The sequence below is a fragment of the Mesorhizobium sp. P2_C4 genome, from assembly GCF_056404575.1.
On the sequence record NZ_JBFUDT010000011.1, the window covers coordinates 114,214 to 155,145 of the forward strand.

Genomic DNA, 40,932 nt, shown 5'->3' on the forward strand with positions numbered 1-40,932 from the left:
TTTTCCGTCGGCATAGACGCGCCGGACAGCCAGTAAAGCTTCGATTCCTCAAGAAACCAGGACGAGACCATGCAAATCGGAATGATGGGACTGGGCAGGATGGGCGCCAACATGGTGCGCCGCCTGATGCGCGATGGCCATGAATGCGTCGTCTATGACATCAACGCGGCAAGCGTAGCCGCGCTGGTCAAGGACGGCGCCATCGGTGCTGCCTCGATGGAGGAATTCGTCGGCAAGCTGTCCAAGCCGCGCAGCGCCTGGCTGATGCTGCCGGCGGCGATCACCGGCAAGATCGCCGACCAGGTGGCAGCGCTGATGGAGCCCGGCGACATCATCATCGACGGCGGCAATTCCTACTACCACGACGCCGTCGACCAGGCGGCTGAGCTGGCGGCCAAGGGCCTGAACTATGTCGATGTCGGCACCAGCGGCGGCGTCTGGGGCCTGGAGCGCGGCTACTGCCTGATGATCGGCGGTCCCGACGAGGCGGTGCGCCATCTCGATCCGATCTTTGCCACGCTGGCGCCGGGCCTCGATGCCGGTGCGCCGGCTCCCGACAAGGCTGCCGGCACCGCTCCGTTCGGCTATCTCCATTGCGGACCGAGCGGCGCCGGTCATTTCGTCAAGATGGTGCATAACGGCATCGAATATGGCGTCATGGCCGCCTATGCCGAAGGCATGAACATCCTGAAATCGGCCAATGCCGGCAAAAGGCAACGCACCGCCGATGCCGAAACCAGCCCGCTGGAAAACCCGAAATATTATCAATTCGACATCGACCTTCCCCAGGTGGCCGAGGTCTGGCGGCATGGCAGCGTGATCGGTTCCTGGTTGCTCGACCTGACCGCCGGCGCGCTGAAGAGCGACCCGGCGCTTGCCCAATTCGGCGGCCGTGTTTCGGACTCCGGCGAAGGCCGCTGGACGCTGAAGGCGGCGATCGACACCGGGGTGCCGGCGCCGGTGCTGTCATCGGCCCTGTTCGACCGCTTTTCCTCGCAAGGCGAATCCGAATTCGCCGACAAGCTCCTGTCCGCCATGCGCTACGCCTTCGGCGGCCATGTCGAAAAGCCGAAGGCCGGCTCGTGACGGTGGCGAGGGAGGCACGCTCATGAGCCAGGAACGCTCCGACACGCTGGTGCTTTTCGGCGCCACCGGCGATCTCGCCCACAAGAAGATCTTTCCGGCGCTTTACCAGATGGTTGCCAAGGGAACGCTGACCGAGCCGGTGATCGGCGTCGCTTTCGACCCCTGGGACCTCGGCCAGCTGCAGGCGCGCGCCCGCGACGGCATCGCAACCGCGCTTGGCAGCATCGATGACGCGGTCTTCGCCAAGCTGGCCTCGCAGTTGCGCTATGTCAGCGGCGATTACCGCAACGGCGCCACGTTCGAGAAGCTGAAAAGCGCGCTCGGCTCGGCCCAGCGGCCGCTGCACTACATGGCGGTGCCGCCGACCATGTTCGAGACCGTCGTCCAGGGGCTGGAACAATCCGGCACCGCGCATGGCGCGCGGCTGATGGTGGAAAAGCCGTTCGGCCACGATCTGCAATCGGCGCGCTGGCTGAACCGGGTGCTGCATCTGGTCTTCGACGAGCAGTCGATCTTCCGCATCGACCACTATCTCGGCAAGGAGGCGATCCAGAACCTGCTCTATTTCCGCTTCGCCAATTCCTTCCTCGAGCCGATCTGGAACCGCAATTTCGTCGAAAGCGTGCAGATCACCATGGCCGAGGATTTCGGCATCGAAGGCCGTGGCCGCTTCTATGACGATGTCGGCTGCATCAGGGACGTCATCGAGAACCATCTGCTCAACATCCTGCTGCTGCTCGCCATGGAGCCGCCGGTCGGCCGCTCCGCCGACGATTTGATCGACGAGAAGGTGCAGGTGCTCAGGGCCATCCGCACGCTGACCAAGGACGATGTCGTGCGCGGCCAGTTCAACGGATACCTGGCCGAGCCCGGCGTGGCGCCGAATTCGCCGGTCGAGACCTTCGCGGCGGTCCGCTTCTTCGTCGACACCTGGCGCTGGCAGGACGTGCCCTTCTTCATCCGTGCCGGCAAGAACATGCCGGTGCATGTCACCGAAGTGGTGGTGCGGCTGAAGCGGCCGCCGCTGGATGTCTTCGACCCGATCAAGCCCACGGACCAGAACTACGTCCGCTTCCGCATCGATCCGCAGGTGGTGATCGCCATCGGCGCGCAGCGCAAGGCGCCCGGTGACGACATGGTCGGCGAGCAGGTGGAGCTGACCGCGCTCGACGACTCGAAGAGCGACATGCCGCCCTATGAGCGGCTGATCGGCGACGCCATGAACGGCAACGGCCAGCTCTTCACTCGTCAGGACGCCAGCGAAATGGCCTGGCGCATCGTCGGTCCGGTGCTTGGCGACATCACGCCGCCGCATGTCTATGAGCCCAAGACCTGGGGACCGGCCGACGCGATGGCCGGGTTCGGGCCGCCCAATGGCTGGATCGATCCGGTAAAATGATTTCGGGAGGGTGAGACAATGGCCAAAGCGGTGAAACAACCGGCATCGGGCACGGAGCCGGTCGTGCTGGCGATCGATATTGGCGGCTCGCACGTCAAGATCCTGACCAGCGCCGGCGGCGAGGAACGCCGGGCCGATTCCGGACCGGGACTGACGCCGCAACAGATGATCGCGACGGTGAAGACATTGGCCGAGGGCCTGCCCTATGACGTCATCTCGATGGGCTATCCCGGCCCGGTGACCCACAACCGGCCGATGATCGACCCGGCCAATCTCGGCAAGGGCTGGGCCGGCTATGATTTCGCCGCCGCCTTCGGCAAACCGGTGAAGGTGGTCAACGACGCGCTGATGCAGGCGATCGGCAGCTACGAAGGCGGACGCATGCTGTTCCTCGGCCTGGGCACCGGCCTCGGCGCCGCGATGATCGTCGACAACGTCGCCCAGCCGATGGAGCTGGCGCACCTTCCCTACAAGAAGGGGAAAAGCTTCGAGGACTATGTTGGCGAACGCGGCCTTGAAAAGCGCGGCAAGAAGAAGTGGCACAAATACGTCTTCGACGTCGTCGATCGGCTTCGCGCCGCCATGCAGCCGGACTACGTGGTGATTGGCGGCGGCAATGTCGACAAACTCGACGAATTGCCTGCAGACAGCAGGCGCGGCGACAACACACGCGCCTTCGAAGGCGGCTTTCGCCTGTGGCGCGACAAGGCGCTTATCGTCTGATATTCGAGCAATTCCAGGAAAAGTGTGAGCGGTTTTCCGTCCGGAATTGCGTAAAAACAAAGACATAGAGCAGTTCGGCGTTTCCGTGAAACGATGAACTGGTCTAGTCCAGTTTAGTATAGTTGTTCAAAATAACGTGTGATTTCGCGCGAAATCATTGCGTTGTGCAGATTTGCCGATTAGGAATTCCGCCACCCCCGCAGATGGAGAAAATAGATTGTCCGACGATAGCAACAACACCAGCAAAGACGACCTGCTTGAACTGACGGCTCACATCGTGTCCGCCTATGTCGAGAAGAACCGCTTGCCTGCTTCCGGCCTGAGCGACCTTATCGCCAGCGTCAGCGCCTCGATCAGCGGGCTCGGACAACCGGTGACCCCCGTCGCCGCGCCGCTCGTCCCCGCGGTCAATCCGAAGAAGTCGGTGACCCCGGACTACATCATCTGCCTCGAAGACGGCAAACGCTTCAAATCCCTGAAGCGTCATCTCGGTGTGCATTTCGGGCTGACGCCGGAGGCCTATCGCACCAAATGGAGCCTGCCGGCCGACTACCCGATGGTCGCCCCCAATTACGCGGCTTCGCGCTCGGCGCTGGCCAAGTCGATCGGTCTTGGTCGCAAGGCCGCCGAAGTGGCACCTGTTAAAGCCAGGGGCAGAAAGGCCAAGGCTTCGGCCTGAGACGCCTGGCGCTGAGCCAATGGTCTTGTCAGATAGCTTCCCTCCGGGGAAAATCCTTGGGAAGCGATTCTGACAGACCATGCAGTTCAGAAACAAGACCGACGAGTATTTTGCTGACGAGTATTTTGCTGATGGGCTTGAGAGATTCAGCTCGTCGCCCAAAGTCGTGCGCGAGCCGGAACTTGGCCCAATCTACAGTAGGCTTTTGGCGAAATACGGAAAGGCATTCGACCTCAAGCCCGTGGTATGCCGACCGTTGGATGGCGTCGACGTAGAGCCGTACAGGACACAAGGCCATCCGTTCTTCATTCTGTTCTATGCGATGATGAAGGATCAGATCGGCGGGCCTCTGTACGTGATAACGGAGCTACACGGCCAGCTTTCCTATCCAGACGTCATATTTGAACTTGAAAGCTCCATCGGCCTTTCATTGGCGCACGCCGACAAAGGCGGTGTGGACCACATTTGCTTCAAGGCGGATCTCGAATTCCTGCTGGTTCGAGATCAGAACAATATTGTCGTCGGTTACGGAAAAGCTGCCCCGTGGTTAAGAGCTTTCCGAAAGTCCTATCCCGAGTTTGTCGTTTGAGGGCTAGGTCGTTGACAACAGGCCTTCGCTGCTGAGATGGAGCTTTGAGCTAAAGTCTCAGGGGGGGGACCATGAACTACGCCAGGATGGTGATCGAGAAAGAGGCGCCGGAGGAGTACGGCTACGACCGTATCCGCTACAACCTCTCCGAAAGCTCGATCGCCGACCAGAAACTCTCCGACATCGGCCTGTCGCTGCCCGATCTGACGCTGTTCTATGGCGAGCATCGCGGCGACAAGGAATTGCGGGCGCTGATCGCGGCGCAGGACGCCGGCATCTCGCCTGACGATGTGCTGGTCACCGCCGGTGCCGCCGGCGCGTTGTTCATCATCTCGACCTCGCTTCTGTCCGAGCGCGACCACCTCGTCGTCATCAGGCCCAACTACGCCACCAACATTGAAACCCCCAAGGCGATCGGCTGCGCCATCTCCTATGTCGATCTGGATTTCGACGCGGGTTTTGCCGTCGATGTCGGCCGCGTCGCCGCCAGCATGCGGCCGAACACGAAGCTGGTCAGCGTCACCTGTCCGCACAACCCGACCGGCACGATGATGCGCCAGGCCGATCTCGACGCGCTGGTGGCGCTGGCCGAAGCCAGCGGCTGCCATCTGCTGGTCGACGAAACCTATCGCGACCTTTCCTATGGAACGCGCCTGCCCACTGCGGCCTCGCTGAGCCCGCGCGCGATCAGCGTCTCGTCGCTGTCCAAAGCCTTTGGCATTCCCGGCATCCGCATCGGTTGGCTGGTCACCCGCGATGCTACCCTCCAGGAAAAATTCCTCGCCGCCAAGGAGCAGATCGGCATCTGCGGCAGCGTTATCGACGAAGGCATTGCGCGCGGCATGCTCGAACGCCGCGACACCTTCCTGGCGGCGCTGCTGCCTGATATGGCCAGGCGCCGCGACATCGTCCAGGCCTGGATCGACCGCGAGAAGCTGGTCGACTGGGTGCGGCCGGAAGGCGGCGTTGTCGGCTTCCCCAGGCTGAATGTCGGTCCCGGTTTCGACCTCGACCGCTTCTATGTGAACCTGCTGGAGAACCATGGCACCTATGTCGGCCCTGGCCACTGGTTCGACATGCCGAAAAGCTTCTTCCGCGTCGGCTTCGGCTGGCCGAAGGAAGCCGAATTGCGCGGCGGCCTCGACGCCATCTCGGCCGCGCTCAGGGACTGAGGGCCGTCACCGCTGCGCCAGATGGATTCCCGCCAGCATGCAGCGGACCGAGCCGCCCGCGAGCTCAATGGTCGGAATGTCGAGGCTGACCGGGGCAATGCAATTCTCGATGGCGGCGACCTGATCAGGCCGAAGCGCCCGCATCGCCCGCGATGAGATCGCCAGCACGCGGCCGTCCCGCCCCTGAAGCTCAAGCGCATTGCCCGCGAACGCCTCGATCTGCTCGGCCGTCAGGTCGACGACAATGCGCCCTCCTGCCTCAAGCCGTTCGCGGACCTCGGCCCGCCGGCGGTCCGACATGATGCTGGCGAGACCGATGAGGCAGAGCTCGGTGCCGAGGCACATCATCACATTGGTGTGGTAGATCGGCCGCCCGGATCGATCGAAGGCGTCGAACAGCATCGGTTCGAAGTTGAAATGCGTACAGAAGCGTTCCAGCGCCACCTCATTGGTGCGGTTCGACCGGGCGGCATAGGCAACGCGCTCGATATGGTCGAGGACCATGGCGCCGGTGCCTTCGAGAAAGATGCCATCCTGCTCCAGCCCGGAATAGTCGATGATGTCCTGGACGCGGTAATGCCGCTTGAGGAACTCGATGATATCCCATCGCCGTTCCGCCTGCCGGCTGGGGGAAAACATCGGATACACCGCGATATGGCCGCCGGAATGGGTCGAGAACCAGTTGTTCGGGAAGACCGAATCCGGACGCCCGTCGGTCTCGTCCTCGAAGAGATGGACGGTGACCCCGGCCGCCTCGAGGCGCGCCGCCATGCGTGTCGATTCTTGATAGGCCTCGGCGCTGATCAGGGTGGCCGTGCGCGTTCCGTCACGGTTCTGGAATGCGTTGTCGGCGGCGGTCGCCTCGTTGGGGGTGAAGTGATGTGGGCGGATCATGACGACGCCGCGCGGCGCCTGCGCGGAAACGGAGCGCATGGTCATTGCACCGTGCAAGCAGCGACCGGGCCGCTGGAGGCGGGCGCCGATATCAGGCCGAACAGGTTGCGAGGATCAGCGGGCTGAGCCAGAAGCTCGAAGGGTTCCAACCCGATCGAACCGACCAGCCGTATCAGGTTTGCCGTGCCGACATATTGCACCATCGATGCGCTCCACCTCGAGAAGAATTTTCTGACGAGGCGAGAGCTTAGGGGTAGCAGAATTTACAAGAAACCTGCAAAGTGTTCAAAACTCGCGCCAGAATCGTACAATCTGATCACTGCTGGCTGGCAACATTGACATGCATATCTTCGACGAAATCGATCGCCGGCTGATCTCGATCCTCAGGGAGGACGGCCGCGCGCCCATTTCCAAGCTTGCGGATGTGCTCGATGTTTCACGCGGAACGGTGCAGGCGCGGCTGGATAGGCTGCTGTCGTCGGGCGCCGTGCTCGGCTTTACCGTTCGCGTGCGCCAGGACGTCGACGATCAGGCCATCCGCGCCATCATGATGGTCGAAGTCACCGGCAAATCCACCACCACCATCATCAAGCGGCTGCGCGGCATACCGGAGCTGTATTCGCTGCATACGACCAACGGCACCTGGGACCTGATCGCCGAGATCCATGCGACGAGCCTTTCGGACTTCGACCGTGTGCTGCGTGAAGTCAGAGCCATCGATGGCATCCTCAACAGCGAAACCAGCCTGATGCTGAGCAGCGTATGAGCTTCGCCAACGCCGGCGTTGCGCACAAAATCCCTTGATCCAGCGCCGATTCTGGCGCACATGCCGCAGCGAACTTTGCTAAAAGTTCCCTGGCCGGAACAGCGCCCATCGTGGAAGAGCCCCGCTGGCCAGTGTTTTCGCAACGGGGCCCATCTCCATGACACTTGAACAGACATCGCCGGACCAGCGCTATGCCGCCTTCCGGCACAAGGCCTTCCTCAGCTACTGGGCGGCGCGCTTCCTCGGTACCTTCGCAACCATGATCGTGTCTGTCGCGGTCGGCTGGCAGGTCTATGACCTGACGCGCGATCCCTTCGACCTTGGCATTGTCGGCATCGTCCAGTTCCTGCCGTCGCTGCTTCTCGTGCTGGTCACCGGCGCCGTCGCCGACCGCTTCGGCCGCCGCCTGATCATGACATTGTCGACGCTGGTCGAGGCGGTCTGCGCGCTGGCGCTGCTGCTGTTGACGGTGCGCGGTCTCGTCAGTCCGCTGCCGATCTTCGCCGTGCTCGCTCTATTCGGCGGAGCGCGCGCCTTTTTCGGACCGGCTTCGTCCTCGCTGTTCGCCAACCTTGTGCCGCCGGAGGATTTCGCCAACGCGATCGCCTGGAATTCGTCCGCCTGGCAGACGGCGACCATCGTCGGCCCGGTCGCCGGCGGCCTGCTCTACGGCGTCTCGGCCGAAGCCGCGTACGCCGTCGCCGCCGTGCTGATGCTGGTGGCCGCCCTGCTGATCTTCACCATCCCGAAACCTGCCCAGCAGACCGCCACCGACAAGCCGACCATGGAAACGCTGTTTGCCGGCTTCCGCTACATCTGGAGCGAGAAGATCGTGCTTGGCGCCATCTCGCTCGATCTCTTCGCCGTGCTTCTGTCCGGCGCCTCGGCGCTGTTGCCGGTCTATGCGCGCGACATCCTGCAGCTCGGTCCCTGGGGCCTCGGCCTGCTGCGCTCGGCGCCCAGCGTCGGCGCCATCTGCGTCGCCATCTGGCTGGCCGGCCACCCAATCCGCAACCACGCCGGCATGATCATGCTCGGCGCCGCCGCGTCGTTCGGCGCCTTCACCGTTCTGTTCGGCCTCTCGACCATCACCTGGCTGTCGATCGTGGCTCTCGCCTTGCTCGGCGCCACCGACATGTTCAGCGTCTACATCAGGGAGACACTGATCCAGCTGTGGACGCCGGACGAACTGCGCGGCCGCGTCAATGCCGTCAACCAGGTCTTTGTCGGCGCCTCCAACGAGGTCGGCGAATTCCGCGCCGGCACCATGGCGGCGCTGATCGGCACCGTCCCAGCGGTGGTGGTCGGCGGCGTCGGCGCCATCGCGGTTGTCGGATTATGGGCGGTGCTGTTTCCGCAACTGCGCAAGGTGCGGCATTTGAACGGGCGGAACTGATTGGGCGCCGGATCCAAGCCCCTGGATCCAACCAATCAGCTTGCGCCGCCAACGGCTGAGATGGGGCCGGAAGCCGTCGGTCTGCTTTGGGCTGGAGTAATCAGTAAGCGGACGTTCCGGTGCCGGCCCCATAGCGGAATCCGATCTAACTCGCCGGCAAAGTGCCAACGCGGCAAGTGATAGACGCTGTGGCGATTCGGGGATATGCATGAGGCCCGGGATCGCCTGACCTCAAGCCGTCTTCCGGCTTTCCTGCAGGCGCTTTGAAGCAGACTGCTGGGCTCCCTGCATTGCGGCTAATTGCTATCGATTGTTGCGCCGGCATGACGAACTCAGCGCTGCTGCGCGTCGGATTTTGGAGCGCGTCGAAAGGGAGATTGGGCTGCACCCGGACAACGCACGGGCCATGGCGGCAGGCGCCATCGCATTGGCCTCCCTGGGAGAGAAAGCGCGCTCCAAGGAATGGGCCGCGCGAGGTCTTTCGACCGGCGCTGGCAGCCGTGCATAGAGTTTGTTGACACGGTGGAACACAGTGGCATTGCCACGAGTGGAACGACGGCCTTACAAACGCCTGACGACGAATTCTCGGGATAGGGCAGGCGCTGCTATGAGTGGCTGGTTGCATACTCTTCCACTCGCTTGGATGGCTCTCGTCGTGTTCGGGGCCACCTATATCGTCGCGTTCATCTTGCACCAAGTCATCGCTGCTCTGTCTGCGGGCTCCACAGCGCGGTCATTCAAGGCGCTTTCGCCTGGCATGTTGCCGCCGCTCGGTATCATCTTTGGCCTGTTTGTGGCGTTCACCGCGGCTCAAGTCTGGAGCGACAACGATCGCGCCAATGCGGCAGTCAATCGCGAGGCCAGTGCGCTGCGGTCGGTCGTGGTTCTGGCGAGCAGCTTTCCCGTGGAGCCCGAGGCGCGCCTACGGACGCTGGTGCGCAGCTATATCGAGGAAACGACGAGCCATGAGTGGCCTCTGATGGCCGAGAGCGCGGCGACCCTCACCATAATCCCGCCGGCGCTTAACGAGGCGCTGCGGACGACGCTGGCTTTGACGCCAAGCAATCCCGGCCAGGAGATCGCGCAGCGCGAGATTACGAGGTGGCTTGAAGACGCCTTCGAGGCGCGTCGCCAACGGATTCTCGTCAGCTCCGCACAAGTCAACCCCACGAAGTGGGCTTGCCTGATCCTGCAAGCCTTCTGTGCTCTTCTCGCGATCGCGGTCGTACATAGTGATAACCGACTGGCATCGGCGATCGCTCTTGGAAGTTTTGCGACCGGCGTAGCGGCATCCGTTCTCTTGATTCTCGCCCACGACCGGCCCTTCACGGGAGAGATCGCAGTATCGCCGCAACCGCTGCTGCAAATTATGCCGGAAGCCCAAGCGGGCGGCGGCGGATGATACAGGCAGGAGTGCAGAGACGGGTAAATTCCGTTGCGTTGTGTGACTCTGATTTGGTGACAAGCAAAACAGCAGCCCCTACGAGTCGTCCCTCTCATCGCGCAAATTAGACACAACGCGGCGGTTCTGCGACCTGCAGCCGGTGTCGGGGCAGTCGCGGACGAGCCTGTCCTTGCCGTAGCCCTTGGCCCACATGCGGTTGCGGTCTATGCCGCCGGCGGCGAGGTAGTCCATCACCGCATCGGCGCGCTTCTGCGACAGCGCCGTTTCACTTGCGCCGGGATCGTCGGCGTCGGCAACATTTCCGCCGCGTCCTCAAAAGCAGCCACTTTGCCATTTATGGCCTTGATCTTGGATCGGCTCATTGCACGCATGAACGCCATCGGAGTGCCCCGCGACTAAAATCTCAACACCCAGGCTTCCACTTTTCCCTTGCCTTTGATTTCGATAGCGCCGCGCGGCTCGAAGACGAATTGGTTCTTGAGCTGTTCGTAGACGGGGCGCGTCACCTGAATAGAGTCGGGCACCCCACCAGACTCCATGCGGCTCGCCAGGTTCACTGTGTCACCCCATAAATCATAGATGTACTTACTCTTCCCAATGACGCCGGCGACCACTGGCCCGCTGTTGACGCCAACCCTGAGCTTCATCGAGACGTTGTGTTCCATCGCGTGCTCGCGGGTAATGTGGACCATGCGGATGGCCATGCGGACCATGCGCTCGGCGTGGTTGGCCACCGGCACGGGTAGGCCGCACACCGCCATATAGGAGTCGCCCACCGTCTTGATCTTCTCGATGCCGAGATCATTGGCGGCGACGTCGAAGCGCGTGAAGAGTCCGTTGAGAAGCATCACGACATCATGCGGCGGCATTTCCGATGTCAGTGCCGTGAACCCGACCAGATCTGCGAAGGCGACCGTGACCTCGGCGAAGCCGTCGGCGATCCTCTCCTCGCCAGCGCGCAGCCGATTGGCGATCGGTGCCGGCAGGACATTGAGCAGCAGCTGCTCGTTCTCGCGGTTCTTCGTCTCGATCACGACATTCTTCTGGCGCAGATCCTCAACCATGCCATTGAAGGCCGAGCAGAGCTCGCCAATCTCGTCGCGCGTGCGGACCGGCACGCTGGTCGCATAGTCACCAGCAGAGAAGCGTTTCACCCCGGCAGTGAGATCGCGGAGCGGTCCGAGCAGCGCGCGCGAAAGCCAGGCGGCGGTGGCGGCGACCACGAGCATCGCCAGTCCTCCGACAAGCAACAGATTCCGGCGGAGTTCGGCGATCGGTGCGAAGGCCTCAGCGCTGTCGATCTTGGCCACGAGAGCCCATTTGACATCGGAAATCGCGAGCGGTCCCCATGAAGCGAGCGTCGGGACGCCACGGTATCCGATGATCTCGCCCGTGCCCTCGACACCGGCGAGCGCAGCACGGGAGGCCTCGGTGTCGATGCGCTGATGCAGCACTGGTGTCCCGTAACGCTGAATGGCGGCGATTTCCTCTTCCGAGGCGTCGACGGACTTGAGGTCAGCGAAGAAGTTATCCCGGTTCTCGTAGAACGCCCGCGGGCCAGAGCGCGCCAGATAATCGGGTCCGACGAGATAGGCCCCACCCGTGTCGCCGAACCCTTCCTGCCGCCAGCGGCGGTTACCGGTGACAACGTTGTCGATCTCATCATTCGACAATTTCGCGACCAGCACGCCGATGACGACGCCCTGGGCAATCACCGGTGCTGCCATGAAGGCGATCGGTGCGCCGTCTGACGGCGCATAAGAGGTGAAATCTTCCAGGCAGATGGCTGATGGGTCTGCGATCTGCGAGCAGCGGGCGACGGCGGCCGCGACGTTGGCGCTGCGGTACGGTCCCAACTGAAGAGACGTGGTGAAATCCACCTGCTTCTCGACCGTATAGATCAGGCGACCCGATTTGGGATCGGCAATCATGAGATCGAAAAAGCCGACCGTGGTAGCCACAGTGCGCATCAATGGATGATATATGGCATGCAGCCTGGAGTATTCGCTTCCGTCGCCGGCGTCGTCGAGAAGCTTGCGCCGCTCTGCGGGGTCGGGATTGTCCACAATGTAGTGATACTGCAGATAGTAGGGGGCACCATCGACCGGCAGGTAGTCCGACAGGGCCGGTTGCCTGCCAAGGGTGCGCGTCATTCCGGGGATGAAGTTCTCAGCGTACCAATCGCCGACCCTCTGCCGCAGCTCAGGCGGCGCGCCTGCCCGGTCGAGTTGGTCGACCGCGGTCCGGAACTCGCGTGTCGCATCGACCACCATCTTGGAAGTGGCAAGCAGGCGCAGCTCCGCCTGGATCGTGCGGAAGTAGGTTTCGACCTGGCGCGTCTTGTTCTGACGGGCGGCCGTGAGTTGGTCGAAGACCGCTTTTTCGAGAGCGTCGCGGGCGCGGAAGTAACCCAGCGCCCCGGTGACCATGACCGCGATCGCGCCAAGAAGGACGAGGGTTGTAAACAGCTTTGCAGCCAATCCCCAGCCCGGGGAGCTGGATGAGCCGGTTACATCTGAAGAAGACATGAGATGATCTTACTTTGCTTTTGCATCAGGTCTTCGGAAACAGGAGTGTCGGCGTCGCGTCGGACGGCAAGCCAGGATCGTGTTTCATCTGTTTCCCCTCTCCCTCGCATATGCATAGCAAATTTACTGCGAGACGTGTGCGGGAATGCGTTTTCGGTTTGACCGTGGGACCGCACGGCAGAAGCGTCGCGGTCGCACGGACACCACCCCCTCGTTCTATCGCTGGGTTTAGCAAGCGGCCGTGGCCTCGCGCTTCGGCTTCTCGCATTTCGGCAACTTTTCCGCCGAGAACTAGCCCCGGTTTGCGGAACGGCCCTCGATGACGCTCGCCAAGGCGCTCGGAACGAGTTAGCCCGTCGCGAAACCCCACTGCAATTGGGTAAGACGGAATTCATCCCGGCATGAGCCGACCGTCTGCTTTCGGAAAACGACCAGGGAGGCCTAAATGTCGGATAATAGGCGCAAAGCGGTCGTCCACGCCCAAGCAGACGTAGGTCGTCTTTGGATCAAGCTCGGCCACTATGAATTATTGGCTTTTATTCTGTCCCACGACCGGCTTGCCAAAAATCGTCTGCAAAAACTCACTCAGCCAGCGCTTGAGATGCATGTCCCAGATCAGCCGGCCGCCGAGATGGTCGCGGCCGGGCTGGGCGCCGGGCAGTTCGAAACGGTGGGCACCGCGCACCACCCAGCGCTGCATCATCATGCGGGTCAATTCGCCATGGAACTGGATGCCCCAGGCATTGTCACCATAGCGGAAGGCCTGGTTGGGATAGGTTTCGGCCGTCGCCAGCAGCGTCGCGTCCCTGGGCAGCGAAAAGCCTTCGCGGTGGAACTGGTAGACCATCTCGGGCCAGTGCAGCAGCCTTTTGCCGGCTTCGGTCGCTTTCAGCGGATACCAGCCGATTTCGACCAGACCCTCGCCATGACCCTCGACCTTGCCGCCGAGGTGGTTGGCCAGCATCTGCGCACCGAGGCAGATGCCGAGGAACGGCCGGTTCTCCCTCAGCGGGATTTCCAGCCAGTTGGTCTCGCGGCGGACGAACTCGTCCTCGTCATTGGCGCTCATCGGCCCACCGAACACCACGCTGCCGGCATGGCCGTCCAGCGTTTCCGGCAAGGCGTCGCCCAGCGGCGGGCGGCGGATGTCGAGATCAAATCCTTCTTCGAGCAGCATGTGGCCGACGCGACCGGGGCTCGAATTTTCCTGATGCAGCACGATCAGGATCTTTGGCTTCGAACTCGGTCTTGGCGGCATGGGAAGGCGGGATCCTATTCGTCGCTCGACGTTCCGGTGGCACCCGGTGCGGCGGCGGCCGCCTTGCGGCGTGCCTCGACACGGTCGCGGCGTTCGACGCCAATCAGCTCGGCGACGCGCCAGACAGTGTTGTCCTCCAGCTCGTGCAACTCGCCGTCGGCGTAGACGATCTCCCACATCAGGCCGATGAAGGCCTTGCGCGCCTCGGCATCGAGGTGGCGCTTCAAAACGCTGGTGAAGGCATAGAGGTCGATCGCCTCATTGTCGGCGCGCTCGCCGGCGGCGGCCAGCGCATCGAGTTCGTCGCCGCTGATCGAATAGCTTTCCGCCAGCACTTCCTTGAACCGCTCCCATTCGACGTCCTGACGCACGCCGTCGGCGTTCATCACATGATAGAGAAGGGCAGATGCCGCAACGCGCGGATCGTCCGCGTTGGCGCGGGCGCCGGCACCGCTCGGCAGGTCCTTCAGAAATGAGAGAACGCGTTCGAACATCTAATTATTCCCAATCGGCCAACGGGCCCATTTACATCAAAACAGTCGAAATCGGCGTGGCGACTTCTCCGCTTCCTCATCGGGATCGACGCCGGGGTCGTCGGGCAGCCGGGCAAGTTCCTCAGCCGGCTCGACGGCTTCGGCATCGGCCGGCACCGCGGCAAAGGCGGCGGCGGTGACTGGCGTGACCAGATCCTCGCCGCTTTCCGCTACGGCTCCGGTCACTGTCGTCCTGCCAGCGGAAACAGCCGGGTGATAGATCACGTCGGCAGGCTTTTCCTTGACCGATACGACTGGCGCCGCAATTGCCGGCTGTTCGGCCTCCGGCGTGTCCTCATGGCTGTCGATGAGCTGGCCGAGCCGCTCCATCGGCGCGCGCCATTCGAACGCGTCTAGCTTGCCGGTGACCGGCGACACCGGCGCCCAGCGCTCGGAGATGACGCCATCGGCAACCCAGGCTGGATCGCGCGGCGCCCGCACCGCCTTCGACAGCAACTGCCGCACCTTGCCCTGGTCGCCGCTCTGGGCTTCCTCGATGTCGGCCAAAAGCAGATAGGCGCCCTCGCGGCGATCCATGCGGATCGCGGCTTCCGCCTCGCGCCGCGCGGTGGCAAAATCCTGCGCGTCGAGCGCGGCACGTGCCACCGTCATTGACGATTCGGCGTGGTTCTTCTTCATCTCCTGCAGCTTCTTCGCCCGGTTCAGGCGATCGAGCACGGCATCGCCCGGCCTTGCATGGGTGTAGAGTTCGGCGATCTCCGGATGCGGCTCGGCTTTCCACGCCGCCTCGAGGATCTTTGAGCCCTTGCGCACATCGTTCTGCCGAAACAGCGCGGTTGCCGCCGCGACCGCGGCCGGGGCGAAATCCGGGCGCAACCGGTTGGCCTCGACAGCAGCGGTTCTGGCGGCATTGGGATCGCTGTCGAGCAGCGCCTGCGCCTTGGCGGTGAGCAGCACGGCGCGGCGCCGATTGGCGGCGTCGCGCTCGATCTGCCGCGTCGACTTCTGTGCGTCGACCAGTTTCAGCGCGCCGTCCCAGTCGCCGCGTCCGGTCAGGTCTTCCAGCGTCGATTCGGCGGCCCAGGCCAGTTGCGGCGCCATCACCGCGGCACGGCCGGCATAGTGCCGCGCGGCGTTGCGGTCACCCAGCCGTTCGGCCTCGAGATAGAGCCCGCGCAGGCCGAGCAGCCGCATTTCGGGATCGTCGAGCATGGTCTCGAACTTTTCGCGGGCGCCCTCATGGTCGCCCTCCAGCAACGAGGCCTGCGCCTCGAGCAGATGGATCAGCGGCTCCTGGTCGGAGCGGATCAGCTTTGCCGCTTCCTTGGTCTTCTTGCGCGCCAGCGCGCCGTCGCCGGCGCCGGCGGCGATCATGCCGGTCGACAGCGCCTGGTAACCGCGGTCGCGGCGGCGCACGCGGAAATAGCGCGAGATGGTGTAGGGGCTGTTCCACAGCGACTTGATCAGCCACCAAACGATCATCACCGCGGCGACGATGGTGACGATAGCCACCGCAGCCACCATCAGGCTGACCTGATACTGATAACCGTTGAAGGTGACGAGCATCTCGCCCGGACGGTCGGCCAGCCAGGCAAAGCCGAGGCCGAGGGCGAAAACGACGGCGAGAAAGATCAGAATTCGGATCATCTTAACTCCCTCACGCCTTCATCGCGCCTGAAATCAGCGCGTCAACCTGGGTCTCGACTTCGATGCGCGCCTTCAGTTTGCCGGCAAAATCGGCGCCGGCGGTCTTCACCGCTTCGGGCAGCGTCGCATATTCGCTGAGCGCCTTGGCATAGTCGCCCTGGTTGACCGCAACCTCCATGCGGGCGACGGTTTCCGGCGCGCCGGCGCCTTCGACGGCGCCGATCGGCCTGACCTTGACCAGCGACTCGGCGCTCGACAACAGGCTCTGCAGGAAGCCGGCATTCTCGTCGACAGGTGCGGCGGCAGCGACCATGGCACTGGCCGCGGCGTCGGCTTGCGCCGCGATGTCGGTGCGGGTCGGAACGCCCGTTTCTGCGTAGGGCCGCAGCGTTGCGATTTGCGGCGCATCCGGCGAAATCGCGGCAAAGGTTTCGAGTTCGGCCGCAAATGGCGCGCCCCGGTCGAGCGCCGCCTTCAGCGCCGAAGCGGCAATGGCGAGCGCAATCTTCGGCTGCGAAGCCTGGGCGTCAACCTTGCCGGACAGTTGGGACACCGACTGTTCCAGCGCGGTCAACCGGCCTTCCTGCGCTGTCGCCGCCTCGCCGGCGGATTTCACCAGCGCATCGAGCCCCGCGAGCTTTTCGTTGAGCGGGCCGAGACCGACCGGCGCCGCATTGCCGGCCTGGCCGAGCGCGGCAACCGCCGTCTCGATCTGTTTGACCTTGTCGCCCAATGCGGCAAGACCGGCATTGTCGCCGGCGCCGCCTTGCTCGACCGCCGATTTCAGCGCCGCGACATCGGTCTTGACCTGATCCAGTGCCGCCGACAGCCCATCGACCTTGGCCGATGCATCGGCGTTGCCGCCTGCTTCTTTCAAGCCAGCGATCTCGGTCTTCAGCGAAGCGATTTCGCCATTGACGCCGTCGAGCGACACACTGCCTGCACCGGCGCCCGGCCCACCGAGCAGGCCGGCAAATTGCAGCCCGCCGGCGCCGACCAACGCGATGACGCCGCCGATAATGCCGGCAGCGATGCCGTTGATGCCGCTGCGCTTCGGCTGGATTGCCATCGATTGGTCCCTTGTTTCGGCTTTTCGTGGTGCATCCTTGGTGTCGCCCGCCTTCGGCGATGCGTCCTCGAAACTGTAGTCGGAGGTTTTGGCGCGGCTCGGCGGTGCGTCCGAGCCGGCCGGATAGGAGGATTCCGGTTCCGTGGTGCCTTTGGCCTCGGCCGGCGTTTCCGTTTCAGCCTGCTGTGAGGCCGCTGCCGCGTCGGCGTGCTCCCACGGCTCGAGATCGACCTGGTCGGCATGCACCGGCTCTTCAGGCACCTCTGGCTGCGAAACGGTGACGGCTTCCTCTGCCTTCACGTCTTCGGCCGAAGCCTTGACCGCATCCTCGTCGACGATGCGCGACACGGCGCCGGGTTCGAGCTCGATGGTCACCGGCTCGCGCCGGCTTTTCGAATGTCGCATCTTCGGCGTCTTGACCATGCTTAGGCTCCGCAAAATTCGCTTCGGGATGGTTCAAATGGGTCTAGCACATCACCAAGCGGTGAAAAGGGGCGGCGTGATGACACGGGGTCAGCGCCATATCAGTAAAAGCTCAAGCAACGCCTCCTCATGCGGTTCCCGAGCAATCCGGATTTTTTCGCCAGCGACGTCGTCCAGGGCTGCGGCAATACGCGCCGAAAGGGCGAAAACAGTCGTCTTTTCAAAGAGATCACGAAGCGCCGGCCACCTGATCAGGGTTTGCAGCGCTGCCGCCGCCTTGGCCGAATAGAGCAACGCAGCCTCGACCGGCCGGCCGGACAGGCGTTCGACAATTGCATCGTCGGAATAGTCCAGCGTCACGGTGTCGTAGGTCTCGACGGCGCGGGTCTGTACTCCCGCTGCCTGCAGCCGCGCCTCGAAGGCCGGGAACCGCACCCGCCCGCACAAATAGGCGATCGTCTTGCCTGAAAGGCCGCCGGCAAGCGCATCGGCAAGTGCTGTAGCGTCGCCCGGGCCTTCGCTGACGGCCAAGAATCCCGCCGCACGCGCGGCGTCGGCGGTCCTTTTGCCAACGGCATGGCAGGGCAACGCGGCGAGCGCCGCGATGATTTCTTTCGGAGCATGGCGCACCGCATTGGCACTGGTGACCGCAACAGCGACGGCATCCTTGACGCCGGCGTCGACCGGCAACGCCACCGTTTCGGTCAGTGGCAACAGAATCGGCTGAAAACCCATCTCCTCAAGCCGCCGAGCCGTACGCGACGCCCCCGGTTCCGGCCTCGTCACCAGGACGCGGACCATGTCAGGCCCAGCCGTCAAAAAATGTTTCGCCGGCCTTGGCGCGTATTGTCCGGGCGGCGTCCTCGCCGATGCGGGCGGCCTCGTGTGCCGGGCCTTGCGCCTTGATTTCGTGGGAGACTGTCCCGTCCGGCGAAATGATCAGCCCGGCAAAGACAAGGGTGCCGTCTGCGATCGTCGCATGCCCGGCGATCGGCGTGCGGCAGGACCCATCGAGCGCCGCCAGAAAAGCGCGTTCGCAGGCCAGCGCCTGGCCCGTCGCCACATCATGGATGGCCACCAGCATCTTTTCCACGTCACGATCGCCAATGCGGCTTTCGATGCAGATCGCGCCTTGCCCCGGTGCCGGCGGAAAGCTGTCAAGCGGCATCAGATCGGTGACGACGTGTTCGAGCCCGAGCCGCTTCAGCCCGGCATAGGCGAGGATGGTGCCTTCGGCGACGCCCTCGTCAAGCTTGCGCAGCCGCGTCTGCACATTGCCGCGAAACATCACCACATCGAGATCCGGCCGCATGCGCCGGATCAACGCCTGGCGCCGCAGCGACGACGAGCCGATTTTGGCACCGTGCGGCAGGTCGGCGATCGTCTTCGCCGCCTTGCCGATAAAGGCGTCGCGGGCATCCTCGCGCGGCAGGAAGGCGCTGAGCTCCAGCCCGTCGGGCAATCTTGTCGGCATGTCCTTCGACGAATGCACGGCGATGTCGATCCGGCCGGCGAGCAGCGCCTCTTCGATTTCCTTGGTGAACAGGCCCTTGCCGCCGGCCTCCGACAGCGGCCGGTCCTGGATGCGGTCGCCGCTGGTCGAGATGACGACCACCTCGAACGCCTGGCTCGGCATGCCATGCGCCGCCATCAGCCGCGCCTGCGTTTCATGCGCCTGCGCCAGCGCCAGCGGGCTGCCGCGTGTTCCGATTTTCAAAGTTTGCATGGCGCGCAGTCCGTGATAACCCCCGGGCAGCTTGAGCTCTGCCGGGCCTTTTCCTAATTGGGAATGGCCGGTGATACAATCTTCGAAGGCAGCGACCAATTGATCCGCGTTCTGGGCATTGAGACGAGTTGCGACGAGACCGCCGCCAGCGTGGTGACGCTGGATGGCGATGCCGCGCCAGAAATTCTGTCCAATGTCGTGCTCAGCCAGATCGAGGAACATGCCGCGTTTGGCGGCGTCGTGCCGGAGATTGCCGCGCGTGCCCATGTCGAGGCTCTGGACGGCATCGTCGAGGCGGCCCTTGCCGATTCGGGCGTCGATCTCGCCGACATCGATGCGATTGCCGCCACCGCCGGTCCCGGCCTGGTCGGCGGGCTGATCGTCGGCCTGATGACGGCCAAGGCGATTGCCGCCGCCGCCAGCAAACCACTGATCGCCATCAACCACCTCGAAGGCCATGCGCTGACCGCAAGGCTGACCGACGGCCTCGATTTTCCCTACCTGCTGCTGCTGGTGTCCGGCGGCCACACCCAGATCGTCGCCGTGCGTGGCGTCAGTGACTACCAGCGCTGGGCGACGACCATCGACGATGCGCTGGGCGAAGCTTTTGACAAGACAGCCAAGATGCTCGGCCTGCCCTATCCCGGCGGACCGAATGTCGAGAAGGCGGCAGCCAACGGCAATGCCTCGCGCTTCGCCTTCCCGCGCCCGATGAAGGGCTCGGCGCAGCCCGATTTCTCCTTCTCCGGCCTCAAGACCGCCGTGCGCCAGGCGGCAACGGCGATTGCACCATTGAGCGACCAGGATGTCGCCGACATCTGCGCCTCGTTCCAGGCGGCGGTGGCCGATGCGCTTGGCGACCGTGTGTCGCGGGCGCTGAGCCGGTTCCGTCAGGAATTTCCCGGCAAGGCGGACCCGGCGCTTGTCGTTGCCGGCGGCGTCGCCGCCAACCGCACGATCAAGGCGACGCTGGAAACACTGTGCGATCAGGCCGGCTTCGCTTTCATCGCACCACCGCTAAAGCTCTGCACCGACAATGCGGCGATGATCGCCTGGGCCGGCATCGAGCGGCTGCGGGCGGGCCTGGCGGAAGAGAACGGCTTCGATTTCGTGCCGCGCTCGCGCTGGCCGCTGGACAGCATCTCGGCGCCGATGGTTGGCTCCGGCCGACGCGGGGCCAAGGCGTGACGGGCCGGAGCAAGTCCGGCTGGCGTGTCGCGGTGCTCGGCGGCGGCGCCTGGGGCACGGCGCTGGCGCTGGCCATGCTGCGCGCCGGCCACGATGTCCGGCTCTACGCGCGCGACGCAGAAACTGTCGCCGCTATTCGTGGCGGCGAGAACCCGCGCTATCTCCCCGGCATCGCCATCGAGCCCGGCATCGAGGCGACGAGCGACATCGGGGCGGCGCTTGCTGATGCCGATTGCGTGCTGGCGGTGGCGCCGGCGCAGGCTCTGCGGGCGATGCTGTCGGCGGCGAAGACCCACATGCCGAACGCCATTCCGCTGGTGCTCTGCGCCAAGGGCATCGAGCGCGACACCGGCGCGCTGCTGTCGGCGATTGTCGAAGAGATCCTGACCAGCAATCCGGTCGCCGCTTTGTCTGGTCCGAGCTTCGCTACCGACGTCGCCCGCGGTCTGCCGACCGCCGTCGTGGTCGCCGCCCGCGACGAGGCTTTGGCAGCCGACCTTGCCGCCCGCTTTTCGGCGCAGAATTTGCGCTGCTATTCCAGCGACGACCTGATCGGCGTCGAGATCGGCGGCGCGCTGAAAAATGTCTTTGCCATCGCCGCCGGCGCCGTCACCGGTGCCGGGCTTGGCGCCAGCGCCCAGGCCGCCATGGTGACACGCGGCTTTGTCGAACTGCGCCGCATCGGTGCCGCCTTTGGCGCCAGGCCGGAGACGCTGATGGGGCTTTCCGGCCTCGGCGATCTTTTGCTCACCTGCTCATCCGCGCAGTCGCGCAACTTCGCCTATGGGCTGGCGCTCGGGCAAGGCAAGGCGCTTGCCGGCCTGCCGCTGGCCGAAGGCGTGCCGACCGCGGCGATCGCCGCCCGCATCGCCACCGAACGCCAGATCGACGCGCCGATCATCGCCGCCGTTGCCGCGATCCTCGATGGCAAGATAACCATTGGCCAAGCCGTGACGGCCCTGATGACAAGGCCCCTCAAAACCGAAACCGACATCTGAACCAGCGGAGTTTCAAGACATGCTTTTTGCCTTTGTTTGCAAGGACAAGCCCGACAGCCTGCAACTGCGCATCGACACGCGGCCGCCCCATGTCGCTTTCCTCGAAGGGTTAAACGCCGAGGGCAAGCTCGCCTTTGCCGGTCCGTTCCTCAACGCGGAGGGCAAGCCGGACGGCAGCCTCGTCGTCGTCGAGGCGCCTGATATGGCCGCCGCGCAGGCCCTGTCGGCCGCCGACCCCTATGCCAAAGCAGGCCTGTTCCAAAGCGTCGAAATCCGCCAGTGGAACTGGACCTTCAACAAGCCAGCGGCTAGTTAATTTCGGCAAGCAGCGCGGAGGAGCAAAGACATGAACTACTGGCTGTTCAAATCCGAACCCTCGGTGTTCTCCTTCGAGGCGCTGAAGGCGAAGGGCAAGGCCGGCACGCAATGGGACGGTGTGCGCAACTATGCGGCGCGCAACAACATGAAGGCGATGCAGATCGGCGATCTCGGTTTTTTCTACCACTCCAATGAAGGGTTGAATGTCGTCGGCATCGCCGAGGTCTGCGCACTTGCCCATCCCGATACCAGCACCGACGACCCGCGCTGGGAATGCGTCGACATCCGCGCCTTCAAGGACGTGCCGAACCCGCCGACGCTGGAGCAGGTCAAGGCCAATCCCAAGCTGGCCGAGATGGCGCTGGTGCGGCTCGGCCGGCTTTCCGTGCAACCGGTGACGCTGGCCGAATGGAAAGAGGTCTGCCGCATGGGTGGCCTGACGCCGGCACCGTGACGGCGCTCACCCCCAACAGCGCGAAGAAATTCATCCTCGACAACACGGCGCTGATGGCGCCGCCGCATGTGCCGGAGATTTTCCTGCGGCTGGCCGACGAGGCGCATGATCTTTGGCAGCGGACGGAGGACGAGCTGATCGAGATCGGCCTGCCGCCGCCCTTCTGGGCCTTCGCCTGGGCCGGCGGCCAGGGCCTTGCCCGCTATGTCCTGGACAATCCCGATACGGTGCGCGGAAAGCGCGTGCTCGACTTCGCCTCCGGCTCCGGCCTTGTCGCCATTGCCGCCGTCAAGGCAGGTGCCGCGGAGGTGATCGCCGCCGACATCGACCCGTTCTGCGAGACGGCGATCCGCCTCAACGCCGAAGCCAATGAAGTCAGCATCGACTTCCTCGGCACGGACTGCATCGGCACCGATGCGGGCTGGGATGTGGTTCTGGCCGGTGACGTTTTCTACGACAGATCCTTTGCCGACACGCTGATGCCATGGTTTGCAACGCTGAAGGCGCGCGGCGCCGACATCCTCGTTGGCGATCCCGGCCGCTCCTATTTGCCGAAGACAGGATTGCAGCCGCTCGCCGTCTACGAAGTGGCGGTGACGCGAGCGCTGGAGGATGCCCTGGTCAAGCGCACCACGGTCTGGCGCCTCGCTTGACGCCGCCACCGAACAGGCGTTCCATCGCGCATTGATTTGAAGAATATGCATGTCGTTGTCCCAAACTTTTGGGCGGCATGCCTCGGGGGGGGGACTTTATGGATTTTTCCGCAGTGAACTGGCTGGCGGTGGTGGTTGCGGCCGCGGTGGCGTGGCTGTTCGGCGCGCTCTGGTACACGGTACTCAGCAAGCCTTGGATGCGGGCGGCCAGGATCGATCCGTCAACGACGAAGAAATCAATATTGCCCTTCATCATCTCCTTCATCGCCGAACTGATCATGGCGCTGATCGTGGCCCTGGTCGTCGGCGCGATGACCGGCGGCGAGCCGAGCCTTACCGCGGGATTTGTCTTCGGCTTCGTTCTCTGGCTGGGCTTCGTCGCCACGACGCTGACGGCCAACCATCGCTATGAGAATTTCGGCTGGGACCTGACCCTGATCGACGGCGGCCACTGGCTTGGCGTGCTGCTGCTCATCGGTGCGGTGATCGGCTGGTTCGGCGCGCCGGTCGTCGCAGGCTAGAGTTCGTCCCAGCTTCGACGCGTCGTGTCCGGCTGCGGGTTGTGGACTTCGTTCAGCATCCAGTCCTTGAACGCGACGATCCTGGCGTCGTTCGCCGATCCCTGGGGATAGACCAGATGATAGGCGAAGTCGGGCGCAACCTTGATGCCCAGTTCGAACGGCTGCACCAGCCGTCCCTCGGAGAGATCGTTGGCGACCATGGCGAAATCGGCAAGCGCCACCGCATTGCCGTCAAGCGCCGCTTGCGTAGCATCGGTTGAGGACCCGAAGACGAGGGTGCGGCTGTCGTCGAAATCGTCGACGCCAGCCGCCGCCATCCACATGCGCCAGTTCGGCCATGTCACCCCCTGGCGCGACCACTGGATATGGGCGAGCGTGTGGTGGAACAGGTCGCGCGGCTCCTTCAACGGCGGCCCGGCGCGCAGCAGGGCCGGGCTGCAGACGGGAATGATGACGTTGTCGAACAGCCGGTCCGAGCAAAGTCCCGGATATTTTCCGGTGCCGAAGCGGATGCCGATATCGACGTCGTCGCGATCGAAATCGCGCACTTCATAGGTGATGTCGAAGCGGAGCTCGATGCCCGGCTGATGCCGGCGAAACTCGTCGACCCGGCGCATCAGCCATTTTGTCGCGAACTGGGCATCGAGGGTTATTTTCAGCAGCGCCGTGCCGCGTGTCATCTTTTGTGCCCGCGAGACGGCCCGGCCCAAAAGGTCGAGCGCATCGATCGCCGCCTCGAACAGCACCGTGCCCGCCTCGGTCAGCCGGATGGTGCGGCTGGTGCGGGTGAACAGCACGACGCCGAGCTGATCCTCGATTTCCTTGATCTGATGGCTGACTGCGGCCGGCGTCAGCCCGAGCTCGTCGGCGGCGCGAGTGAAATTGAGATGCCGTGCCGCCGCTTCCAGCGTCCTCAGAGCACGCGTTCCGGGCAACAAGCGGGCCATGTCATCCTCAAATAAAACTTGATGATACGGAAAGAACTACTCGTTTCTCTCTGAGATTTCAATCCGGCATGATGCATCCATCGAAACATCATCAAGCCGGATTTGATATCCGACGGAAGCGGAGCACATCATGTCCATCGTCACTTTGAACTCGCCAGCCGCCCGTCCGGCTTCGTTGATCGCCGTAATCGACTGGTTTCGTCATGCGAGGGTCGCAATCAACCTGCCACGCCAGGATGTCGAGGATCTTTCGGACCGCCAATTGTCCGACATCGGCGCCAAGCGCAAGGACGTTACGCGAGCCGTGGACCGGGAACTCGGCCGGCTGGGACTGCTGGACATCGGTTGGCAGCAGCCGCGGAGGAGGGAGTAGGCAATAGGGAATAGGCAGTAGGAAAAAACTAGGTCAGCGCCGACAGATAGCCCAAATGCCTAATGCCTACTGCCTACCGCACCACCTTCACCACCGTCCGATCCGAAATCAGCGGCAGTAGCCGCGCCATGGTGCGTGCCGTCACCGCGACGCAGCCTTGCGTCGGCGTGAAGCCGGGGCGCGCCAGATGAAAGAAAATCGCGCTGCCGCGCCCGCGGCGGCGCGGCGCCATGTTCCAGTCCAGCACCAGGCAGGCGTCATAGAGACGGTCGTCGCGCCGCATCCGCTCATGGCTGGCGCCATAGGGGATTTTGACCGGCCGGTTGTAGTTGCGGTCGTCGGGCACCTCGCACCAGCCGAGATCGGGACCGATCGGCTCCATCGCCAGCCGGGTTTTACGGCCGGCCGAGAAATGATCCCCGCGAAAATACCCCGATAGAATGCGCATCTCGGCAAGCGGCGTCGCGCCGTCGCCTTCGCGTTTGCTGGCCGAGATGCCGCCGCGCCCCAGCGCACAGGCAAACACCTTGCTGCCGGCCTGCAAGATACCTTGGCTGGGCTTGCCAGGCCGTGCCCGCACCACCAGCACCCGCAGCCCTTTCGGCAAAATTGCGCCGGCTGCATTGCGATCGCGTTTTTTCTTGTATGATCGTGTCACGGAACAAATCACTGTGATCGGCTGTTGTGCCGGTCAGCTTCAGCATAAACGGGGGGCGGTCAACTGAATATTCTTTTCAAAACAACGGATTGATCCATGACATCACGCACAATTCTGATCGTCGACGACGATGACGACCTCCGCGGCACCCTGGTCGAACAACTGGCCCTCTACGAGGAATTCGACGTTCTGCAGGAATCCACCGCCGCCAAGGGTGTCGCCTCGGCGCGTGGCGGCCTCATCGACCTGCTCATCATGGATGTTGGATTGCCCGACATGGACGGCCGCGAGGCGGTGAAAATACTGCGTAAGGGCGGTTACAAGGCGCCGATCATCATGCTGACCGGCCACGACACCGATTCCGACACGATTCTCGGCCTTGAAGCCGGCGCCAACGACTATGTGACCAAGCCGTTCCGCTTCGCCGTCCTGCTGGCCCGCATCCGTGCGCAATTGCGCCAGCACGAGCAGAGCGAGGACGCCACCTTCTCAGTCGGTCCCTACACGTTCAAGCCCAGCCAGAAGCTGCTGATCGACCAGCGCGGTGCAAAAGTCCGGCTGACCGAGAAAGAGGCCTCGATCATCAAATATCTCTACCGCGCCGACCAGAAGGTGGTGACGCGCGACGTGCTTTTGGAGGAAGTGTGGGGCTACAATTCCGGCGTCACCACGCACACGCTGGAAACCCATGTCTACAGGCTGCGCCAGAAGATCGAGCGCGATCCTTCCAATGCCGAAATTCTTGTGACAGAAAGCGGCGGCTACAAGCTGGTTCCTTAAACATTTCATGATCCGATATGCGGCCGGGGCGGGGCCGTTTTCGGGGACGATCCAGTTGGAGGTGTTCTGGATCGACCCCGCGCACCGGCCCAAAAATCGGATTCGATTTTTGGAAAGCACGATGCGCAAATTGAAAATTGCTAGAGCGTCCTTTTGCGCGTCCAAGAGGACGCGCGGCGCTCTAAGGGAGGGATTGGACTGACCGTTCGGGGACACAGCTAGAGATGGCGTTGGATGACGACATCCGCATCCTGTCCGCCGTGAAGCTCTTCGAGGGTTTCACGCAGGAACAGCTGCGTCTGCTCGCCTTCGGCGCCGAATCCACCCTGCTCCAGGCAGACCATAAGCTTTACCGCGAGGACGACGAGGCCGATTCGGCCTACATCGTGGTCAGCGGGCGTATCGTGCTCTATCGCGAGCAGAATGGCGAACGCATCCCGATCGGCAAGGCCGGCCCCGGCACCATACTGAGCGAACTGGCATTGATCGCCGACACCAACCGGCTGACCAGCGCGTCAGCCGAAATCGATTCGGAAGTGATCCGGCTCAGCCGCAAGATGTTTCGCCGTATCCTTGAGGAATATCCCGAAGTGGCGGTGAAACTGCACCAGCGCATCCTGGAGGATTTTCAGGCCATGATCGCCCGCATCGAAAAACTGGCGCCGCGCTTTTCGAGCTGAACGACAGCGGCGGGTTGGCCATCCTGCCGCCCTGACCTGAGGGGCGAGCTTCGTTGACAGGCAAGGGGTGAAATCCTACAGAGCCTCCAGGCGGGCGGCGTAGCGGGCACCGCCACCACCAAGCTCGTTGGGGGGAGCGCGGCATGCTGCCAGCCCGATACGACACGATCGTTCTGTATTCCCGACATGACGCGTTCGGCGACGGACTGATCCGAGTCCCGGCTTTGCGGGCCGCGAGAACAGCATTCCCTGACAGTTTTATCGTGTATGGAACCACCGAGCCTTCGACTCTTGAACATGTCCTCAATCGTCATGTCGACCACTTGGTCGACGCGATCAAAGTGCGGACGCCGCTGGCGCATCTGGTAGCCAGCCATCGCAAGGCCAACGAGCGTATGGCCATTGTCGATTTCCGTATCGTGGCGCCTTGGTTGATTCAGACCTGGGCCTCGCTGCTCGGGCGCGGAATTGCCTATGAGGCGAATTTTCCGGCGTTCGCTCTATCATTGCCTCCCGGCCGAAAACCCGAACCACGCCCCGAGCACAATGCATGGCGCTTCCACCGCCTGATCGAGCGTCTTGCGCGGAGACAGTTGCCTTTCGATCATCGCCTGGAGCCGACGCCGGCCGCGCGGGCGGCAGCCAGCCGCCTGACCGACGGCAAGCATGGCCCGCTGATCGTGATCGCGGCACATGGCAATGGCGGCAAACGAATGGCGGCGGATCAGCTTGTCGCAATATCCGACGGCATGATCGCCAATGGTGCGAACGTTGTTTTTGTGAGAACGCCGGGCGATGGCCCTGACATGGCTGAGCTGGCTCAACGCGTGCCGAAATTGCAGCTTATCGATTCTGGCACGATGGAGAATGTCGCTGTCAGCGACATTCTGCTGGCGCTCGGAGAGTTTGCCGATCTTTACATTGGCGCCGAAGGGGGCACGGCACATCTCATGGCTACTGTGATGACGCCGATGGTCATCGTCAGTGGCGGCGCCAATATGAGCCGTTGGCTGCCGCTTTCGAACAGCGTGGATGTGGTAGAGGCACGCCACGCAAGTCCGACCGGTCTGGTCGCCAATGTCCCGGCGCCGAAAATCATCGAGGCGGCGCAGCGCATGCTGGCGGCGCGCCGCCGCGACCATCCCTATCAACTGGGTCACACGGACAAGACAAGACGGCTGTCCGCGCAGCCGTTTTTGGACAACGACACGCGCAAAGCCAAAGACGTGAAACGCATCGTGTGAACCCGTCCGGCCGCGACGCACTTTAAGGTGTGTTGAGATTCAGGTCAGGCCGAGCCGGAGTCGATGACGGGCGCGGAGCGACCAATTAATCGAGGTCGAACCTTGCGATCACCGGCACATGGTCCGACGGCCGATCCCAGCCGCGCGCCAGCCGCAGGATGTCGTAGCCGGCAAAGCGCGGCACCAGATTTGGCGACGACCAGACATGGTCTAGCCGCCGACCACGATTGGACGCTTCCCAATCCTGCGCGCGATAGCTCCACCAGGTGTAGAGCTTCTGGTCGTGCGGCACGTTGAGCCGCATCAGGTCGACCCAGTCGCCGGCCAGTCGCATGGCTTCGAAATTCTCGGTCTCGACCGGCGTATGGCTGACGACGTTGAGCAGCTGCTTGTGCGACCAGACATCGTGCTCGAGCGGCGCGATGTTGAGGTCGCCGACCAGGATCGAGCCTGACACCTCGCTATGCTCGGCGCGGATGGCATTCATCTCGGCGACGAAATCCAGCTTGTGCTTGAACTTGCGATTGATGACGGGATCCGGCTCGTCGCCACCGGCCGGAACATAGAAATTGTGAACGAGGATCGTCTTGCCGCCGGCCTGGATGGTGACCGACAGATGCCGGCTGTCCTCGATTTCGCAGAAGCGCCGCTTTTCGACCACTTCGATCGGCCGCCGCGCCACCGTCGCCACGCCGTGGTAGCCCTTCTGGCCGTGGAAGGCGATATGCTCGTAGCCGAGCTTGCGAAAAGCCTTCTCCGGAAACAGCTCATCGGGAACTTTGGTTTCCTGCAGGCAGAGCACGTCCGGCGCCTGCTCGACCAGCAGCCGCTCGACGATCGGCATGCGCAAGCGAACGGAGTTGATGTTCCAGGTGGCGATGGAAAAGGGCATGCGGCGGTCCGAACAAAGGTCGCCGATCTACTGCCAGCCGAGCGCCATAAACACAAGCCAGCCTTTGCGGGCTGCTTTCCGGCGGCTACCCTGATTCAGGTCGGGCCGAGTCGAAAATGGTGGTCTCCGAGAACCGGAGCGGAGCGTACTTGAAGTACGTGAGCACCGGAAGCGGAGGAGACCGCCATTTGCAGGCCGGCCTCACCTGAATCTAGCGCGTCTTCGTGTTGAGCTCGCGGTTCGCCGTGTAATCGATGGCAAAGGTGTCGGGGGCGAAGCTCACGCCTTCCTTGACGTTGAAGATCATCACCGTCGTGTCCTTGCCTTGCGCGTCGGTGATGGTCCACTGGCGCAGCTCATAGGATTTCGGATCGAACATCATGGTGATCTTCGAATTGCCGAACACCGATTTGTCGGCAAGCTGGATGGTGGTCAGGTCGCTCTCTTCCTTGACGCTTTTGACGCGATTGCCGGAGAGGTCGATCTTGGTGTCGAGCAACAGCTTCAGCGGCGTCTTCGACAGCGGATAGAGGTCGGACGTGTTCAGCTTCTTGTTGAGGATGACCACCGACTTGCCGTCGGAAATCACCCGGAAATTCGACGCCCCGTCATAGTTGAAGCGGATCTTGCCCGGCCGTTCCAGAAAGAACTTGCCGCCGGTCTGCTCGCCCTTGGGGCCGAACTGCACGAACTCGCCGCTCATCGATTTGACCGAGGAAAAATGGTCGGCGATCTTCTGCGCGGCTGGCGGCACCGCCGCTTGCGCCGACGCCAGCAGCTGGAACCCGGGAACAACGTTGACGGCTGCAGCGCCGGCAAGGACCAGGCCGAGGCCGAGCACCTGGCGGCGGGTTGGATTGAATGAAGCGTTTGTCATGCCGGTCACTCTCGTCTGGTTCGGTTGTGTCGCAGTCCTTGGCCCCCCAGTTGGGCTTAAGTTTGGCGGCCGGACAGCGCTCAGTCACCTGAACGCGCCAAAAGGTTCAAAGTTGCCGCACCGGCCGATCCACCGGAGCTGCCCAATCAGAACTTGTCGTCCTCCGTCGGCACCAGGATCTCGCGTTTGCCGGCATGGTTGGCCGGGCCGACAATGCCTTCCTTCTCCATCTTCTCGATGATCGAGGCGGCGCGGTTGTAGCCGATGCCAAGCCGGCGCTGGATATAACTGGTCGAGGCCTTGCCGTCGCGCAGTACCACCGAGACCGCCTGGTCGTAGGGATCGTCGGAGTCCTCGAAATTGCTGTTGCCGCCACCACTGGCGCCGCCCTTGCCCGACGGCTCATCCTCGTCCTCGCCGTCATCCTCGGTGATGGCGTCGAGATATTCCGGCACGCCCTGCAGCTTCAGATGCGCGACGATCTTCTCGACCTCCTCATCGGCGACGAACGGGCCGTGCACGCGCTGGATGCGGCCGCCACCGGCCATGTAGAGCATGTCGCCCATGCCGAGCAGCTGCTCGGCGCCTTGCTCGCCCAGGATGGTGCGGCTGTCGATCTTCGACGTCACCTGGAAGGAGATGCGGGTCGGGAAGTTGGCCTTGATCGTGCCGGTGATAACGTCGACCGAAGGGCGCTGCGTCGCCATGATGACATGGATGCCGGCGGCGCGTGCCATCTGCGCCAGCCGCTGCACCGCACCTTCGATGTCCTTGCCGGCGACCATCATCAGGTCGGCCATCTCGTCGATGATGACGACGATGTAGGGCATCGGCTCGAGGTCGAGATTCTCCGTCTCGTAGATCGCCTCGCCGGTCTGGCGGTCGAAGCCGGTCTGCACGGTGCGCGAGATCTTTTCGCCTTTCTTCTCGGCCAATTGGACCCGCGCGTTGAAACCGTCGATGTTGCGCACGCCGACCTTCGACATCTTGCGATAGCGGTCCTCCATCTCGCGCACGGTCCATTTCAGCGCCACCACCGCTTTCTTCGGATCGGTGACCACGGGCGTGAGCAGATGCGGGATGCCGTCATAGACGGAGAGTTCCAGCATTTTCGGATCGATCATGATCAGGCGGCAGTCCTGCGGCGTCAGCCGGTAGAGCAGCGACAGGATCATGGTGTTGATGGCGACCGACTTGCCGGAGCCGGTGGTGCCGGCGACCAGAACGTGCGGCATCTTGGCGATGTCGACGATGACGGCCTCGCCATTGATGGTCTTGCCGAGCGCCAGCGCCAGCTTGGCCTTCGTCGTCTCGAAATCGCGGCTGGCCAGGATTTCGCGGAGATAGACGGTTTCGCGCTTGGCGTTCGGCAGTTCGATGCCGATGGCGTTGCGGCCGGGCACCACGGCGACGCGGCAGGCGATCGCGCTCATCGAGCGAGCGATGTCGTCGGACAGGCCGATGACCCGCGACGATTTGATGCCGGGCGCCGGCTCGAGCTCGTACAGCGTGACCACAGGACCCGGACGTACCGCGATGATCTCGCCCTTGACGCCAAAGTCCTCCAGCACGCCTTCGAGCAGGCGCGCATTCTGCTCCAGCGCATCCTTCGACAGGCTGGCATCGCGCACCACATTCTTCGGCTCGGACAGGAAGTGCAGCGACGGCATTTCGAACTTTTCGGAGCCGATCAGCGAGGTCTGCGCTTCGCGCTGGACGCGGGCGCCGGGTGCCGGGCGCGGCGCGGGTGCGGCAACACGAGTGGCGGCATCGGAGCGGAAATTCTGCACCTGCGCGCGGCGCTGGACGACAGGCTCATCGTCGTCGAGGTCGATGTCTTCGTCATCGTTGTCGAAGACATCGTCATCGTCGGGGTCGACCGAAACGCTGCGATCGTTGACCATGGCGGCGAAGAATTCCGGCTCGACACGAGCACGGCCGTCGGCGCTCATCCGTGCTTCGGCGAACTCGGCCGATTCGACCCGTTCGGCGGCGCGCCGCCAGCCACCGGCGCGTGGCTCCACCTCGGGTTCGTACTCGTCGCGTTCCTCCCGCCGGCGCGCCGCGCGGCGGCGCAGATAGGCGCGCAGCGACAGCCACCAATGGGTGATGGCGCCAAGCGCCAATATGCCCTCGTCGCCCTCGTCGTCGTCATTGTCGAAGAGCAGGTCGTCCTCGCCCGGGTCGGCGGCGGCAGGCTCCTCCTGGACAGCAAAGCCGTTCTTGCGCGCCAGCAGCGCCGAACCATAAGCAAACAGCCACAGTGTCGGTGCGATGAGCAGCACGGCAAGCACGCTGGCGATGATCCCGGTCGGATAGCCGCCAATGACCAGACCGGGGATCTTGAGCACCATGTCGCCGAACACGCCGCCGAGGCCGGTCGGCAGCGGCCAGGTCTTGGGCGGCACCACGCAACCGGCGATCGCCGCGGCCATGAGCGCAAAACCGAACCAGGCGAGGCCGCGCTTGGGCAGCCTGTCGACGCCGCGCGCGGTAAACAAAAGGAAGCCCCAGATCACCGCCGGCACCAGCGCTGCGACAGCGGCAAGGCCGAAGAACTGCATGGCGAGATCGGAGAAGACAGCGCCGGCATAGCCCATGGCGTTGGTGACGATGTTGTCGGTGGCGTGCGAGAAACTCGGATCGGCGACATTCCAGGTTGCGAGGCTGGCGACACCGAAGGCGACCGTCGCGAACAGGCAAGCGCCGACCAACCGACCGACCTGGCGCCGCGCGAATGCCTGGATGCCGTGCCCCGTATCGGTCAGCGCGAGCGGTGCTGAAGCCCCTGAACGCATGCTCTTCCCCGTCTGTTTTTGCCTGGCCGGGCGCAAGACGCACTTCGGCAGATTCGGATGTCAGACTATCGGCGGGAAGGTTAAGGCCGCATTAACTATACGGAGGCCCGCAGCGTTAAAACGCGGGATGGAGTGGTCGGCCAGATAGTGCGGGCACAAATGAAAACCCTGCGCGAGCGGGAGCCGGCGAGGCCCTCGTGAAAGGGCAAAAGTGAGAGGCGGTGGAACCTGGTATCAGGTCTTGGACACCAACGACGCCACCACGGCAGAGAGCTTGCCGCGCTTGTCCAGCCTTGGCTTCTCGTAGATCTTCTTCATGCGCGGTTCCCTATCCTGGCGCGAGTCGCGACGCGGGCGACATGCAAGGGATACCACGCCTGTCCAGTACGGTCATCTCCCGCCCGGGGGGTGATTTGGCCTGCCCGATGCGTGGAAAAAATGGCGGGCGCATTGGCCCACCACCGTTCATTGCAAGCGACAAGACGACCAGGCTCGATCGAGCCTGATCCCTGGCAACCTCAGTTGGCGCCACCGAGCGCCTGCACATTGGCGCAGAATTCGGCGTGCGGCTTGCTCATCGCCGCGTCATTGCATTCCTTCTTCATCGCTTCCTGCTTTTCCATTGGCATCGCCATGAAAGCAGCCTTGAACTCTTCCATCGGCTTCATGGTTTTCATGCTGGAATCCGTGAAGAACGGCGCCATGTTGTCCGGCTCGTCGAGTGCGCCGGCAAACGCCGCGCCGCTGACCATGGTAAGGGCAAGCGCTCCGAGGCAGATGTTCTTGATGTTCATGGGATGGTTCCTTCGCTGTTATTTTTGCGACCGTCCGAACGACGTTTCGCCTCCACAGTTCGGAACGAGCAGGGTCGATGTTTCCTGGAAAATCTCCATCACGCGAACGTGATTGCCAGAATATCGGCGTTGCCAGAACGAGTGTACCAAAAAAGAGGCCCGGACCAGGTCCGGGCCTCAATGCGTGAGCACCTTTCGGGAGCGTCACGACGGGATTCCTTAGAGCAATTCCGGGTGTGCAGCGCTTTCCCAGGGAATTGCGTAGAGAGATAGGGGACCGGCGGGAGGAGGGTTCCGCCGGTCCCGTTGGCAAAGCTGGCCTTACGGCACCACTTCGCCGTGCTGGCTGATGTCGAGACCCTCGACCTCTTCCTGTGTCGTCGGACGCAGGCCAACCAGGGCCTTGACGACATAGAGGATCACGAAGGTGGCGACGGCCGTCCATACGATGGTGACGGCGACGCCGTAGATCTGCTTGCCGAGCGAAGCACCCGACGACAGGCTGTTGATCGCCGGATCGGCCAGCACGCCGGTGAGCAGGGCGCCGATGATGCCGCCGACGCCGTGCACGCCGAAGGCATCGAGCGAGTCGTCATAGCCGAACATGTGCTTCACCTTGACCGCCGAGATGTAGCAGAGCACGCCGGCGACGATGCCGACGATGAAGGCGCCGGTCGGGTTGACGAAGCCGGAAGCCGGCGTCACCGCGACCAGGCCGGCAACGGCGCCGGAGATGATGCCGAGCACGCTGGGCTTCTTGGCGATGATCCATTCAGCAAACATCCAGGCGAGAGCCGCGGCTGCGGTGGCAACCTGGGTGTTGAGCATGGCTGCACCGGCGAGGCCGTCGGCCGCCAGTTCCGAACCGGCGTTGAAGCCGAACCAGCCGACCCACAGCAGCGAAGCGCCGATGACCGAGTAGACGAGGTTGTGCGGCGCCATGTTGGTGGTGCCGTAGCCTTCGCGCTTACCGAGAACCAGCGCGCAGACCAGACCCGCGACACCAGCGTTGATGTGAACGACCGTGCCGCCGGCGAAGTCGAGCACGCCAGCCGTGCCGAGGAAACCGCCACCCCAGACCCAATGCGCGATCGGCACATAGACGACGAGCAGCCACAGCGCCATGAAGATCAGCAGCGCCGAGAATTTGAAACGCTCGGCGAACGCGCCGGCAATCAGCGCCGGCGTGATGATGGCGAAGGTCATCTGGAACATCGAGAAGACGAATTCAGGAATGTTCGCGACGCCCGGCAGCCACAGCGAGGACGTGGTGATGCCGTGATGGAAGAATTTCGAGGTGCCGCCGAGATAGGCATTGATGCCGCCGCCGTCGGAGAAGGCCAGCGAATAGCCGAACATGAACCACAGCACCGTCACCAGACAGGTGATGGCAAAACTCTGCATGATGGTGGCGAGCACGTTCTTCTTGCGCACCATGCCGCCATAGAACAGCGCCAGGCCGGGGATGGTCATCATCAGCACCAGTGCCGTCGAGGTCAGCATCCAGGCCGTGTTGCCGGTGTCGAGCGCCGGTGCCGGCGGCGCAGCAGCGGCTGCATCGGCGGCGGCAGGAGCCGCAGTCTGCGCGAAGGCAGCGACCGTGCCCATTGCAGCGAGAGCGAGCGAGCCAAGCGCGGCCACACGTCCCGTTGTCTTCAAGGTGGAAGGTATGTTCATTGAACTCTCCATTGGAATACGTGTTCGCCGCTCAAAGCGCGTCGGTGTCTGTTTCGCCGGTGCGAATGCGCACCGCCTGGTCGATGCCGAAAACGAAGATCTTGCCGTCGCCGATCTGACCGGTCTTGGCGGCCGCGGTAATGGCTTCGACGGCCTTGTCGACCAGGTCGGTGCTGACCGCGACTTCGATCTTGATTTTCGGCAGGAAACTGACCGCGTATTCCGCTCCGCGATAGATTTCCGTATGTCCCTTCTGACGCCCGTAGCCTTTGACTTCGGTGACGGTCAGGCCCTGGATGCCGACCGCGGTGAGCGCTTCGCGCACCTCGTCGAGCTTGAACGGCTTGATGATTGCCATCACGATTTTCATAAGGTTTCACCCTTTGCTGTTGCGGGTCCCCCGCGTTTACGACTTCGCCGATCCCAATGAGAGCCGGAGAGTGCCCGCTAGGATTCAAGCTCCGTGCCAATTGCCGAAGCAGGGTGTTAACCCTCTGTAAACAAACGGATTGGGGGAGGTTCGGCGGCTAAGTGTGCACAGCCGGGGTAAAGCCAGTGATTAAAAAATAGGCAATTTTTCAAAAATGCCTATTCTGCGGGCGGCCGCTTCAGCCTGATGAGGCCTTCCTGGGCAACCGAAGCAATCAGCGTGCCGTCGCGGGCAAACAGCGAACCGCGGGTGAAGCCGCGCGAGCCTTGCGTCGATGGGCTGTCCTGCGTGTAGAGGATCCAGTCGTCGAGCGGATGGCTGCGATGGAACCACATGGCGTGATCGAGGCTTGCCGCCTGGATGTCGCGATCGAAAATGGCGCGGCCGTGCGCAAAGGTCGAGGTGTCGAGCAGCGTCATATCGGAGAGATAGGCGAGCACCGCCGCCTGAATGCCTCTGTCGGCCGGCACCGGACCGGTGGTGCGGATCCAGATGTTCTGCTTCGGCTCCAGTTTTTCGCGGCTGGTGTAATGCTTCAGCATCACCGGCTTCATCTCGATCGGCCGGTCGCGCTCCCAGTAGCGCTTGATGCCGTCGGGCACCGCCTCGCCGAACTTGCCCAGCAATTCGCGCTGCGACAACAGGCTGTCGGGGGCCGGCACGTCCTGCGGCATCGGCACCTGGTGTTCGAGGCCGATTTCGTCCTGCTGGAACGAGGCTTCCAGCGAAAAGATCGCCTGGCCGTGCTGGATCGCCACCACGCGGCGGGTGGTGAAGGAGCCGCCGTCGCGGATGCGGTCGACCTCGTAGATGATCGGCACCTTGGTGTCGCCCGGCCGCATGAAATAGCCATGCAGCGAATGCACGTGGCGCTCAGGCTCGACCGTTCGCTGCGCGGCGACCAGCGCCTGGGCAATCGTCTGGCCGCCGAAGATGCGCTGCCAGTCGAGTTTGGGGCTGCGACCACGGTACAGGTTGTGTTCCAGCTGCTCGAGGTCGAGAATGCTGAGAAGCTCGTCCATGGCCGCTGTCATGTTTTTCGCGCCTTCGCTGCGGAAGTGTTAAGGCGGTTTCCGACAGGAATGGCGGGCAGTCAAGGCCGGAGTGGCCGGCAACGGCCAAGGCCACGAAAGGAATTTGTCATGGCGGACCGCAAGGCGGATGCAAAAGCCCGAGGCTCACTCGACGTTCTGGTCGCCGGCGCCGGCTATGTCGGTCTGGCCGCCGCCGTGTCGTTGAAACAGGCACGGCCGAGCCTCACCGTCGCCATCGTCGATGCCGCACCCGCAGGCGTCTGGCAAAGGGACGGTCGCGCCTCGGCCATCGCCGCTGCCGCTTGCCGCATGCTCGACCAGCTCGGCGTCTGGCAGGAAATCGCTGCGGAGGCGCAGGCGATAACCGAGATGATCGTCACCGATTCGCGCACCTCCGATCCGGTGCGTCCGGTGTTTCTCACCTTTGACGGCGAGGTCGCGCCGGGCGAGCCGTTTGCGCATATGGTCGCCAACACGGATCTGAATGGCGCCTTGCGCCGGCGCGCGCAAGAACTCGGCATCGACATCATCGAAGGCGTCGCTGTCAGTACTTTCGACAGCAATGGCACCGGCGTCACCGTGCATCTGGCCGACGGCGCGACGCTGAAGGCGCGGCTGCTGGTCGCCGCCGACGGCGTCAACTCGAAACTGCGCGACATGGCCGGCATCAAGACGGTGAAATGGGAATATGGCCAGTCCGGCATTGTCTGCACCGTGGCGCATGAACGCCCGCACAATGGCCGCGCCGAAGAGCATTTTCTCCCCGCCGGTCCCTTTGCCACACTGCCGCTCAAGCCCGGCAAGGATGGCAGCAATCGCTCGTCGCTGGTCTGGGTAGAACGATCCGAGGATGCCCAAAAACTGGTCGACGGCGACGATCTTGTCTTCGAACATGAACTCGAGCAGCGTTTTGGATTGCGGCTCGGCGAAATCCGTGTCGCCGACAAACCGCGCGCCTGGCCACTCGGCCTGACCATTGCACGCGCTTTCGTCGCGCCGCGCATCGCGCTCGCCGGCGACGCCGCCCACGGCATCCACCCGATCGCCGGCCAGGGCCTCAATCTCGGCTTCAAGGATGTCGCCGCCCTTGCCGAAGTGGTGGTCGAGGCCGATCGGCTCGGACAGGACATCGGCGCCCTCGACGTGCTCGAACGCTACCAGCAGTGGCGGCGCTTCGACACGGTGCAGATGGGCATCACCACCGACGTACTGAACCGGTTGTTTTCCAACGACATCGGCCCGCTGCGCGCCGTCCGCGACATCGGTCTCGGTCTGGTCGAACGCATGCCGCGGCTGAAGGATTTCTTCATCCGCCAGGCGTCGGGCCTGTCCGGCGACACGCCGCGGCTATTGAAGGGGGAACAAATCTAGCAACCAAAAGAGGTAGTAGAAAACCACAATGGCGGCCAGCATGCCGATCACCAACCTGCCGGCTCTGGATTTGCGCAACCTGTCTCCAAACAGCGTGTCAATCAGATCGGCCAATTCGGCAGCCACGTAGGCAATTGCTTCCATCTGTGCCTTGACGGTTGGGTGTTCCTTCCCATTGATGTGGGGACGCCCGCCTTCCATTCAAAGATCATGTTGACCGAGGTCAGTTGACCTCGAAGCCGAGTTTCTGCCGCAGCCGCAATATTCGCTGGTCGGCAAGCACCAGGCTTTTCTCGCCGCCTTGCGCTGCGCGGTTCACCATCTGCAGCAGATCGTTGCGCTCACCCACGTCGAGCCGTTCACGCAGGAACGGCGCCAGCTTGTCGATGACGATCGTCGTGTCGTCGATCTGCGCTGCCGCCCATTTGGCATAGATCACCGCCTCGTCGGTCTTCTTCTTGTCGGCGATCTCCGAAATCACCGAACGAATGACGGCTTCGCGCTGTGGCAGGATCGGACCGTTCTCGGAAACCATGGCGGTGATCAGCGTTGCCGCGGCCACCACCGGATCGTCGATCGCCGTCAGCGGCGACAGCGCCGCCTGCTTGCGCAGCTTCTTGCGCCTGATATTGCCTTGCACACGCCCGACGACATCAGCGACCTCGCGCGCGGCTTCGTTCATGGCCTTCATCCGGTACCACCAGAACGCTGCCGCCCCCAGGACGCCAAGGATAGCAATCAAGAACGGCATGCCAACATCCCCCAAAATCGCGCCGACGATAGGAGAAGTATTGCCTTGCTTCAACACGCAAAAGTTGGTGGCGGCGAAGAAACCAGGGGGCATTCGCCTAGTCGAATAGCCCTGGTTTCAAAGTCGCCGGTAAGCTGCTGCGGGGGGGGGGTAGCGTTCAGGACCCCGGCACGTCGTAGATCGCCCTGACCTCGATGGTGCCGATTTCGGCCAGCGGAATTCCGCCGGCGATCTCCAGCGCCTCGTCGATATCTTTTGCTTCGATCATGACGAAGCCGAGCAATTGCTCCTTGGTCTCGGCGAACGGGCCGTCAGTGATCAATCTCTTGCCCTGGCGCCGGCGCACGGTTTTCGACGTTTTCACCGACTGCAGCGCCTGCGCGATGACCAGCTTGCCTCGCTGGTTCAATGACCTGTCATAGGCCAGCGAATCGGCGTCGAGCTTGGCCGACCCCTCGGGGGTGAGCGCATAGAGGTCTTTTTCCTCACCGTAGACCAGACAAACATATTGCATCTTCTATCTCCCTTGCGGTGACGAAACATAGGCGACCAAAGTGTCAGCCGGCCTTTGGCCCGCTGCATGATCGAGAAGGCAGAAGGCGATGCCGATGATGGCGACCGCCGCAAGCAGCCGGCCGAAGCCGGACGGCTGCTGATACAGCCAATCGGTTTCTTGTGCGCCGGCCTCTCGGCCGGTGTCTATCCAATGCGCGGAAAAAAGATTGTTCATGGGAACCTCCATCCGCCACGAAATCCGTGGCCGCTCGCAGGACGGTCGGGGCGCAGCCAAGTCGACATTTTTGCACGCACATTTTTTTCAAAATAATTTCGAAGTGCCGCGAAGAGTGCGCGATGGCCACAAGACCGCGGTGGTCTTCCGGTGGACCCGCGCTATAGTTGAGAGGAACGCCGGCACCGGGCCTGCGCAATCGGATCAATCAAGGAGGACTTCATGGACCGCACCGCAAACGCCATCTGGAAAGGTGATCTGAAGGGGGGCAAAGGCACGCTCGACAGCCAGAGCGGTACCCTGAAGGGCACGCCCTATTCCTTCAAGGCGCGCTTCGAGGACGAAAGCGGCAAATCCGGCACCAACCCGGAAGAGCTGATCGCGGCAGCCCACGCTGGCTGCTTTGCCATGCAGTTCTCGCATTTCCTGGCCGAGAACGGCACCCCCGCCACCGAGCTCAACGCCAAGGCGGTGGTAACGCTGGTGCCCGGCACCGGCATCACCGGCAGCGCCCTCACCGTGGTCGGCAAGGTGCCGGGCATCGATGCGGCGAAATTCCAGGAGTTGGCCGAAAAGGCCAAGGCCGGATGCCCGGTGTCGCAAGCGCTCGGCGCCATTAAAGTGTCGCTCGACGCCAAGCTGGGGTGAGGTTGCGATCCTTCGCCCCCCCTCTGCCCTGCCGGGCATCTCCCCCTCAAGGGGGGAGATCAGATGTCACGCCGGCTTTCGCCAATCACGGACGTTGAAGGAAGAGTGCCAGCGACCGAGCGCCAATCTCCCCCCTTGAGGGGGAGATGTCCGGCAGGACAGAGGGGGGCGCTGTCCTGCCAACGTCTCCGTTGACTGCTAAGCCCCCAGCGCGTCGAGCCGGGCGCGAAGGGCTGCGACTTCCTGCTCCAGCGCTTCAATCCTCGCTTCCAGGTCGGAGGCTGGCATGGTCGACATACTCCGTTGTGCAGACAGGGCAGCAACGTCCACGGGGCCGGCGAGGAGATGCACGAAGCGGTCCTCGCGCTGGCCTGGACCACGCGGAATTTCCTGAACAAGCGGCGGCCGGCGGCCGATCAGCATGTCGAGTTCACCGCGCAGGTCCTCGATCGACGGAAACTTGGCCATCCGCTCGCCCCGCGCCAAGAGTTCATGTGCCGTCTGTGGCCCGCGCAACAACAGCAGCCCCAGCAAGGCGGTCTGCGGCGTGGTCAGCGAGAACCGCTGCGCCATCTGATGCTCGTAGCGCTCGACACGCGAACCGAACATCTGCCGCACCAACCCCTTCTGCTCAAGCAGCTTCAGCGCCCGGTGCACCTCCACCTGCTCCAGCGCCATAACCGGCTCGCGCGCCGTCTTCTGGTTAGTGGCGGCAAGTGCTGCATTGAGCGTCAGCGGATAGATATCCGGCGTCAGTTCCTTCTTTTCGATCAGGCAACCGAGCACGCGGGCTTCGATGGGGGAGAGGATAGGAAGGTCGTCGCTCATTGGGTTGCAGTCCTTTCTAACGCTGGCAGGACAG

Annotated in this window: 45 protein-coding genes and 1 pseudogene (1 of these 46 only partly in view); 23 read left to right on the top strand and 23 right to left on the bottom strand. The window is 63.3% G+C overall.

What is annotated here, in order from left to right; all coding sequences use genetic code 11:
* The 7 genes from AC1DX6_RS28935 to AC1DX6_RS28965 form a co-directional block, all read left to right on the top strand.
* Positions 1-36: the final stretch of a glucan 1,4-alpha-glucosidase gene (locus AC1DX6_RS28935; protein WP_477319725.1), read on the top strand. It extends 2,376 nt beyond the left edge of the window; only the last 36 of its 2,412 coding nucleotides appear in the window; its start codon lies beyond the left edge, outside the window; it ends in the stop codon at positions 34-36.
* 33 nt (positions 37-69) lie between these two features.
* Positions 70-1,086: a phosphogluconate dehydrogenase (NAD(+)-dependent, decarboxylating) gene (gene gnd, locus AC1DX6_RS28940; protein WP_477319727.1), complete on the top strand. Its 1,017-nt coding sequence runs from the start codon at positions 70-72 to the stop codon at positions 1,084-1,086.
* Positions 1,087-1,108: 22 nt separating this feature from the next.
* Positions 1,109-2,485, top strand: coding sequence for a glucose-6-phosphate dehydrogenase (gene zwf / locus AC1DX6_RS28945; RefSeq protein WP_477319729.1), 1,377 nt, complete (start codon positions 1,109-1,111; stop codon positions 2,483-2,485).
* An 18-nt stretch (positions 2,486-2,503) separates the two neighbouring features.
* Positions 2,504-3,208 (top strand): ROK family protein, encoded by a 705-nt coding sequence (locus tag AC1DX6_RS28950; protein WP_477319731.1) that lies wholly within the window; start codon positions 2,504-2,506, stop codon positions 3,206-3,208.
* Between the two features lie 217 nt (positions 3,209-3,425).
* Entirely contained in the window at positions 3,426-3,887 is a 462-nt protein-coding gene (locus AC1DX6_RS28955) for a Ros/MucR family transcriptional regulator (protein ID WP_477319733.1), read from the top strand.
* Positions 3,888-3,966: 79 nt separating this feature from the next.
* Positions 3,967-4,476 carry a hypothetical protein gene (locus AC1DX6_RS28960; protein WP_477319735.1) on the top strand — a complete coding sequence of 170 codons (510 nt, stop codon included), beginning with the start codon at positions 3,967-3,969 and terminating at the stop codon, positions 4,474-4,476.
* Positions 4,477-4,547: 71 nt separating this feature from the next.
* The gene (locus AC1DX6_RS28965) at positions 4,548-5,648 is read left to right on the top strand and encodes a pyridoxal phosphate-dependent aminotransferase (RefSeq protein ID WP_477319737.1); all 1,101 of its coding nucleotides are present in this window, start codon (positions 4,548-4,550) and stop codon (positions 5,646-5,648) included.
* A gap of 6 nt (positions 5,649-5,654) precedes the next feature.
* On the opposite strand, the gene ctlX is transcribed toward AC1DX6_RS28965, so the two are convergent.
* Both ctlX and AC1DX6_RS28975 read right to left on the bottom strand, forming a co-directional pair.
* Positions 5,655-6,581: a citrulline utilization hydrolase CtlX gene (gene ctlX / locus AC1DX6_RS28970; protein ID WP_477319739.1), complete on the bottom strand. Its 927-nt coding sequence runs from the start codon at positions 6,579-6,581 to the stop codon at positions 5,655-5,657.
* A 2-nt stretch (positions 6,582-6,583) separates the two neighbouring features.
* Positions 6,584-6,745 (bottom strand): hypothetical protein, encoded by a 162-nt coding sequence (locus AC1DX6_RS28975; protein ID WP_477319741.1) that lies wholly within the window; start codon positions 6,743-6,745, stop codon positions 6,584-6,586.
* 137 nt (positions 6,746-6,882) lie between these two features.
* Between AC1DX6_RS28975 and AC1DX6_RS28980 the strand changes: the two genes are divergently transcribed.
* The 3 genes from AC1DX6_RS28980 (at position 6,883) to AC1DX6_RS28990 (ending at position 10,106) form a co-directional block, all read left to right on the top strand.
* Positions 6,883-7,308: an Lrp/AsnC family transcriptional regulator gene (locus AC1DX6_RS28980; protein ID WP_477319743.1), complete on the top strand. Its 426-nt coding sequence runs from the start codon at positions 6,883-6,885 to the stop codon at positions 7,306-7,308.
* A gap of 157 nt (positions 7,309-7,465) precedes the next feature.
* Positions 7,466-8,704 (top strand): MFS transporter, encoded by a 1,239-nt coding sequence (locus AC1DX6_RS28985; RefSeq protein ID WP_477319745.1) that lies wholly within the window; start codon positions 7,466-7,468, stop codon positions 8,702-8,704.
* Between the two features lie 655 nt (positions 8,705-9,359).
* Complete coding sequence (locus AC1DX6_RS28990) at positions 9,360-10,106, top strand: bestrophin-like domain (RefSeq protein WP_477319747.1); 747 nt, start codon at positions 9,360-9,362, stop codon at positions 10,104-10,106.
* A 78-nt stretch (positions 10,107-10,184) separates the two neighbouring features.
* On the opposite strand, the pseudogene AC1DX6_RS28995 reads toward AC1DX6_RS28990, so the two are convergent.
* The 8 genes and pseudogenes from AC1DX6_RS28995 to hemC all read right to left on the bottom strand — a co-directional run.
* A pseudogene (locus tag AC1DX6_RS28995) lies at positions 10,185-10,397 on the bottom strand (OmpA family protein); the annotation flags it as partial.
* A gap of 107 nt (positions 10,398-10,504) precedes the next feature.
* Positions 10,505-12,637, bottom strand: coding sequence for an adenylate/guanylate cyclase domain-containing protein (locus AC1DX6_RS29000; protein WP_477319749.1), 2,133 nt, complete (start codon positions 12,635-12,637; stop codon positions 10,505-10,507).
* Positions 12,638-13,163: 526 nt separating this feature from the next.
* The gene (locus AC1DX6_RS29005) at positions 13,164-13,895 is read right to left on the bottom strand and encodes a glutamine amidotransferase (protein ID WP_477319751.1); all 732 of its coding nucleotides are present in this window, start codon (positions 13,893-13,895) and stop codon (positions 13,164-13,166) included.
* Between the two features lie 14 nt (positions 13,896-13,909).
* Positions 13,910-14,389: a tellurite resistance TerB family protein gene (locus AC1DX6_RS29010; protein WP_477319753.1), complete on the bottom strand. Its 480-nt coding sequence runs from the start codon at positions 14,387-14,389 to the stop codon at positions 13,910-13,912.
* Positions 14,390-14,425: 36 nt separating this feature from the next.
* The gene (locus AC1DX6_RS29015; RefSeq protein WP_477319755.1) at positions 14,426-16,036 is read right to left on the bottom strand and encodes a heme biosynthesis HemY N-terminal domain-containing protein; all 1,611 of its coding nucleotides are present in this window, start codon (positions 16,034-16,036) and stop codon (positions 14,426-14,428) included.
* Between the two features lie 10 nt (positions 16,037-16,046).
* Entirely contained in the window at positions 16,047-17,528 is a 1,482-nt protein-coding gene (locus AC1DX6_RS29020; protein ID WP_477319757.1) for a COG4223 family protein, read from the bottom strand.
* A 90-nt stretch (positions 17,529-17,618) separates the two neighbouring features.
* The gene (locus AC1DX6_RS29025; RefSeq protein ID WP_477319759.1) at positions 17,619-18,329 is read right to left on the bottom strand and encodes a uroporphyrinogen-III synthase; all 711 of its coding nucleotides are present in this window, start codon (positions 18,327-18,329) and stop codon (positions 17,619-17,621) included.
* A gap of 1 nt (position 18,330) precedes the next feature.
* Complete coding sequence (gene hemC / locus AC1DX6_RS29030) at positions 18,331-19,254, bottom strand: hydroxymethylbilane synthase (protein ID WP_477319761.1); 924 nt, start codon at positions 19,252-19,254, stop codon at positions 18,331-18,333.
* Between the two features lie 102 nt (positions 19,255-19,356).
* Between hemC and tsaD the strand changes: the two genes are divergently transcribed.
* From tsaD to AC1DX6_RS29060, 6 genes are all read left to right on the top strand, one after another.
* Entirely contained in the window at positions 19,357-20,442 is a 1,086-nt protein-coding gene (tsaD, locus tag AC1DX6_RS29035) for a tRNA (adenosine(37)-N6)-threonylcarbamoyltransferase complex transferase subunit TsaD (protein ID WP_477319807.1), read from the top strand.
* Positions 20,439-21,440 (top strand): NAD(P)H-dependent glycerol-3-phosphate dehydrogenase, encoded by a 1,002-nt coding sequence (locus AC1DX6_RS29040; protein ID WP_477319763.1) that lies wholly within the window; start codon positions 20,439-20,441, stop codon positions 21,438-21,440. Before tsaD ends, AC1DX6_RS29040 begins: the two co-directional genes overlap by 4 nt.
* Before the next feature lie 19 nt (positions 21,441-21,459).
* The gene (locus AC1DX6_RS29045) at positions 21,460-21,756 is read left to right on the top strand and encodes a YciI-like protein (RefSeq protein ID WP_477319765.1); all 297 of its coding nucleotides are present in this window, start codon (positions 21,460-21,462) and stop codon (positions 21,754-21,756) included.
* A gap of 30 nt (positions 21,757-21,786) precedes the next feature.
* Positions 21,787-22,212, top strand: coding sequence for an EVE domain-containing protein (locus AC1DX6_RS29050; protein WP_477319767.1), 426 nt, complete (start codon positions 21,787-21,789; stop codon positions 22,210-22,212).
* Positions 22,167-22,865: a class I SAM-dependent methyltransferase gene (locus AC1DX6_RS29055; RefSeq protein ID WP_477319768.1), complete on the top strand. Its 699-nt coding sequence runs from the start codon at positions 22,167-22,169 to the stop codon at positions 22,863-22,865. Before AC1DX6_RS29050 ends, AC1DX6_RS29055 begins: the two co-directional genes overlap by 46 nt.
* Positions 22,866-22,963: 98 nt before the next feature.
* On the top strand, positions 22,964-23,386 hold the full coding sequence (locus AC1DX6_RS29060; RefSeq protein WP_477319770.1) for a DUF1761 domain-containing protein: 423 nt from the start codon (positions 22,964-22,966) through the stop codon (positions 23,384-23,386).
* On the opposite strand, the gene gcvA is transcribed toward AC1DX6_RS29060, so the two are convergent.
* Complete coding sequence (gene gcvA, locus AC1DX6_RS29065; protein WP_477319772.1) at positions 23,383-24,333, bottom strand: transcriptional regulator GcvA; 951 nt, start codon at positions 24,331-24,333, stop codon at positions 23,383-23,385. The two genes, AC1DX6_RS29060 and gcvA, sit on opposite strands and share 4 nt — an antisense overlap.
* A 130-nt stretch (positions 24,334-24,463) precedes the next feature.
* Here gcvA and AC1DX6_RS29070 point away from each other — a divergent pair, with 130 nt between their 5' ends.
* Complete coding sequence (locus AC1DX6_RS29070; RefSeq protein WP_477319774.1) at positions 24,464-24,706, top strand: hypothetical protein; 243 nt, start codon at positions 24,464-24,466, stop codon at positions 24,704-24,706.
* 73 nt (positions 24,707-24,779) lie between these two features.
* Here the strand turns inward: AC1DX6_RS29070 and AC1DX6_RS29075 are convergent, their stop codons facing one another.
* Positions 24,780-25,316, bottom strand: coding sequence for a L,D-transpeptidase family protein (locus AC1DX6_RS29075; protein WP_477319809.1), 537 nt, complete (start codon positions 25,314-25,316; stop codon positions 24,780-24,782).
* 144 nt (positions 25,317-25,460) lie between these two features.
* On the opposite strand from AC1DX6_RS29075, the gene AC1DX6_RS29080 reads away from it, so the two are divergent.
* The 3 genes from AC1DX6_RS29080 (at position 25,461) to AC1DX6_RS29090 (ending at position 28,068) form a co-directional block, all read left to right on the top strand.
* On the top strand, positions 25,461-26,144 hold the full coding sequence (locus tag AC1DX6_RS29080) for a response regulator transcription factor (RefSeq protein ID WP_477248755.1): 684 nt from the start codon (positions 25,461-25,463) through the stop codon (positions 26,142-26,144).
* Positions 26,145-26,368: 224 nt separating this feature from the next.
* Complete coding sequence (locus AC1DX6_RS29085; protein ID WP_477319776.1) at positions 26,369-26,824, top strand: cyclic nucleotide-binding domain-containing protein; 456 nt, start codon at positions 26,369-26,371, stop codon at positions 26,822-26,824.
* A 143-nt stretch (positions 26,825-26,967) separates the two neighbouring features.
* A complete protein-coding gene (locus AC1DX6_RS29090) occupies positions 26,968-28,068 on the top strand; it encodes a glycosyltransferase family 9 protein (RefSeq protein WP_477319778.1) in 1,101 nt (366 codons plus the stop codon).
* An 85-nt stretch (positions 28,069-28,153) separates the two neighbouring features.
* On the opposite strand, the gene AC1DX6_RS29095 is transcribed toward AC1DX6_RS29090, so the two are convergent.
* The 7 genes from AC1DX6_RS29095 to tesB all read right to left on the bottom strand — a co-directional run bounded on the left by AC1DX6_RS29095 (position 28,154) and on the right by tesB (position 36,570).
* Positions 28,154-28,960: an exodeoxyribonuclease III gene (locus tag AC1DX6_RS29095; RefSeq protein WP_477319779.1), complete on the bottom strand. Its 807-nt coding sequence runs from the start codon at positions 28,958-28,960 to the stop codon at positions 28,154-28,156.
* Positions 28,961-29,171: 211 nt separating this feature from the next.
* Entirely contained in the window at positions 29,172-29,837 is a 666-nt protein-coding gene (locus AC1DX6_RS29100) for an outer membrane lipoprotein carrier protein LolA (protein WP_477319781.1), read from the bottom strand.
* A gap of 146 nt (positions 29,838-29,983) precedes the next feature.
* Positions 29,984-32,635 (bottom strand): FtsK/SpoIIIE family DNA translocase, encoded by a 2,652-nt coding sequence (locus AC1DX6_RS29105; RefSeq protein WP_477319783.1) that lies wholly within the window; start codon positions 32,633-32,635, stop codon positions 29,984-29,986.
* A 518-nt stretch (positions 32,636-33,153) separates the two neighbouring features.
* Positions 33,154-33,429: a hypothetical protein gene (locus AC1DX6_RS29110; RefSeq protein ID WP_477319785.1), complete on the bottom strand. Its 276-nt coding sequence runs from the start codon at positions 33,427-33,429 to the stop codon at positions 33,154-33,156.
* A gap of 321 nt (positions 33,430-33,750) precedes the next feature.
* Positions 33,751-35,037, bottom strand: a complete 1,287-nt coding sequence (locus tag AC1DX6_RS29115) for an ammonium transporter (protein WP_477319811.1) — start codon at positions 35,035-35,037, stop codon at positions 33,751-33,753.
* A gap of 100 nt (positions 35,038-35,137) precedes the next feature.
* Positions 35,138-35,476 (bottom strand): P-II family nitrogen regulator, encoded by a 339-nt coding sequence (locus tag AC1DX6_RS29120; protein ID WP_023670499.1) that lies wholly within the window; start codon positions 35,474-35,476, stop codon positions 35,138-35,140.
* Positions 35,477-35,694: 218 nt separating this feature from the next.
* Positions 35,695-36,570, bottom strand: coding sequence for an acyl-CoA thioesterase II (tesB, locus tag AC1DX6_RS29125; RefSeq protein WP_477319787.1), 876 nt, complete (start codon positions 36,568-36,570; stop codon positions 35,695-35,697).
* A 108-nt stretch (positions 36,571-36,678) separates the two neighbouring features.
* On the opposite strand from tesB, the gene AC1DX6_RS29130 reads away from it, so the two are divergent.
* Positions 36,679-37,941: a ubiquinone biosynthesis hydroxylase gene (locus AC1DX6_RS29130; protein WP_477319789.1), complete on the top strand. Its 1,263-nt coding sequence runs from the start codon at positions 36,679-36,681 to the stop codon at positions 37,939-37,941.
* Here the strand turns inward: AC1DX6_RS29130 and AC1DX6_RS29135 are convergent.
* The 3 genes from AC1DX6_RS29135 to AC1DX6_RS29145 form a co-directional block, all read right to left on the bottom strand.
* Positions 37,918-38,142: a hypothetical protein gene (locus AC1DX6_RS29135; RefSeq protein ID WP_477319791.1), complete on the bottom strand. Its 225-nt coding sequence runs from the start codon at positions 38,140-38,142 to the stop codon at positions 37,918-37,920. The two genes, AC1DX6_RS29130 and AC1DX6_RS29135, sit on opposite strands and share 24 nt — an antisense overlap.
* A 22-nt stretch (positions 38,143-38,164) precedes the next feature.
* On the bottom strand, positions 38,165-38,692 hold the full coding sequence (locus tag AC1DX6_RS29140; protein ID WP_477319793.1) for a hypothetical protein: 528 nt from the start codon (positions 38,690-38,692) through the stop codon (positions 38,165-38,167).
* A gap of 157 nt (positions 38,693-38,849) precedes the next feature.
* Positions 38,850-39,206 (bottom strand): YciI family protein, encoded by a 357-nt coding sequence (locus AC1DX6_RS29145; RefSeq protein ID WP_477319795.1) that lies wholly within the window; start codon positions 39,204-39,206, stop codon positions 38,850-38,852.
* Between the two features lie 66 nt (positions 39,207-39,272).
* On the opposite strand from AC1DX6_RS29145, the gene AC1DX6_RS29150 reads away from it, so the two are divergent.
* Entirely contained in the window at positions 39,273-39,518 is a 246-nt protein-coding gene (locus tag AC1DX6_RS29150; RefSeq protein WP_477319797.1) for a hypothetical protein, read from the top strand.
* A gap of 126 nt (positions 39,519-39,644) precedes the next feature.
* Positions 39,645-40,070 (top strand): OsmC family protein, encoded by a 426-nt coding sequence (locus AC1DX6_RS29155; RefSeq protein ID WP_477248742.1) that lies wholly within the window; start codon positions 39,645-39,647, stop codon positions 40,068-40,070.
* A 198-nt stretch (positions 40,071-40,268) separates the two neighbouring features.
* On the opposite strand, the gene AC1DX6_RS29160 is transcribed toward AC1DX6_RS29155, so the two are convergent.
* Entirely contained in the window at positions 40,269-40,898 is a 630-nt protein-coding gene (locus tag AC1DX6_RS29160; protein ID WP_477319799.1) for a YceH family protein, read from the bottom strand.
* Between the last annotated feature and the right edge of the window lie 34 nt (positions 40,899-40,932).

What these genes read in the sequence shown, in the direction of transcription:
- gnd (WP_477319727.1), top strand. Translation starts at nt 70, where the DNA reads ATGCAAATCGGAATGATGGGACTGGGCAGGATGGGCGCCAACATGGTG.
- zwf (WP_477319729.1), top strand. Translation starts at nt 1,109, where the DNA reads ATGAGCCAGGAACGCTCCGACACGCTGGTGCTTTTCGGCGCCACCGGC.
- AC1DX6_RS28950 (WP_477319731.1), top strand. Translation starts at nt 2,504, where the DNA reads ATGGCCAAAGCGGTGAAACAACCGGCATCGGGCACGGAGCCGGTCGTG.
- AC1DX6_RS28960 (WP_477319735.1), top strand. Translation starts at nt 3,967, where the DNA reads ATGCAGTTCAGAAACAAGACCGACGAGTATTTTGCTGACGAGTATTTT.
- AC1DX6_RS28965 (WP_477319737.1), top strand. Translation starts at nt 4,548, where the DNA reads ATGAACTACGCCAGGATGGTGATCGAGAAAGAGGCGCCGGAGGAGTAC.
- ctlX (WP_477319739.1), bottom strand. Translation starts at nt 6,581, where the DNA reads ATGCGCTCCGTTTCCGCGCAGGCGCCGCGCGGCGTCGTCATGATCCGC.
- AC1DX6_RS28975 (WP_477319741.1), bottom strand. Translation starts at nt 6,745, where the DNA reads ATGGTGCAATATGTCGGCACGGCAAACCTGATACGGCTGGTCGGTTCG.
- AC1DX6_RS28980 (WP_477319743.1), top strand. Translation starts at nt 6,883, where the DNA reads ATGCATATCTTCGACGAAATCGATCGCCGGCTGATCTCGATCCTCAGG.
- AC1DX6_RS28985 (WP_477319745.1), top strand. Translation starts at nt 7,466, where the DNA reads ATGACACTTGAACAGACATCGCCGGACCAGCGCTATGCCGCCTTCCGG.
- AC1DX6_RS29000 (WP_477319749.1), bottom strand. Translation starts at nt 12,637, where the DNA reads ATGTCTTCTTCAGATGTAACCGGCTCATCCAGCTCCCCGGGCTGGGGA.
- AC1DX6_RS29005 (WP_477319751.1), bottom strand. Translation starts at nt 13,895, where the DNA reads ATGCCGCCAAGACCGAGTTCGAAGCCAAAGATCCTGATCGTGCTGCAT.
- AC1DX6_RS29010 (WP_477319753.1), bottom strand. Translation starts at nt 14,389, where the DNA reads ATGTTCGAACGCGTTCTCTCATTTCTGAAGGACCTGCCGAGCGGTGCC.
- AC1DX6_RS29015 (WP_477319755.1), bottom strand. Translation starts at nt 16,036, where the DNA reads ATGATCCGAATTCTGATCTTTCTCGCCGTCGTTTTCGCCCTCGGCCTC.
- AC1DX6_RS29020 (WP_477319757.1), bottom strand. Translation starts at nt 17,528, where the DNA reads ATGGTCAAGACGCCGAAGATGCGACATTCGAAAAGCCGGCGCGAGCCG.
- AC1DX6_RS29025 (WP_477319759.1), bottom strand. Translation starts at nt 18,329, where the DNA reads ATGGTCCGCGTCCTGGTGACGAGGCCGGAACCGGGGGCGTCGCGTACG.
- hemC (WP_477319761.1), bottom strand. Translation starts at nt 19,254, where the DNA reads ATGCAAACTTTGAAAATCGGAACACGCGGCAGCCCGCTGGCGCTGGCG.
- AC1DX6_RS29045 (WP_477319765.1), top strand. Translation starts at nt 21,460, where the DNA reads ATGCTTTTTGCCTTTGTTTGCAAGGACAAGCCCGACAGCCTGCAACTG.
- AC1DX6_RS29050 (WP_477319767.1), top strand. Translation starts at nt 21,787, where the DNA reads ATGAACTACTGGCTGTTCAAATCCGAACCCTCGGTGTTCTCCTTCGAG.
- AC1DX6_RS29055 (WP_477319768.1), top strand. Translation starts at nt 22,167, where the DNA reads ATGGAAAGAGGTCTGCCGCATGGGTGGCCTGACGCCGGCACCGTGACG.
- AC1DX6_RS29060 (WP_477319770.1), top strand. Translation starts at nt 22,964, where the DNA reads ATGGATTTTTCCGCAGTGAACTGGCTGGCGGTGGTGGTTGCGGCCGCG.
- gcvA (WP_477319772.1), bottom strand. Translation starts at nt 24,333, where the DNA reads ATGGCCCGCTTGTTGCCCGGAACGCGTGCTCTGAGGACGCTGGAAGCG.
- AC1DX6_RS29070 (WP_477319774.1), top strand. Translation starts at nt 24,464, where the DNA reads ATGTCCATCGTCACTTTGAACTCGCCAGCCGCCCGTCCGGCTTCGTTG.
- AC1DX6_RS29080 (WP_477248755.1), top strand. Translation starts at nt 25,461, where the DNA reads ATGACATCACGCACAATTCTGATCGTCGACGACGATGACGACCTCCGC.
- AC1DX6_RS29085 (WP_477319776.1), top strand. Translation starts at nt 26,369, where the DNA reads ATGGCGTTGGATGACGACATCCGCATCCTGTCCGCCGTGAAGCTCTTC.
- AC1DX6_RS29090 (WP_477319778.1), top strand. Translation starts at nt 26,968, where the DNA reads ATGCTGCCAGCCCGATACGACACGATCGTTCTGTATTCCCGACATGAC.
- AC1DX6_RS29095 (WP_477319779.1), bottom strand. Translation starts at nt 28,960, where the DNA reads ATGCCCTTTTCCATCGCCACCTGGAACATCAACTCCGTTCGCTTGCGC.
- AC1DX6_RS29100 (WP_477319781.1), bottom strand. Translation starts at nt 29,837, where the DNA reads ATGACAAACGCTTCATTCAATCCAACCCGCCGCCAGGTGCTCGGCCTC.
- AC1DX6_RS29105 (WP_477319783.1), bottom strand. Translation starts at nt 32,635, where the DNA reads ATGCGTTCAGGGGCTTCAGCACCGCTCGCGCTGACCGATACGGGGCAC.
- AC1DX6_RS29110 (WP_477319785.1), bottom strand. Translation starts at nt 33,429, where the DNA reads ATGAACATCAAGAACATCTGCCTCGGAGCGCTTGCCCTTACCATGGTC.
- AC1DX6_RS29115 (WP_477319811.1), bottom strand. Translation starts at nt 35,037, where the DNA reads ATGGGCACGGTCGCTGCCTTCGCGCAGACTGCGGCTCCTGCCGCCGCC.
- AC1DX6_RS29120 (WP_023670499.1), bottom strand. Translation starts at nt 35,476, where the DNA reads ATGAAAATCGTGATGGCAATCATCAAGCCGTTCAAGCTCGACGAGGTG.
- tesB (WP_477319787.1), bottom strand. Translation starts at nt 36,570, where the DNA reads ATGACAGCGGCCATGGACGAGCTTCTCAGCATTCTCGACCTCGAGCAG.
- AC1DX6_RS29130 (WP_477319789.1), top strand. Translation starts at nt 36,679, where the DNA reads ATGGCGGACCGCAAGGCGGATGCAAAAGCCCGAGGCTCACTCGACGTT.
- AC1DX6_RS29135 (WP_477319791.1), bottom strand. Translation starts at nt 38,142, where the DNA reads ATGGAAGGCGGGCGTCCCCACATCAATGGGAAGGAACACCCAACCGTC.
- AC1DX6_RS29140 (WP_477319793.1), bottom strand. Translation starts at nt 38,692, where the DNA reads ATGCCGTTCTTGATTGCTATCCTTGGCGTCCTGGGGGCGGCAGCGTTC.
- AC1DX6_RS29145 (WP_477319795.1), bottom strand. Translation starts at nt 39,206, where the DNA reads ATGCAATATGTTTGTCTGGTCTACGGTGAGGAAAAAGACCTCTATGCG.
- AC1DX6_RS29150 (WP_477319797.1), top strand. Translation starts at nt 39,273, where the DNA reads ATGATCGAGAAGGCAGAAGGCGATGCCGATGATGGCGACCGCCGCAAG.
- AC1DX6_RS29155 (WP_477248742.1), top strand. Translation starts at nt 39,645, where the DNA reads ATGGACCGCACCGCAAACGCCATCTGGAAAGGTGATCTGAAGGGGGGC.
- AC1DX6_RS29160 (WP_477319799.1), bottom strand. Translation starts at nt 40,898, where the DNA reads ATGAGCGACGACCTTCCTATCCTCTCCCCCATCGAAGCCCGCGTGCTC.